Origin of the sequence: Flavobacterium sp. Root420, assembly GCF_001427905.1 — a bacterium.
In the GTDB taxonomy this organism is placed as follows: Bacteria; Bacteroidota; Bacteroidia; order Flavobacteriales; family Flavobacteriaceae; genus Flavobacterium.
The window spans coordinates 1-57,671 of the sequence record NZ_LMEF01000001.1 but is presented as its reverse complement, the minus strand read 5'-3'; the positions used below and the strand labels follow the sequence as shown (position 1 = coordinate 57,671).

Here is a 57,671-nt window from a genome sequence, read left to right as displayed (position 1 = left end):
GATTGATGCAACACCTTCCAAAAACGATTGCTTCGTCCGGAAAAATGATATCCGTCCAAAGCAGATTTTAAACCGGGATTGATGCCGCAAAACAGAACTTTAAGGTCTTTATCAATTAAATCAGTTAGCATTGTTGTTGAATGTGATGCTTAAAAATACAAAAGCTCAACTGAAAAATTGAGCTTTTGTATGAAATAAAATTTCAAATTTAATTATTACGTAGGGCATGTGATAGTTCCTGTTTAGTCATGTTGGATCTTCCCTTTATGCCCACTTTTTTGGCTTCCTGATACAAATCCTGTTTGGCTCTGTCATCATAGTCGCCTGCTTTCCCGCCTCTTTTTTCGGCTCCGGGGCTATTGGCTATTCTCGCAGATTTTTGTTTACTGTATCCTTTATCGCGCAGTGCTTCGTATTGGTCCTTATCTTTAATTTGGGGACCGGGACTTTTTCCTGGCATATTATTCAATTTAAAGTTAAACGGAGTTTTTAATTAAGAATCAGATTTGTCTTTTTGGTCAAAATCCTCATCTGAATAATCGTCTAGTTCTTCATCTAAGGCATCATCAAGGTCTCTATCGAGTTCAGGTTCAAGATCCTGTTCCTTACGATACTTATCGCCAGAATCAGAATCGTAGTAATCTTCCCGATCTTTGGGATCAACAGTATCCGGGCCAAATTGTTGCTGCTCAATAATTCCGGGATCTTTATTTTGCATAGTTTCCCAATTAATTCGCTGCTCTTCCGGATGAAAATTGCGATCGTCCCGACCAAAATCTTCGTTGGTTTTTTCGTCTCTCATGATATATAAGTTTTTAATTATTTTTTCATCAGAACTGATTTTCTCGTCTCAATGCTCGATTTTTCATTACTTCTTGAAGAAGTAGACTTTGTTTCTGCTTTTTTTGCAGATGTTCTTGCACTGCCTTCGACGTTGGTTTTATGATTTGAAATATTCATGAAAACTTTCTTTTAAAGTTAATTTACAAATCTATAACTGATGAATTGTAAATGCTTATACTTTTTTATGTTTTAATTGTATTATTATCAGATGTTTATAGTTGAATTGTGAATGTAAGAATGATATAGTATAAGATAAAGGCTTGCTGGTAAAAAAATCTAATTTGAAAGTTTACCACCCAGTATAAAAATAATACTTTTAAAAAATTAATCACTTGATTAAATCTTTTGTTTAATTTAATTTATATCTTTGCGAAACATTAAAATTATTATGACACTAAAAAGCAAAGACGCAAGCACCGAGGAAAAAATCAAAGAAGCAGCGCGAATCGTATTTACCCAAAAGGGATATTCGGCGACGCGTACTCGTGATATTGCTGAAGAAGCAGGAATTAACCTTGCATTGTTAAACTATTACTTTAGAAGTAAAGAGAAACTTTTCGAATTGGTTATGGCCGAGAAAGTAGCCAAATTATTTGGTGTAATTGCTCCGGTGGTCAATAACAATACAACTTCATTAGACGAAAAAGTAACTTCAATTGTCGATGCTTATATTACAATGTTAAGCGAAAATCCGGGTTTACCTTTATTTGTTTTAAGTGAAATCAGAAATAATCCGGAACATTTTGGAAACCGAATGCAGGCAGGGAAATTGTTAACAGAATCTTTTTTTGTAAAACAATTGGCGGAGCGAAAACCAGATGTTCATCCGCTGCATTTTATCATAAACGTTTTGTCGATGTGTATTTTTCCCTTTATCGCAAAACCGGTTTTTGAATCGGCTGGAGTGATGACATCAGAGCAATTAAATGCTTTTGCAGAAGAAAGAAGAACGTTGATTGTAAAATGGTTTCAAGCTATGATAAATTCGTAGCTATTTTTTTTGATTAATTTTAATCAAATGATTAAAACGAAATATTAAATATTAAAAAGTTGAATATGAAAAGGTTATTGATTTTTATACTCGTTATTTCTCCTGTGTTTTCCTTTTATGCGCAACAAGAACACCGGTTTTTAAAACTCGAAGATTGTTATGCATTGGCAGAAGAAAACTATCCGTTATCTAAAAAACGGGATTTGATTGCCAAAAGCAGTGAATATACTATTGATAATATCGCAAAAGGATATTATCCAAGGTTTGATGTTTTTGGTCAGGCAACTTATCAGTCTGATGTTACGCAATTACCGTTCAGGCCACCGGGTATTGAAGTTCCGATTTTAAGGAATGATCAATATCGCGCTTACGCGGAAGTGAATCAGCTTATCTATGATGGAGGCAATTTGAAACAACAGAAAGAACTCATTGAAAAACAAACCAAAGTTTCAGAACAACAACTTAAAGTCGATTTGTATGCCGTAAAACAACGAATTACGGAACTTTATTTTGGGATATTGGTTTTTGATGAACAGCTTCGTCAAAACGATTTATTGAAAAATGATATTAAAATCGGAATGAAAACCGTTGAAGCACAACTGGTCAACGGAATAGCGTTCAGAAGCAATCTGGATTTACTCAAAGCAGAATATCTCAAAGCCGATCAGATTGCGGTAGGGATCCGTAATTATAAAAAAGCGTATCTCGATATGCTTGGCCTTTTTATCAATTTAGAATTACATCCGGATACACAATTAGAAACACCTCAGAATATTGTAAATTCATTAGAAATAAAACGCCCTGAAATCGAACTTTTTAATTACAGAAATGAAAGCCTGGAACTCACTAAAAAGTCCATTGAAATTGCCAATTTACCCAAATTTAATTTTTTTGTGCAAGGCGGAGCAGGTAATCCCGGCTTGAATATGCTGGAAGTGGGATGGAAAGCCTATTACATTGGCGGAGTAAGAATGAATTGGTCGTTAACCGGACTTTATACAGATAAAAAACAGAAACAAATCATAGACATCAATAAAGAGCAATTGGACGTTGACAAAGAAGTTTTTCTTTTTAATACCAATCAATCGGTTAAGCAGCAAAATGCCGAAATAACAAAACTGGAAGAATATCTGGTTTCTGATGCTGAAATTATCACGTTGCGAAATAACGTCAAAAAAGCTGCTTTGGCACAATTAGAAAATGGCGTAATTGACTCAAGTGATTATCTGCGTGAAGTAAATGAGGAAAATACGGCAACTCAAAACAAAATTATCCATGAAACAGATTTGCTTTTGGCCAAATACAGACAAAAATTAATAACCGGTAATTAAGTATACGATGAAAAAAATAGCATTTATAACAATAGCAGCGCTAGCAATATCTTGTTCTGATAACAAAAATGAATTCGACGCCACCGGCACTTTTGAAGCCGTAGAAACGATTATTCCGGCAGAAGCAGGCGGAATCATTAAAGAGTTAAAAGTAGAAGAAGGCAATGCTTTAAAAGAAGGCCAGGCGGTTGGTTATATTGACACGATACAACTTTCGCTTAAGCGGGATCAGTTATTGGCACAAATCAGAGCAACCCAGAGCAAAAAACCGGATATTGATTCGCAATTGGATGTTTACCGAGAAGAACTAAGACAAGCCAAAATCGATCAGCAACGCATGCAAAATCTGGTAAAAGCCGATGCCGCAACCCGAAAACAGTTGGACGATGCCACAACCAGAGTTGCTGTAATTCAAAAACAAATTACGGCATTGCAAAAACAATTAGACATCAGTACCATCGGAATCGATGATGAATCACAGACTTTGAAAATACAGGTAAGTCAGATTAAGGATCAATTGTCAAAATCGAAAATAGTCAATAAAACCAACGGAACCGTTTTGACCAAATATGCCGAAATCGGCGAAATGGCAACTATAGGCAAACCTCTTTATAAAATAGCCGATTTGTCAACAATAATTTTGAGAGTTTATATTACCGGAGATCAATTGCCAGCGGTTAAATTGAATGACAAAGTGAAAGTTTTTGTGGATGCCACCAACAAAACCTATAAAGAATATGAAGGCACTGTAGAATGGATTAGTGATAAAGCAGAGTTTACGCCAAAAACTATTCAGACCAAAGACGAACGTGCCAATCTGGTTTATGCGGTCAAAGTCAGAGTGAAGAATGATGGTTATCTGAAAATTGGGATGTATGGGGAAATCAAATTCTTAAAATAATGGAATCCGTTATTGTAAAAAATATTACCAAAACGTACGGAAAGGAAAAAAAGGTAGCTGTCAACGATGTTTCTTTTTCGGTAAACAAAGGCGAACTTTTTGGACTAATTGGTCCCGATGGCGCAGGGAAAACCAGTATTTTCAGAATTCTGACGACACTTTTGCTTGCTGACGAAGGTTCTGCTTCTGTGGATGGTTTGGATGTGGTAAAAGATTTTAAATCAATTCGGAACACTATTGGTTATATGCCGGGAAAATTTTCGTTGTATCAGGATTTGACGGTAGAAGAAAATCTGAATTTCTTTGCGACTCTATTTGGAACCACGATTCAGGAAAACTATGATTTAATCAAAGACATCTACATTCAGATTGAACCTTTTAAAACCCGAAGAGCCGGGAAATTATCTGGCGGAATGAAACAGAAACTGGCTTTATGTTGCGCGTTGATTCATAAACCAAATGTTTTGTTTTTAGACGAACCTACAACAGGAGTTGATCCGGTTTCCAGAAAGGAATTTTGGGAAATGCTTAAAAAACTGAAACAGCAGGATATCACGATTGTCGTTTCTACACCTTATATGGATGAAGCCAATCTTTGTGACAGAATAGCTTTGATACAAGACGGAAAAATACTTTCAATTGATACTCCAAAAAATATAATTGGAAATTATCCCGATCAACTTTTTGCTATTAAAGCAGATCAAATGTACCCGCTTTTGCAAGCTTTGAAAGAATACCCAAACCGATTGGCGAGTTATGCTTTTGGAGAATTTGCGCATTTTTCTTTTAAAGGAAATCGGGATAAAGATGATTTATTGCAATTTTTAGAAAATAAAGGAATTAAAAATATTGAGATCAGGGAAGCTACGGTAACTATTGAAGATAGTTTTATTAAGCTTTTGAGTTAGTATAGGCATTTTTGTCATCTCGACGGAGGAGAGATCACACTCGAAACTCTACAATGATTGGCCGCAAAGTAACCACAATATTGTCATCTCGACGAAGGAGAGATCACATGCGAGACTCGACAAAGATTGGCGATTTGCTGTGCGGAGCTTCTAGTGTGATCTCTCCTTCGTCGAGATGACAACCATGCGCACACCATTTGGTGTTTAAATTTAAAACCATTTTTATGAGCGAAAAAGTAATTTCATGCAATGCCTTAACCAAACGATTTGGAGATTTTACAGCCGTAGATTCCATCACTTTTGAGGTGCAGAAGGGCGAAATTTTCGGTTTTCTTGGAGCAAATGGTGCGGGTAAAACAACTGCCATGCGAATGTTGTGCGGTTTATCTATTCCAACATCCGGAGAAGCAAAAATTGCCGGTTTTGATGTATACAAACAAACGGAAAAAATAAAGAAGAACATTGGTTATATGAGTCAGAAATTTTCTTTGTATGATGATTTGACCGTACAGGAAAACATTACTTTTTTCGCCGGAATTTATGGTCTGTCTGATCAGGCGATCAAAGAAAACAGTGCATTGCTCTTAAAACAATTAGGAATGGAAGATCAGGCCAATAAAAGAGTCAGCTCACTTCCGTTAGGATGGAAACAGAAACTGGCTTTTTCAACTGCCATTATTCACAAGCCGGAAATTGTTTTTTTGGATGAACCAACCGGAGGTGTCGATCCGGTAACACGCAGACAGTTTTGGGATTTAATTTATGAAGCATCCGGAAACGGGATTACAATCTTTGTAACCACACATTATATGGACGAAGCCGAATATTGCAACAGAGTTTCAATAATGGTTGATGGCAGGGTAGAAGCACTGGATACGCCAACTAATTTGAAAAAACAATTTAATGCAGGTTCTATGGATGAAGTTTTTTATCATCTGGCCAGAGCAGCAAAACGCGGAGAATAATATAATATAATATAATATGATAATAATTTAAACACATAGAAACATAGATTTTTGTGACGTATAAAGGCGTTTCACTTATTTAAAAACACATATTTATTTATGTGTAAAGAAATATGTTTCTTTTTTGTACTCTTTTTTAGCACATAAAACCTATGTTATTCTATGTGTTTAAGTCAAACTTTTATTAATCACATGCAGAAAGCTATTATAAAATATGAAACAGTTTTTGACATTTGTAAAGAAAGAGTTTTTGCACGTACTGCGTGACAGGAAAACTTTATTGATTCTATTCGGAATGCCAATCGTGCAGATTCTGATTTTTGGTTTTGCTTTGACCAACGAAGTGAAAAACGCTAAGATTGTAGTAGTCGATTATGCCAAAGATATCGCTTCACAGGAAATCATTACTAAAATTGAAGCTAGCCGTTATTTTGAAATTACCAAAAGCCTTTCCGGAAGCAAAGAACTTGAAACGGCTTTTAGAACTGGACAAATAAAAATGGCAATTATATTTCCAGAGGGTTTTAACAATCAATTATTACATCAGAATAAAGCACAGATTCAGGTTATTGCCGATGCTTCTGATCCTAATAATGCCACAACGCTGACCAATTATGTTTCATCTATTATAAATGATTATCAGGCGCAATTAAACGGAAATAACCCGATTCCATTTCAGATAAAACCAGAAGTAAAAATGCTGTATAACCCACAGTTAAAAGGTACTCCCAATTTTGTTCCGGGTGTTATGGCGCTTATTTTAATGTTGGTTTGCGTGATGATGACGGCCATTTCGATCGTAAAAGAAAAAGAAATGGGAACAATGGAAATTCTTTTGGTATCGCCATTCAAACCTATTTTGGTCATAATTTCTAAAGCGGTTCCGTATTTATTGCTTTCAATGGTAAATGTTGTTACCATTTTATTGCTAAGTGTTTTTGTTTTGGATCTTCCGATTGCGGGAAATATTCTTTTGCTTTTTGCCGAAAGCACGTTATTTATTATAACCTGTCTGACATTAGGGATTTTTATTTCGATTAAAACCGATTCTATGCAAACGGCGATGCTGATTTCATTATTGGGAATGCTTTTGCCAACATTGCTTTTTAGCGGGTTTCTATTCCCGATAGAAAATATGCCGCTTCCGTTGCAATGGTTTTCGAATATTGTGCCATCAAAATGGTATTATATTATTGTAAAAGGAATCATGATCAAAGGAGTTGGTTTTGCGCATGTATGGAAAGAAACGTTGATCCTCCTTGGTATCACAATCTTTTTGTTGATTATCAGCCTTAAAAGCTTTAAAATTCGTTTATCATGAGAATCGTAAAATTTTTACTCGTAAAAGAATTCAAACAGATATTCCGAAATCGCGCAATATTGGCCGTGATTTTAGCGATGCCTGTCGTGCAGCTGATCATTTTACCGCTTGCCGCGAATTATGAAATCAAAAATATTAATCTGGCCGTGGTTGATAATGATCGTTCTGATTATTCGAGAGATTTAATCAATAAAGTGATTGCATCAGGTTATTTTAAACTTCGAAGCTATAATGACTCCTATCAAGAAGCTTTTACTCAGGTAGAAGACGATCGTGCCGATTTAATTCTGGAAATTCCACGTGGTTTTGAGCAGGATTTGATGCGTGAAAACCACCAACAGCTTTTTATTGGAGTAAACGCCATTAACGGAACAAAAGCAGGTTTGGGTGCCGGTTATATTGCTGATATCATACGAAATTATAATAGTAATTTGAGAATGCATCATAATCCGCAAGGGAATTTTAATCCAATTCCGGTTATAGAAATTGCATCATCAAATTGGTACAATCAACATTTAAATTACCAATTATTTATGGTTCCGGGAATATTGGCGATTCTCGTTACGATTGTTGGGGGATTTCTTTCGGCATTGAATATTGTAAAAGAAAAAGAGGTCGGAACAATTGAGCAAATTAATGTATCTCCGGTTAAAAAACATCATTTTATTTTAGGGAAATTAATTCCGTTTTGGATTCTTGGAAATGTTGTTTTTACATTAGGATTAATCGTTGGCTGGCTGTTTTATGGTATGATTCCGCAAGGGAATCTATTTGTTTTGTATACGTTTGTCTCGGTTTATCTACTGGCTATTTTAGGTTTTGGTTTATTGATATCAACCATTTGTGATACGCAGCAACAAGCCATGCTTATCATGTTTTTCTTCGTCATGATATTTGTTTTAATGGGCGGTTTGTTCACACCAATTGACAGTATGCCGGATTGGGCTAAAACAATTTCCAGATTTAATCCAATAAGTTATTTTATTGATGTGATGCGAATGGTCGTCATAAAAGGTAGTGGTTTCAGGGATATCTTAAAACATATTGTAATCATAATAGGTTTTGCGATTGTATTGAATTTTGCTGCGATTTTGAATTATCGCAAGACATCATAATAAGGATAAAAGAAAATACGCCAGGTTTTTTGACCTGGCGTATTTTTTCAATTTGATTTAATCTTCTTCCTCCAATAAAAATAAACAGTAAAAACAGTTACTACTATTCCCTTCAAATAAACCATTTCAATTTAGTTTTGAGGTACAGTCTGATTCCAAACTCCCGTTTTAGCCGTTTCTAAAGTATAAGCGGAGAAATCTTTGGCTTTTCTTCCTAAAACCTTTTCTATATCGGTGGTAATTGACGAATTTCTGCCATCCAAAACCTGTTCAAAAAGGTAATTTACTAACCAGATATGATCCTCCGGAACCTGATACTCGCGCAACATTTGAATATATTCTTCTAAACTTAAAGGCTGAAAAGCGATTTCTCTGTTCGTCGCTTTTGCAATTTGGTCTATGGCTTGTTCAAAAGTTAATAATTTCGGGCCTGTAAGTTCATAGGTTTGTCCGTTGTGTTTCTCCTCCAAAAGTGAAGCCACAATTACATCAGCAATATCATCGGCATCTGTAAAAGGTTCGACTGCTTCTGCTCTTGGTAATGCAACGTAACCAGCTAATATTGGCTCCAGAAAGAAGCTTTCGCTAAAGTTTTGGCTGAACCAGCTTGCCCGAACAATCGTCCAATTTTTGGCGTTGATTTTTACAATTTCTTCACAAGCCTGCGCTTCTTTTTCGCCTCTGCCTGAAAGTAAAACCATTTTTTCAACGCCCATTTGAGTGGCTAAACTGCTAAACAGATGAATAACAGTTGTGGCAGAAGGAATAGCCAAATCAGGCTGATAACTGATATAAACGGTATCGATATCCTTAAGGACAGCTTGCCAGGTTTCGGGTTTTTCCCAGTCAAACGGAACTGCGGCAGATCGTGAACCGGCACGAACTTCAACTTCTGTATTATTTTCTAATCTTTCCATTACTCTGCGTCCTGTTTTCCCATTGGCTCCCAGAACTAAAATTTTCTTTGTGTTCATATCAATATCTTTTTAAGTGATTACTGATACAAAATTGGGCAGATTAGAATGAAATCATTTGTCTGAAAAGAATTAAGATTTGTTTGAAAAGAATTGTTGCTTGACATCATTTGGTCTTGTGCCGAATTTAGTGTAAAAAGCATTCGAGAAAGAACTCAAACTTTCGTAACCCACTTCCCAAGCCGATTCCTGTACGGTTTTTTCGCTGTCACGAAGTAATTCATATGCTTTATGAAGTCTTTCTTCCTGAATGTATTTAAAAACCGGAATTCCGAATAACTCTTTAAAATTCTTTTTCAGTTTGCTGCTGTTGAGTCCCACCATTTTGGATAATTCGGTAATTGATGGAGGTTTGGAGTAATGAGTAGTTACAATTTCCTTGGCGTGAAAAAGCTTGTTTTTATCGTACTCAGATAAATCCGCTTTTTTGTCTGTAGTTAGCAAAGCAAAAAAATGGGCTAAAAGTTCGTTGACCTGACTTTTTAAAAACAACAATCGGGTAGTTCCGGTGTAGGAAGTATTGAAGATTTTCTGAACAGCCAATTGCATATCAAGCGTCATATAAAATGCCGGGCCTTTTGCAAAATGTTCTTTTGGGTTCAGTAAATCCGGAAGATAGTTTTCAAAAATCTCTTTTTCAGCCGGAGGCAATGTATTAAGATATTTAAGTTTGACAAAGATGCTGATCGATTGTAAAGGTTTATCCGGTTCGATTTTATGGGCGAATTCCACTTTCTGATTTCCAAAGAAGCAGATCGCTAAGCCGGTAGTATTTGTCAAATATTTTGTTTGATTGTTATGTTTGATTTCCAATTCGACATTACCTGAACCATAAAAAGCAAAACCAATAGAATCACCATCAATTTCACATTTCTGAACTACTGTCTTTGTCGCGTAAGATTGCTCAATTAAAACAATAAAATCATTTACTTCTAAAATATCTGTTGTCATACTAGGTAGGGATGTTTTGATAAAAGTATGAAAAGTTGCTGTTTTTTTTGGAATATTAAAAAGAATTAAAAATTTAGAATTAAAAATTAAAAATCTGTTGAATCTGCGTAAGAAAAAATTAAACACATAGAAAACATAGGTTTTAATGTCTAAAAAAAGGTAATGGAAAGAAATGAGTTTCTCAAACATACATATGTTTTTAGGTTAATGAAATGCCTTTTTAAGCGGTTTCAAAAGCTATGTTTCTATGTGTTTAAACTTAAGCATATTTCCTTCGCATCTGCTATATGTTTTAAGGTTAATGAAATGCCTTTAAGCGGTTATAAAAGCTATGTTTCTATGTGTTTAAAAAAACAACCTAGTTTTTCAGATGAAACTTCGTCTTATTAAAATTCTTCGATTTAATAATTTTCCCTTTATCCGTAATCATAATCCAGCGATAGTCCGGATATTTGCTGATAAGGCTTATTCCGGCTTCTTTTCCTAAAACCATGATAGAAGTACTAAAACCATTGGCTGTTTCGGCATTGGGCCCAAAAACAGAAACACTGCAAAGTCCGGTAGAAGGATATCCGGTGGCAGGATTGATGATATGAGAATATCGTTTTCCGTCTAAAATCACAAATTTTTCGTAACTCCCTGAAGTTGTTACAGCGCCATCGTGCAATGCAATTACAGCAAAGAGTTTATCGTTATGAAAAGGATTCGTCATTCCTATTTTCCAGTCTTTGCCATTCGGTTGTTTTCCCCAAACGGTCATATCTCCGGTGGCGTTTACAATTCCGGCTTTTATGCCTTTTGCCAACATTAAATCTTTGCATTTGTTGGTGGCATATCCTTCGCCTAAAGCGCCAAATCCGATTTTCATTCCTTTTAATTTCAGGAAAATGGTGGATTGGGTGCTGTCTAAAATGATGTTTTTGTAACCAACTTTCTCCAACGATTTTTTTATGGCTTCCGCCGATGGCATTTCGGTCATCGAGCCATCAAATTTCCAGATGCGGTCCATCGCAGCAAAACTAATATCGAAAGCGCCATTGGTAATTTCAGAAAAATGTAGTGCTCTTTTGGTCAGTTCAAAAACTTCTTTATCGACTTTTACAGGACGAATTCCTGCATTCTGATTGACTTCTGAAACCTGAGAACTGGGTTTCCAGTCCGAAATTAGATTTTCAATTCGGGTTATTTCCGCAATAATTTCATCAATAGATTTTTCTGCAGTTAGAGAATCTTTTGCTACGATCGAAATGTCAAACCGGCCTCCCATAAGCATCGCTGTTCTTTTTCGTAAAGTTTGGGCTTCAGCACTGAAAGCACAGACTACTATGAAAAGGAAGAGTAGTGAATAGAAAGTGGATTTGTATTTAAGAGACATATAATTCTTTATAAATGTTTTGTTTAATTTAATTCTAACCCGTAAAGACCTGGCTATTTTTTTTTTTAACACATAGAAAAAACATAGGTTTTTATGCTTAAAAAGGAAGTTGAAAGAAACTAGTTTCTCACACATAGTCCCGAGGCTTCGGGACGTAGCTAAAGGATTAATTTTTAAGCTGTTTATTTTCTACACCGCTATGTGTTTTCAGATTAATGAAATGCCTTTTTTCTACGCGGTTGCAAAAGCTATGTTTCTATGTGTTTAAATTTAATAACAATCAGTCAATAATTGACCATTGTTTTTATAATAACTTAGTTGTTTATTTTTCTCACCTAATAAAGCATCAAGAGTCGATTCAACATCTTTTTGCATGGTCAGTGAACCACAAATCATGATCACACCATTATTAGCTAATAAATCAATAAAAAAGTCAGCATCGCGTTTGATCAGATCCATCACATAAAAATGATTTTCTTCACGGGATAAAGCCAAATGAAAACTTTGCAAATGTTTTTTTTGCATCATTTGGGAAGCGAAGGTTTTATAACCTGAAACCGTTTCCGTTTCCATTCTAAAACCGCAATACAAATGGGTTTCTGTCTTTTTCCTGTTTTGTTCGATCATTCCAAGGAAAGGCGCAATTCCGGTTCCGTTGGAGATGAAAGCGACTTTCGAAGCTTTTTTAGGCAAATGAAAAGCATGATTATTAATGATTCTTGCTTTGAGGACATTACCAGGTTTCAGCCCATTCAAAAAGCCGGAACCTAATCCGTTTGGATGTAGTTTGACAACCAATTGAATGTTGCCGGAATGATTTCCAATAGAGTAGAGACGCTCTCTCGTATCATTTGCAGGATAAATGGCCAGTAAATCACCAGAAGTAAATTTGGCTCTCATATTGGCTCTCAGCGTAAGGATAAAAGTATGTTCCGTCTCAGAAATAGCGGTTTTATCTAAAACCATCAGTTTTTGTAAACCTTTTGGAGCATGATTGTATAAGGAAGGCGTTGTTGATAACGGAATTCCGGTTTTGGCACTCCATAATTTAATCCACTCTACAAATTCCACCGCCGATTTGTCATTGACAGTTTGTAATGCTAAAAAGCGTTCTGTCCAGTCTTGTTCTTCTAAAAGTTCATCAATTTCGCGGGCAAAACCGCAAAAATTAGGGTACGCTGTCGAACCAAATCCGACCACAGAAAAATTGATTTTTTGCTGTTGTTTGTGTTTCTGTAAAAGTGAGATGAATTTTTTTCCGTTGGATGGTGGATCGCCCAATCCGTGCGTGGAAGAGAAAATAATAATATGTTCTGCTTTTGGGAAAACAGTGTAATTATTTAATTCAGTAAGAAAAGCTTTTTCACCGGCAGCATTCAGTTGTCTCTGAATCGCATTGGCAAATCGCAAGGAACTTCCGTTTTCAGAACCGGCCAACAAAATAAATTTACTTTCATTGGCTTTGAATTTATTTTTAATTCGGCTTGACCTTCTTTTTAAAGTCATTGCAAAACCCGAATAGATAAAAAAGAGGATATTCAAGGACGCAATCGCCAGAATTACAGCCCAAATAGCGTTTATTCTTCCGGTATGCAGGTCTAAACTTAAATCGGCAAACTGAGCCGTCGTTGGTGAGTGCTTTTCGCTAATTACTTCTCCGGTAACCTGATTTACCTCAATTTCTCTGTCTTTTAATTCAATGATATAATATTCTTCAGGATCATCAGTAAAAGGAAATTCGATTTTTTTTACGTCCGTCAAAAGCGTCGTTTTGAAAATATTGACAGCTTTTTTAGCAGGAGCAACAGTTTCTGTTTTTTCTTTCTGCTCTTTTTTATCCATGAAAAAGTTAAACTTTTCCAGAGATAAATACGTTCCTGTAAGTGCCATAACCAAAATCGGAATTAAAGCCAATCGCCCTAAAACAACATGATAATATTGGGCAAAATATTCTTTTATAACTTTTGAAAAGAAGTTGCGAATGCCTTTTTGTCGTTTCAAAACCAGAACAAACCCGGAAATAACAATTAAGAGCAATAAAAAAGAAATAACTCCCACAAAAAAACGACCGGCTTCATGCAAAAACAAAGAGCGATGAAAGCTGGTGATCCACTGAATAAATTCACTTTTTTTAACCGGAGTTCCTAACTTTTTTCCTGTTTTGACATCAATATAAGCGTTGAAGTCATTTCCATCCTGGTCTATAGCCTGAAGCGTTACAAACTGATTGTAATCAACCGTTAATTCGGTCATTTCAGAATAGTTCTTTTTTAATACAGGAAGCATTTGTTCCAGCGTTATAGTATCAAAATTTTCGATTTTGTACGGAAGTGTTTTTTCCTGAACAGCATCGACAGCCAGAATAATACCCGTTACAGATGCTAATATCAAAAATAAGGAAGAAACCAAAGCCAGGGCCAGGTGAGAGGAACGCCAAAAAGAAAGAGTCATGGAGTGTAAGCTAAAAGGTAATCAATTGTACTTAGGCTTTGTCAAAGGTTTAAACTTTGACAAAGCCTACATGTTTATAGTATTAAATTTTGTTTAATCTTACGTATCTAATATATCCTTTACCTTCTGTTTTATCAGCTAGTCCGGCAGTAGTAAGTGGAATTTCAGCATCAGTTGTATAATATTTTTGATCCTCAACGGCAGATTCAAATCTTAATTTATACCCTTTGTTGATTTTAGAATCTTCAATTTCAAAAGTTGTGATACTGCGATCACCACCCGTAACAGAGGCTCCGCTTATAGCACTTACATCTTCATGTTTTTGAGTCTGAAATTTATTCCATTCTTTCAATGATTTGTACCATTTTTTATCATCACCCATTACATAAAGTGTTTTTTCGTAATCTCCTTTTGGATTAATAAGTGAAACTACAATATAAGCACCTTCGCCCATATAATTTGCCATTTGAAGCATACATTTGTATTTGCTTTGCGCAACAGATTGGAAAGAAACAAGGCAGATAAGAGCGCCTGTAAAGGCTATTTTAAGAATTGATTTCATGTGTTGAAATTATGAATTATGAATTATGAATTATGAATTATGAATTATGAGTTATGAGTTATGAGTTATGAATTTCAGCTAACTTATAATTCATAACTCAAAACTCATAACTTTTTTAAGCTTATTTTAAAAAGTCAATTGATACATTTTGTTTTATTAAAGACTCGTTTTCTTTGGCAAGAGCGTAGGCATTTTCATCAAATTCAGTTTTAATGTCTTTTTTAGCACCAATTGAAATCAGGTATTTCAGGATTTCATCGTTTTTAGAAATCATGGCAGCTTTATGCAAAGCCGTCATACCATCTTTGTTTTTGGTATTTACGTCGATGTTTAAAGAAGCTAGTTTTTTCAATAAAGTCAGATCGTTTTTAACAATTGCTAAATGATACAAAGTACTACCATCTTTTTGAGCAGCGGCAAGGTTTAAACCTTTGTCTTGTACTAATTTTATTTTTGCTTCTAAAGGATCTGGTCCTTTCGATTCAGGACGATACGATTGAATTAGGTATGCACCTAAATTATTGCCGTCTTTATCGGCAACGTTTACATCGGCTCCTTTGTTTAAAAGAAGCGCAACATTCTCAGGAGTTCCTGATTTTACTGCAATTGTCAAGGCTGATTCTCCTTTTGCGTTTTTCGAATTGACATCTTTTGTAACTGCCAATAATTGTTCTAAAACAGCAGTTTCTCTTGATGCAGCAGCTTTGATAAGAGGCGTATTTCCTTCTTTATCGACTTTATTGGTATCAATACCTTTGCTTAAAAAATATTTAACAATCTCTGCCTGATTTGGTTTAGCTGCCAATACGTGCAAGATATTTTCTCCTGATTTGTTTACAGCTGTTGATTTAAGTTTTAATTCTTCAACTAAATATTTATAAGCTTCTAATGATGTAGTTTCCCTACGATTTCCTTGTGCAGCAAAAAACAAAGCATTGTCATTATACTTAATTCCTTTAGCTGCTATCTTTTTCAATAATTCAATATTTCCAACTCTGGCTGCATAATTAAAAGCTGTATTTCCGTTGTTATCGACATCTTTAAGAGACATTCCTTTAGTAGTGAAATATTCTGCAAGAGTAAGGTTTTTATCAAATGCAATACTAAGTAATAATAAGTTGGCGCCATCATTATATTTTTTCGTCGGATTTAATCCTGCTTTAAAAAAAGCTTCATATAAGGCGGGATTAATTTGCCCGCTTGTCGCAGCAAAATCAGCTGGCATTGCACCATGACTATCTTCAAGATTAATGTCTGAACCTTTTTTGATAAGATATTCTGTCATTTCTACATTTCCCTTATAGGCTGACCAATGCAGGTAAATACGATTGTCGTGAGTTGGTTTGGTAACTGGGTTACCTGGTTGATCTAATAAAAACTTGATCGTTTCACTTGGAGCATCATTATTAATCGCAAGAACAACAACATCAAATGCATTTGCATTTGCTTCTGCCGGATTATTTCCTTTTGCTATTTCAGCTTTTACAGTTTCTAGATTAGGAACCGTTTTCCAGAAGGCTGCGTCTAATAATGTATTTTTTTGCTGAGCATTAGAAAATAAGGCAGCAACTAATGCAATTGAAATGAAAAGTTTCTTTTTCATATTTAGAATTTTACAATTTTTAAAATAGTTTGGTTATGTATTATTTCATTAAAAATAGATACTAAGCTGTATTCTATTTAGAATAAATAAAAATAAGGCAAATGTAAAAATAAATATTAGTAAGGCAATTTTATTTAGGATGGAATATCAATTTAATTTACTCTTAAGATAACTGAATTTAGAAAAGGTTTAAATTTTCCGGAATTCTTTTTAGTGTTATATCGTATTTTGTTTTAGGAGTGAGAGCGATATATAGCTTTTTATTTTATTTAAAATAACTATAAATATCTGATTATTAATTGTTTAAATAAAGGTATTCGGTAACAGTAAAACCGGCAGACCCTTCGGCTAATTTTAAACACGCGACATGGTCAATACAATGGCATATGCTTAGTTTTCAATGCCTGAGCGTATGCCAATTTGGGATGTGGACAAAATAATTTTTAAAACTACATGAAATTGAAGATAATGATTAAAGCAGAGAATACAGGTAACAATTTTTAAGATTGAAGTATCTTACGAAGTTCGTTAACCAGTTCTTTATAACTATTTGGTTTGCAGATATAATTTCTGGCGCCAATTTTTTGATACGTATCTTTTATAAGAGTATCAGATTGCCCTGATAATACAACAACAGGAATATTTTGGAGTGTACTATTTTCATTTAATTTTTCTAAAAAATCCTTACCGGTTAAGCGAGGCATTTGCAAATCAAGGAAAATAATATCGGGTAAAATTTCTGCTTTTTTAAGATCTTCTAAGGCAAGTAAAGCATCAGTAGAGGATGTAATAGTAATATTTTGATTAAACGAATTGATGGCTTCTGAAAATATTTCTATATCTTCAGGATCATCGTCGATTACCAAAATATGTTGATACTTCATTTTTTAAAAGTATAAAAAAAGCAACGATTGCAGTTACAGAATTAAGGCTTACATTTTATATAATATTAATATTTGGAAAGAAAGCTTCTTTTCTTAATCACAAAATTTATTTTCAGCATAAATGATTTTTGTATTTGGCTTATTTTTATCTTTATAAGAGATATAATTTTTTGTCTAATAAAAATAAAATCAGTTACTTATGTTTGTAAATAATAGTTTTAGTTATAAAGCACTGGTAAGGTTTAGCGGAGGCTATGTATTGTGGATTATTATTTGGTCGTTTCTGGTTTTATTTGCCTATAAATTTTTGCATTTAACCTGGATTGCAATTCCGTGGGTTAGTGTAGGGGTTATTGCTACTGCAGTTTCTTTTTATATCGGCTTTAAAAATAACCAGTCCTATGAAAGAATTTGGGAAGCCAGAAAAATATGGGGTGCCCTTCTGAACATCAGCCGTATGTGGGGTGCTACTACAAGAGGATATATCAAAAATAATCTCTCTGTCCAAAAGCTTTCAGATGCAGAAATTGATATTATTACCAAAAAACTGATTTATAGAAATATTGCTTTTGTATATGCCTTAAGGGATCAGTTGTTAATACCAGCCTCGTGGGAACATGTAAGTTTAGGAACTCATGTTGCAAAAAGAAGCCGAAAAACGATGGAAAAAATCGGTATTGGCATACTTGAAGATAATTTTACGAAAGGAATTTTAGAAAAACATCTTGGTGTCGACGAGTATAAGGAATTAAATAAATTCTCTAACAAGGCTACACATATTATCGATCTTCAGGCGCAAGATTTAATGAAACTAAGGAAAGATGAGATTATTGGTGATTTTTATCATGCTCAATTACAAACACTTCTAAACAATTTATACGATGAGCAGGGCAAAGCAGAAAGAATCAAAAAATTTCCTTTGCCGCGTTTGTATGCCTATGCCAGTATTTTATTTGTATCGATTTTTATTATTTTATTGCCTTTTGGCCTAATAGCCCAATTTGATAAAATGGGACCTTATGAAATATGGTTGTTTATTCCGATAGTGACTATTATTTCCTGGATTTTTCTCATAATGGAGCTTGTTGGAGACTACTCTGAAAATCCGTTTGGTGGATTAGGAAACGATATTCCGATGCTCTCTATTTGTCGATCTATCGAAATTGATTTAAAAGAAATGATTGGAGATGTGGATATTCCGAAACCTATTTTGCCTCAAAACGGAATTTTGATGTAATTGATTATTTTAGAGTCATATTACGTTTCAGGAAATAGAAAAAAAGAGAATTCCACTTTATGATAAAGACGGGATTGGCTAAAGTATATATCGAATAATTTCATTTTTGAAAATAAAACAAAAAATCCCATTTCGTTGGGATTTTGTTTATAAACGAAATTACATTAAAAATCTATTTACTGCTTTTTAAGGCCATTAATAAATCTACTAAATCTACGACTGCATAAGTAGAAGAATAATCAGATACGGCATATGGCAATATAAGACTGTTGTTATGAATAATGGCGCCGCAAGAATAGACTACATTCGGAACATACCCTTCACGTTCGTCTTCCAGAGGTGAAAGTAAAGGTTCTTTTAATCTTCCAATTTCTTTGGATGGATCATCAAGATCAAATAAGGAAGCACCAATGCAATAACGTCGCATCGTTCCAACACCGTGCGTAATAACAAGCCATCCTTCTGTTGTCCATAATGGTGATCCACAGTTTCCAATTTGTGTAAATTCCCATGCAAAGCGCGGCTCCTGAAGCAGGATAGGAGTATTCCATTGGGTAACCCTGTCAGAATACATGATGTAATTGTTTACACCATCAATTCGGGAAAGCATTGCATATTTACCTTTTATTTTTCTTGGGAATAATGCCAGATTTTTATTTTGAGCACCGGCACCATGTAAAGGCATTACCCGAAAAGTATAAAAATCTTCGGTTGAAATAAGTTTCGGCAAGATGGTATGGCCATTATAAGCCGTGTAAGTGGCCATAACGCGATGAGAATCGTCATGATCATCATCAAAACGAACAAAACGAGCATCTTCAATACCTCGGCTTTCGGACTCTGATATCGGAAAAATAACACGCTCTGTAATATCAGAATCATGTTTGAATGACAAATCATAAAAAGAGTTGGCCAGCCAGATTATTTCTTCAAGTGCCGTTCTTCTTTCCTGACTAATTGATGGGTCGCTTAAGCTGGTTTTCACCATGCTCTTTAAGACAGCATACTCAAATTCACCTGGCAAATCCTGCATAATTTGGGCGATGTATTTATCATCTGTATGCATCTCATACAATTTCATTAGGAATCGTTCTTTGTTGTACAAGGTTTTGTGTTCGATCTCTGCTTTGTCAATATGGTGTCCAATCTTCATTACCTGGAGATTATTGTTTCGATCGAGAATTCCTCTTCTAAAAACAATTGACGAAATATGACCTTCACCCGTTGCTCTAAAGGATATAATGACACGTTTTTCGCCCATTTCTAATCCCGTTTGATCAAAATCTTCAATAATTGAAGGATTAAAAATAGCAGCCGATTCAATAGCGTATTCCATGGTACAATAAGAACCTATCAGCATCTTTCGATCCAGCGATATTGCATCATAATCAAGTTGCATCGTTTCGATTACAGGTCTGATTTTCTCGCAATGTTTTAAAAATACGCTTGAAATATTTCGGTGTCGTCTTGCAAATTCACGAAGTGTTTGTTCTAAAGTTTCTAAAACCTGTTTTTCATCCAACATCATTATCCGCATCACCATTTGTTGGGTTCGTTCGTCGCCATTCATAAAATAACGGGCAACAACTCTTTTAGAATCTGGTGTAAATATTATATTTTTTCTAATGATGGGTACTCGCATACTTTTAGTTTTTGTTAGAATAAAGTCAATACATTTTATCGATAACTGATAAAAAACTTCAGTTATTTTACTTTATAATTCTTTTTTTGATAAAGTTAGAAGCATCTATTTGAAACAAGATTAACTGTGTATTAATAGTTCTATACAAGTTAGTGATTTTTGCTAACGAAAAAAACTTAAATTTTTATTAAAACGCTACATGTTGCCTTTTTGCTTTTCAAATCAATTTTATAAAAAATTAATTTATAAAGCCCGATTTTAATAAATGGGTATTTCAAATTTACAAAAAAGAATAAAATGATTTGTATAAATGTTTGATTTACAATTGATATGGTTTAAAGCTTGTTTTTTAAACAGAAATGGAAGAACGTTGAATATAAAAAAAGGGACAAATGATTTTTTTTCACTTTGTCCCCTAAATAATTTTGAACGAATAATTAAACTTTAGTTTATTCTTTATACAAAATAATAACTGCTTTGTAACCGGTACCAACATTCCATTGGCTTGATTCGATTACAACACCTTTATCATCATAAACCTGAAATTCAGCTGTATTTGGTGAAGCAGAACCTTCATTCAAAGCTTCAAAATCAATTTTGTTGATTCCTTTTACCAAATTTATTTTGAATCCTTTATATTCGCCATCCAGTAGCACTTGTGGCTCTATAACTTTATCATTCAGATACACCTTGATCTTATCTCCGTCGACAAAAGCAGCATCTCTGTAACGAATTGTAGATGTAAAAGATTTCGTTACAAATCCTCCTAAATATTCATTTCGTCTATAAAAAACACCTTCTACATTGGCTTCTTTTTTATAAAGAACATTATTATTGAAAAGTTCTTCCGGATTAATTTTCAAAACAACAGGTTCTTTTGAAAGGGGCAGTGGCTCTTCAGTTGGAGGAGCTTCGGTTGGCGGAATAACTTCTTTATTATCTGAATTTTTAGGTTGGATTGATTGCTGTTTCCTTTTAAGCTCATCTTGTGCAAATCCATGCAGTGAAATACCAATCATTACAACTAAAAACAAAATCTTTTTCATACTTTTTTACTATTTTAAATACAAGTTAATATTAGATTTAACCTATTAACATAAACATTTAATTCTTTTATTTATTGCCTATATATTGAATTGATTATCAAAAACAGAGCCGTTTTATGCATGTTGGATCTTATTGATCTTTTTAATACTTATTGACCTTGAGATAATTGGCTGATATTTCAATGTGTTTTGTTGATGAGTTGCTCTTTAATTGGTTTTCAAAATTAAAGGATGGAATAATAAAAAACATCTACACTTTTGTACAGATGTTTTTTAATGAAAGTAATAACAACAAAATGTCCCGGATTATTCTGCCGCCACAGTATTTACACTATTTAACGCCACGCCATTAAGAACACAATCTGCCTCTTTTTCTTCAGCCAGCGTTTGTGTCAATAATTTTGCAACATCATTTTCTCCAAGAGTTTTTGCAAAGGCACATAAAGTACCGTACGATGCAATTTCATAGTGCTCAATTTTTTGCGATGCCGCAATGATACCTGCATCGCGTACCGCTCCCGGCACCGTTTCCTGAAGAATACTGTCTCCTTCTTTAAGAAGTCCTGCCATGGCTTCGCATTTTTTTCCTTCCACACTTTCCCCAAGCAATTCAAAAACTTTTTCCAATCTCGTTACTTGATTTTCAGTTATTGCAAGATGCTCTAAAATAGCACTCGTAAGTGTTGCTGATGTAGCATTTGAAGCCATTTTTGGCAAAGCGCTGACAAGAGCATTTTCTGCCCAGTAAATGTCTTTAAGACTGTCAATAAAGAAATCTTTTAACTCCGAAGCAGCATCCGCAGAAGGTGATACTAAATTGTTTTTACCGTTCTTATTGACGGCAGTTTTACTCGGCGTCGGTTTATCTGAATTTTTCATATGATTTATATTTTAGTGTTAGTTGTATAAATTTTCTTCACGTTCCCAAATACGATGGCTTGCCATAGCATTTATGAAGTCGAGCGCAAATGCTTCGGTTGCGGGATCAGTGTATAAAATAATGCCGGAGTCATCATTATTAAGCTTTGAAGCAAATGGTGTTTCGCTTAATATTCCAATTGCTTCACCATCGGCACCAATAACTTTACAATGTTTATAAGCGTCATTTAAGAATTCAAGAACATCTTCATTTTGTGCCAGGTCGTTGAGTCCTAAACTTTGTGGAACATAAACAGCATCAAAAAGCACAGATGAAGTCGTTATTAAACTAAAATCAACCGGAATTGCACCACCTTCGTCAGTAAGAACAGATCCTAGATTTTTTGCAATTACAAATCCTTTTGCATCTTCTTTTATTAATATATTTTTAATATTCATTACTGAAGCTGCCGAAACGCCATCGGCACAAATTATAGCCACTTTTCTGGATGCAATTGTTGGGGAATTCGTTGGATTTTTGATCATCGAAAGCGCATCAGAAGATGCAACTGATGAATCTATCGAACGTGGTTCCTGATTTCCTAATTCGTTTTCCGGGGAAACTCCTTTATTTATTGGCGTTTCAAGAATAGGAGGAACTGAAGTACCTAAGCCTTCGGCCACTCTTTCAGCTAATTGCATATCGACCTGGGATAAAAGACCTAACATTCTAACTCTAATCGCAGTCGTTTCAACCTTACCTAGCTCAAAACGCAAGGCTCTTACAATATGGCTTTTTTCGGTAGGTGTCTGACTGTTGAAGAATAATTTTGCCTGACCAAAATGATCAGCAAAACTTTCGCTTCTTTCTCGCACTTTATGAGCATCTACACGTTCGTTAAAACTTGAAAATCCACCTTCTGCAATTTTTGCCTGAAACGGGCATCCTCCACCAAGCGAATTTGGATGATAGCTAACACGACCTTTGTTGATTTCCTGACGCATATGGCCATCACGCTGGTTATTGTGAATTGGCGAAACGCTTCTGTTGATTGGAATTTCATGGAAATTAGGACTTCCTAGTCTTGATAATTGTGTATCGGTGTAAGAAAATAATCTTCCCTGAAGCAATGGATCATTGGTGAAATCAATTCCAGGTACTACATGCCCAGGATGAAAAGCAACCTGTTCTGTTTCTGCAAAAAAGTTATCCGGATTTTTGTTCAATACCATTCTGCCGATTATTTTAACCGGTACCAATTCTTCAGGAACAATTTTGGTAGGATCTAATAAATCAAATTCATATTTGTGTTCGTCTTCCTGTGGAATGATCTGAACTCCTAATTCCCATTCCGGAAAATTTCCCATTTCAATGGCTTCCCATAAATCCTGTCTGTGAAAATCAGGATTTTTACCTGAAATTTTCAAGGCTTCATCCCAAACTACGGCATGAGTTCCTAATTTTGGTTTCCAATGAAATTTTACAAAAGTAGATTCATTTGCTTCATTAATTAATCTGAAAGTATGTACTCCAAAACCTTCCATCATTCTATAACTTCTAGGGATCGCACGGTCAGACATGGCCCACATAATCATGTGCATGGATTCCGGCATTAAGGAAATAAAATCCCAAAACGTATCATGAGCAGAGGCTGCCTGAGGTATTTCGTTGTGTGGCTCTGGTTTTACGGCGTGAACGAGATCCGGAAATTTTGAGGCATCCTGAATAAAGAATATAGGAATATTATTTCCGACCAAGTCATAAATACCTTCCTGAGTATAAAATTTAACGGCAAAACCTCTTACATCTCTGGCAAGATCAGTGGAACCTCTAAAACCTGCAACAGTTGAAAATCGGACAAAAACGGGTGTTTTTAATCCGGCTTCTTTTAAAAATCCGGCTTTTGTTAATTCAGGAATCGGATTCGTCACTTCAAAAAAACCATGAGCTCCTGAACCACGTGCGTGCACAATTCTTTCCGGAATTCTTTCATGGTCAAAATGGGTAATTTTTTCTCTTAGTATAAAATCTTCTAGTAGTGAAGGGCCTCTTTCGCCGGATTTCAGCGAATTATTATCATCATTGATTCGAACACCCTGGTCAGTAGTCAGGAATTTGTTAGTTCCATCAGATTTATTTTGCAATAAATCACGCCGCTTTTCGTCTTGGAAATTTTTCATATACTGTAAATTTTGATTTAATTTTTCGGAGTTATTAGATAGACTGTCGTTTGAATATCAATAATTTGCATGATTTAATATTCAATGATTCCAAATTTACTTTATGTATTTTCGAACAACTTATAAGATTATTTTTTAAGGTTGTACAATTACCATTATATGCTTTGAAGATGTGGCCTTATTTGCATCGTGACAATATCACATCTATTTGGTTGCGATAAACAAAACAAAATGCTCATGGCTATATCATCAGCTTCAAGCATTTCGAGTTTATCTATTTTCTTTTGATGTTCTTCTCTTGTACCGGGTTGCATATCGCTGGTTACGGCACCCGGTTCAATTAAGGAAACTTTGATTCCGAGTGGATTTACTTCTTTACGAAGCGAAGTACTGAATCCGCGAATGGCAGATTTGGTGGCGACGTAAATGGTGCTTTTAGGCGAACGACTTTCTGCACTCATCGAGCCAATATTAATAATATGTCCCGATTTTTGATTGGACATTCTGGAAACGGCTTCTTTGCAAAAACCGAGATACCCCATAATATTGGTATCTATAACATATTTCCAATCCTCAAAAGTACCTGTTGTAACTCCATCAGCCGCTAAACCTGCATTGTTGATCAGAATGTCGATGCCACCAAGCTGCTCGTCAGCTATTTTTAAAATAGCATCGATATCTTCTTTTTTTGTTACATCAGCCGGAGTGCCATAAAGTTGACAGTCGGGGAATTGTTGTTTAATATCATCAAATGACTTTTTGAACGTTTCATGGTCCCTTCCGAAAATAAGCACGCGTCCGCCAAGGGAAACCAATAAATCAGCGGTTGCTTTTCCTATTCCAGTGGTGCCACCCGTTATTACAATTCGTTTGTCTTTAATGTTTTGTCCAAAATAATCGGTTAGTTGTCTCATAATGAGTTTTTTTATTTGTAATTACTATTACCATTGTACTTTAATTGAACCTTTGCCTGAAATTTTGTATTCGTGTATTTTTAAGTTTTTTTTGAATGGTGTCAGAGCTTCTTTATTCTGAAATACTTTCATCTGAATTTTGTGATCTTTCGTTTTTATGATTTTTAGATTGTAAATCATATCCTTATCTCCATCTATTTTTATGGTAACTGATTTTCCTCTTTTGGTAGGTTGAGCAATAGGATAATCTATAAAAAGAAGAAAATCTTCATCGATTTTGATGTATTGCCTTGGTACAATTCCAAAGGCCATTCCGGCGCCATACACTTCCTGACCAACCTGTCCGCTTTTTTCCCAGCCATTGTATAAATCCTCTAAAGGCACCCACAAATCAGCCTGTATTTCTCCTGTTTTTACTTCTTCAGACAGCATTTCTTTTGGAAGTAGTGGCGGATAATAATAGGCAATTCTATTAACGGCATATTTAATGAACTCTGGAATAAGAGTTCTTATTGACGGTAAAATATCGACATCCTTCGCCTGAATATAATATTCAGACAAGGCAGCGTATACTTCTAATTCCTCGTATGCTGCGGTATAGGGTGCATCATTAAGCGGGAATATAGAAAAGAAATTCGTGTAGTTTTTACCGTAGCCGTATTTGCAATCATAAAGCTGAATATTTTTAAATAGTCCTGTAAGGCAGGTATAACTTATATCCAGATATAATTTCTTGCCGGTAATTTTATACAATTCTAATAACACTCCGGCTGCAAAGGCGGTATTATTGGCCTGGTATAAAACTTCAACACCGAGTGCTTCTAATTTTTTTGCAGCTTTTTCTGCTTCATTAAAATAGCGTTTTTCTTTAGTTAACTTATAAACGAGCAGCATTAAGTGGGCGTACGAGCCGGCAACATCATTTTCTCCTCCTTTTCCCGGAGCAGTTTCTGCTTTAATAATATCGAGCGTTTCCATATTATAAAACACCGGCCACGAATATTTAAAATGGTGGGCCACTTTTATAACATAATCAATAGAATCTAATACCAGTTTCTCAGCTGTTTTGTCTCCATGCAAAGCCAGTCTTGTCAAATTCATTAACGGATGATGTAAATACCAGGAATCCATTACCATTTCTTTCTTTTGCTCTTCAGACTGATCCAGTTTGTCGGCAAGTGCAGGAAGCCATCGATTAATACAATTAATTTTTGGATCGTAAAAAGCGGGCAATCCGGTAATTAAATCAGTATAAAGCGGATGTTTTTCACTAGTCCATTTTTCATATTCCTTAAACGGACCTAATACAGCAAGCTGGACCATACTTTCAGCAGGTGTTTCATAATCGCATAAATAAGCATTTAAATACGGAATCCCCTTTGTTTGTGTCCATGCACCCTTGTTATGATAGAGATCCGTTAAAACTTTTTGAGCGATCTCTGGCCAATCGTGATATTCAATTCTTGGCTGTTGTAACACTTTATATATTTTAACGAGATTATCTAAAAAGTGTTCACAAACAGCTGAAGTTTCTTTAATTATTTCAGTTTCCAGTACTACATAAGCATCTGATATTGTAAAAGGCTTACCTGAAGGCAGTGGTAATTTATCAGTGGCTGGGAGCTGAAATCCTATTTCGGGCCAGGTTCCTCCAACTGTATTTTTGGATTCCGTTTGAGTGGCTTCACAATATTCAGATAACGATGTAAGATTTTGAAAATAAAAAAAGGACCCTGTCTTTGGTTTTGTAATGCTTGCAAATAGTATCCCGGATCGGGATCCAAATTGCTCCATATGAATTGTTCCAGTGGTATTTTCTACACTTCCATTTTGTGTAAGCGGCATTATATCTCGTGGCCAAAACGGAATCATCAATGCTGTATTTGCTGTAAAGGTGGTAATGTAGTGTAATATAGGAGTTGCCGCGTCCGGAAAATCAACACGAACTTCATAACTTCCAAGTTTTGAATTCAATTGAATGACAATCATTTCTTCATCATCAAAGAGATTTGTAATTTCAAAACAGCTGTTCATTGCAAAAGCTGCACGAAAAGCTATTTTACCATTTTTGGGAAGAAGTGCAACAATCCATAAGGAATCGCCTGTATTATAAAATTGATACGTATAATCAAGAATTTTTCTTTCTAAAAGTAATTCACTATTTTCAATATCTTCCTGAGCTGTAGCGCTCCATGGTGTGACCGTTTGCATAATGATAAATTTAAAGGTTTAAAAGATTCTTTTATAGTTATTCAAATTCTGAAGTTTCGCTATTCGCTTGTTTCCATATGAGGCGCATCAACAGGTTTGGATTGTGAGGAACCTATTTGCCTTAAATAAATAGAAAGCATTATAATGGCAAAAACAGAGAGAAATTCGCTTTGCCAGTTTTGAAAAGATTCAAACCAAAATCGTGAATCCCCAATATAATCAGAGGCAGACTCTAAAGGCAATCCTTTTAAGGTTAACTGCTCATTTTCATCTTTTAAGCTTCCATAAAAATGAAGTATAAAAGAAATTACAAATAACAATAACAAAGAAATAGTGAGGGAATGTTTATAAAGGCTAAGTATCCAACCACCTTTTTTTACAGACCATGGCGCATTTTTGCGGGTAGGTGAGGGTTCTCTGTCCACTTCTTCATCTTTATCAAGATCTTTCGATTCTGACGAACCTTTCTGCATTAAAAATATTGTAAATACAACAAATAAGGCCATCTGCAGAAACTCGCTTTCCCAATTTTCAAAAGTAGATTGAATAAAATGCCCTGAAATAAGATAGGCAGAAAGATTTATGGCGGTACTGCCATCCTCTATAAGTTCTTTATTGTGTTCTTCAAAACCAAAAATTATCTGACCAATGAGCGCCGCTATAAATAGTGCTAAAAAGCAGATACATAAACCGTTGTTGCGTAAAAAGTTTTTCATTTGTATTTGTTTTTTATCAAAATTGACAAATACATACGGAAAATACTTATATAATTAACTTCAGAATTTACAAAATTTGAAAGTCAGTAAAACTGTTATGAGATATTATATTCTAAAGCTTCTAAGATTTCTTTAATAGAAAAATGGGCTCCACAGACAAATTCATCTGCTGCACCATAATACATAGTAATTTTATCACCTTCAACTACGTGACCATTGGTAAAAACCACATAACCGAAAAAACCACTCAGCTCATAATTTTCCTTTGGACTCATTATAGGTTCGACTGTACGGGCAATAACTTTAGAAGGATCTTCGAGATCCATTAAAAATGCTCCCAGACAATATTGATGTTCAGCGTTTGCGCCATGGTAGATTTCGAGCCATCCTTTATCTGTTTTTATTGGAGCTGCACCTGCACCAACTCTGGCACTGTCCCAAAGTCCCATTCGTGTACCAACAAGGAATTGATGATTGCCCCAATGAATTCCGTCCGGTGATTCGGCCAGCCAAATATAATTCCCACCAATCTGTGGACTTGATGGGCGATGTAAAGCGTAAAATTTGCCGTTTATTTTTTCTTCAAAAATGGCAGCATCTTTATTATGTGGAGGAAATATCATGCCTTTTGTTTCAAAACTTTTCCAGTCTTTGGTGGTACGCAATCCAACTCCAACACCGTTGGATGAAACTGCTGTATAGGTGATATAATAAGAATCTTCAATATAACTTACTCTGGCGTCTTCAATACCAAATTGTTCCAATATTCCAGAACCTACAAGCGGATTGAATCCTTCAGGCGTATAAAAATGAACTCCGTCATCGCTGCACAATAAACGAAGGTGAGAGAGTGTAGTTAAGTAATCAAGTCCCTTATATTGAATTACTCTGGCATCAGTTGCAATTAAATCAGGATCGTTAAGCGGTATTTCAATAATTTCGATTTTGCCTAAAGCGTTTACCACAGGAAAAAAGATAACACCTTCTTTTTGTGCTATGCTTTCTGCAACCCTTACTAACAGCCAGGTTTTTCCTTCGAAAACAAAAACGCCCGGATTTAAAAGACTTATAATTTGTAATTCTTCGCTACTTGCCTGCAAATCTTTAGGCATCAAAAGTGGATTCTCAGGAAATCTTTTTGCAATGTCGCTCATATTTATCTGTTTGATTATTATAACTATTGTGGATTGTAATCTCAAGTAGATTAATAATAAAACATAAAAATAAGCAATTTTACAGCTATACTATTTTATATAATATGATTTTAGTTTTGCAAGATTGACAGTAATGCAAAATTGGTAATTAAAATTTATTACAGAGGTTAAGGTATATATTGTTGTTGATTATGTTGTTTAGTGTATTTTTTAATGTAAAATGTTACAAAAAAGTATATGAAACCCAAAACGTGATCATAAAAATAAAGCCAGAAAAATCTAAGTTTTTCTGGCTTTATTTTATTCAATTATCGGAATATATTTTAAAAATTTAAAATGTTTTTTAGAATCTTATTATATTTTACTTGTACATAGTTAAATTGTTGAGCCTTTTCTGTTATTACACATTAATAATTGCTCCTGTTGAGTTAATTTTCGATTATAAACAGCCATTTCATCAATTAGACCTGCATAACCATTTGATGATGACCCTATAATGATGTTACCTGACTGGTTTGAAATATTAATAGTTCCAGACCAGATTAGCACTCCATCTACATAACTTTGACTATTATTTGTTCCTATGCCTATATTTAAAACAACCAAATGCCATTCATCGTCACAAATTTGTTTAGCTCCATGTAAATTTCCATATACCAAATTATAAGTGTATGCTCCAGATTTAGTGAGCAATTGTCTCGGATTATCAAGTTTGTTGCCTGATTTAACCCAAAAAGCAAATGAACCCGTACTGAATTGAAATGCAATTGGATTTCCTAAATTAATATAATTTGTGGAACCATTTAAACTATACCCGGAACCAACTAATGTAGCCTGATTAATAGTAGCTCCATTGTTCGTTGCGTTATTTATACTCAAATAATCATTAATGACAGTTCCCTCAGTCTCATCCATTTTGTAATAAGCCTGCAAACCATCGATTGGAATTGTTGACTTATTGTTTGTCGATGATAGGACTGAATTGCTGGCAAACGATCTGTTGCCATAAATATCAATGCTATATAATGTTATAATATATGTTTGATTTGCATTTAAACCATAAATATATTGTCCGCTCGTTTTTATATCAGTATAGTAATATCCATCTATCCAGACTTCGTACATCAAAATTGTGTATACACTTGACGGGGGGGTAAAGTTTATTTGTAAGGCAGATCTGTAAACTGTCCCGGTAGATACATCTATTATTGAATTTGGAGTTGTCTTTTCACTTCCTGTCAAATAAGTAATGTTGACCCCGTGACTCGAAGCTCCGATAACTAAATCCTGATCCGGATTTCCATTATTTACGGTTTTTAAATAATCGTTAATAAATAATTTTACTAGACCTCTACCATTAGCCCAAATTGCTTCATTAGTTGTAATATTAGCTCCTATTGCTATTGCTTTTGGAAAATATTGATAATTTATATTTGGAAATCCAAAATTAGCGTTATAAAAACATGTTGCACCAATTGATGTTACATTAGGAAAATAGTATCTTGAAGTATTACGAGAATTATAAAAAGCATTTGCCTTAATTGTAGTTACTTTACCCTCAATATCATAATAATAAGTAGGAGACGATAGTCCAACTGCAGAATTTTGAAAACAGTCATTTGGAATGTTGTAAGTATTAATTATGGAACAGCTAATATTACCATTCGTTACTTTAAAGTTTTTAATTGAGTTTATGTTAATAGCTAACTTATTTGCTAATAATGAAGGAGTATTATAAACTATACCAATGCCTCCAATATATGTGTTTATTTTGTATTTTGTTTTTGCAAAAACTGTTTTTCGAAGACCGCCCATTTTACACACCAAATAAATAAATGTTATTACTGTCGCTCATTTGCTGCATAAGCGTAAAAATACTTTTTTCTGCAATTGTAGGAGGTGCTCCCATAGCCCAAGCTTTTGGTGCAGCAATTGTCCATGTTAATGTACAGCCCGGCAATGTAGCTCCTTCAAAAGTATATCCCGGAGGTAAACCACTTGCCGGTATAGTTATCGTTACGTTAGTTTTAAAAAAAACAGTTTTACCATGCCATGAAGACTGTGCAATTTGAGAGGTAGAAACCTCTACCTGATTAACAATATCTTGTTTTGAAGCAAGTGCAGCCAGCTGAGCGGTTGAAATTGGTTTTTCAATATCTTTAGTTTGATCAATATAAACAAGTTTTGCCTTTTCGGCAGAAGAATAATCCTCAGTAGAGAGCCCTTTACCAGTTAATTTATCAACTTTATTATTCTGTAAAACTTTACCCATTTCGGCAGTTAAAGCTTTTGTGACTCCTCCCGAAGTAAGGTCATTAATTAGATTAGTATTTAAGGAATTTTGAAGTTCTTCTATTGCATCTGCTAATTTTTGAATGGTACTAAGATTAAAATTATCGGAAGCAAGTACAATATTAATAGTATCTATTAAATCTTTTAGAATTTTACCTTGTCTTGCATCCAATGACATTCCTGCAGTAGAGTAATCCAGAGCATCATAAATACTAACTTTAATATCGTTAATATCACTAAATTTTAGTTCTCCATCATCGTTAGTAGTTAAGAGTTTATTTGGCTGGTTTTTTTCTAAATCAGCGACTTTTATTCTGTTATATTTCATACTTATTATATTTATAAGTGTTTGTAAAAATTTATTATTTGTGATGAACTTGTAATGTCTTTTAATTTCATAATAGTTGTAATTGTGTTAAAAATGACAACCATATCTCTACAAAATATTGTTTTCAAAAAACAAATTCAATTGTTCTTTTAGCTGTATTTTTCTTTGAAGGTCTAAAGATAGGCCTATACTAGGGCAATAAAAAAATTGCGCTTAGTAGCTTAACAAGGTTGTAATATTACTTTACAGATGTTTAAGTATTACACTGTAAGTCCAGCCTTGTGGTGCTAAATAAGTGGCATAAAAGATTATTTTTAAATTAAGTTAAGCCAAATTACTAATACATTAGTTAAATTACTAACAAATTAGTTTGTCTACTAATTAATTAGTAGTATCTTGCATCAAAATTTGTAAACGATGATAAAACTAGCCAAAAGAGAAGAACAAATCATGCAGGTATTTTGGGATTTGAACAAAGCCTTTATACGAGATATAATTCCATTGCTGCCAGATCCGAAACCGCATTACAACAGTGTTGCCACAATTGTGAAGATATTGGAAGAAAAAGGATTTTTGAATCATGAAACAGCAGGAAATATGCATTGCTTTTTTCCGGTTATCAGTAGGGAAGAATATCAGCAATTTGCACTGAAAGATATCGTTAGCCAATATTTTGATAATTCGTACCCGCGAATGTTAGCCTTTTTTGCCAAAGAACAAAAATTGACAGAAAAGGATTTGGATGAAATAGTAACTATTATTAAAAATGACACCAAATGATACCCTACATTTTATACTCAGCCCTTATTCTTACTGTCTGTTTGGTATTTTACAAACTGCTTTTACAAAAAGAAACTTTCTTTCATTTAAACAGGTTTGTATTGCTTTCCTGCATGGCACTGGCTTTTATTTTGCCATTGGTTCCGGTTCCTCAGCAATTATCTTTTAGAAAAATTCCTGTAGAAAAACACATTACAGTTGCTAAAACTTCAGTTGATAATAGTAAGACGAAGCAGTTAAAAGAACAGTCTGTACAACCAACGCTTGTGGAGCAGACTAGAGAATTTATCAATATTGAATCTTTTACTAAGCTGTTGGTTTATTTGTATTGGTTTGGAGTTATAATCTTCGGACTTAACTTTTTGATGCAAGCTATCTTATTGCTTTACAGAGCCTATTCAAAGTCGGTTATTCAGGATGGAAAATTCCGTATTGTCGAAATTACAGGTGATAAAGCGCCTTGTTCTTTTGCCAACAACATTTTTATCAATCCTGAAAAATATGAGTGGGAAACCTATAATCAGATTTTGCTGCATGAAAAAATTCATATTGAGCAAAAACATACAATTGATCTTCTGCTTGCTGAGGTGGTTCTCGTATTTCAGTGGTTCAACCCTTTTGCATGGCAATGGAGAAAAGCCTTAGAAACTAATCTTGAATTTTTGACAGATGATCAAATGTTGCAACAAGATGCAGTTGAGAAAGAAAGTTATCAATTCAGTCTGCTTAAAGTAGCGGCGCCCCAATTCCCTTTGAGTCTTACAACTAATTATAATCAATCATTATTAAAAAAACGAATCATCATGATGAACTCAAAAAAATCAAACGTGCACACCACCTGGAAATATTTTTTCCTCGTGCCAATTATGGTGCTGTTTGCCTGCCTTTTTAATCAACCGGCAGCGCAAAGTCAAACGCTTTCTTCCAAAGAAAAAGAGAAACAAGAAGGACAGTCAAACATTCAGAACGGAATGGAAACCGAAGGAAATTGGTTTGCCACAATTAAAGGCAATACCGTAAATGTTCAATTTAAAAGCAACGAGAATGATAATTCTAACAGTACTTTCCAATTGGATGAGTTTAAAGATCTTCCGAGAGACAAACAAGGTACATTTACCCTGACCCGCGAAGCCGGTACAATGACTTTTATTGGTAAATTCGAAGGCGATAAAGGAATGGGAACCTACAAATTTACGGCCAATAAAGGCTATGGCACAGTAATGAATAAAGAAGGAATTGATCTTGAAGACGATGAAGATTTTATGGTTTTCTTTATGATTAATGTCAAACAATCTTATGTGCAAATGCTTAAGAAAAAGGGCTACAACAATCTGGACAAAGATCAGGTGATTCCTTTGGCTGCTCTGGATGTAAATGAAGCTTATATTACTTCAATCAAACAAGCAATTCCGGATATTGATTTAGATAATCTGGTTCCTTTTAAATCATTAGGAATAGACAAAGCCTACATTGAAGAGATTCGTAAATCTGGTTACAAAGACCTTAGTCCGGGTAATATTATTGCATTAAAATCTCAGGGAATTGATGCGAAATATATCAAGGATTTTCACAGTTCTGTTAACTCGAAAAGGAATAACAAAGATGCAGATGATGCGGACGACGATGTTATTGCATTTAAATCATTAAACATTGATCAGGCCTTTATTGATTCTTTTAAAAAAATAGGTTATAATGATCTTTCAAATGATGATTTGATGGCTTTGAAATCATTAAATGTAACACCGGAATATATAAATAGTTTTGAGAAAGCAGGTTATAAAAACATCAAAACAGAAGATTTATTTGCTTTGAAATCATTAAATGTAACTCCTGAATTAATAGTACAATATAAAGATCTTGGTTTTAATGATTTGGATCTGAATGATGTAGTGGGAGCAAAAGCAGTGGGCGCGACACCTTCTTTTATTAAATCGATGAAAGGAAAAGGGCACGACTTTAAAAACTTAGATAAATACATTTCATTGAAAGCCGTTCTAGGCAATTAAACATAAAACAACACGAGTTGTAAGACAGAAAAAAGCCCAAACCGAAAGGAATGGGCTTTTGTACTTTTTAATGACTCTTACTATTCTCAAAACCAAGAATGGTAATCATATAAGGGGTGTTTGAAACTTTTATTTTCTTTTCAATTTTCATAACAGCAAGATTCAGCTGCAATAATTCTCCGGTAGTTGGAGAGGTGATATAAGCAAAATTTTCTGTGAGCTGCATTTGCGGTTTTAAAGCCGCATCAGTTGAGGTTTCGCTGATTATTTTTCCTTCTTTTTCCACTTGTAAACTTGTCAGGTTGAATAATTTAAATTCTCCTGAATGCAATAGGACTCCGAGTTTAGTAGCATTGTAACTCACTTTACATTGCATAATCGCAGTATTTTGTATAATTGGTTTAATGGTGCTGTTTACCACATCAATTAAGTAAGTTCCTTTTGCAGCAGTGTATCCGACAAATTTTCCTTTGGTTTTTGTTTCTAAAATAGTTCCAAACCAGGCAGCTCCAAAATCTTCAGGAAGTGCAATAAGCTTCTGTTTTCCTGAACTTTCAACAACCAATACACCACTCGCTGACCCGAAAACGGCATAAGTTCCGTCTGAAGCATTTCCATGGATCCCTTTTGTGGCTACAGTAGCATCAAAAAGGGTTTTTCCTGTATTATCAATAATTTTTACTTTTTCAGGCAATGTTCCTGTAACCGAATTATCTTTTACCGTAATTGCATAAGTGCCATTGGTAAAAGTAGCCATAGCGCCGTGATGCGCCAGTAAACCGGCATTTATTGATTTAAATGTCGCTCCGGTTGTATTGATTTCTGATTCTTTAGCAACCGATAAAGTTCCGTCTCCGTCATTAAAAGTTAGTAATTCTCCAATTTTACTTTTAAAATGGGTTGGCAGAAGCGATTGACCAATAAGTGCACCAAACTTCGGAATTCCGTCTACATCAACATGATCACCGTGACTTTCGAATCCGCTGTCAAAAGTTTCTACCGTATTTGCTGTTCTGTGGATAATTCCCGCGTATCTGCCGGATTCAGTAGTGTAAAGTGATGCTTTTGCAAATTTGGCATTAAGGAAACTGGTCGTTGCATCTAGTGGATTTACTAATGTAAGATCTGTCGTTTTTTCATCAGAAAGTAATATTCTCAGGTATTTGTATTCGGATAACGTTTGATCCGGAATCGTCTCTGTGTTATCGTCATCATTGTTACAGGAAACTGCAAATGAGGCTAAAGCAAATAAGAAAATCAGTTTGAAATAATTGTTTTTCATTTTTAAAAGGTATTTAAGTTATTATTTAGAATTAATGAATTAATAATTGATAGTAATGGACATCGATTTGTAGACACTCAGATTGTAGGTTGTGTTTTTATAAAGTACCACCCAATTGTATTGACCGGATTGCCAGGCTTTGTCTCCTGCAATTGCAGTTCCGTCTGCCTCTTTTTCCGTACCAATGGTAATGCTTTGACCACCCCAAACTTCATTTATTTTTTGCAGGGTAGCAATTTTTGAAGCAGGAGGTAGGCCTTTATGTTCCACTTTTGAGATGACAATTACCTTTTTGAAATCCAGATTATCGATACTTTCCGGATAGTAATTGAGGCTCTTTTTTATTAAAACAGAATATAAAATTCCGTCACCAATTATCTGGCTTACCTGTGCATGTGCGGTAAGCAAGTCGTTCTTTTTGAAGATTAATTCGGGCTCGACCCAGGTTTCCATATAATAAATCAGATCGTCATTTCTGGATAACATATCTCTGCCAATTAACGGATCAGCAGGCATATTGGCAGGATCTGTAATGGTTAGTTCTTCTTTAATCTCGAGTTCGGTTCCGTTTTCATCTTTTACTATGAAATAGAAATCGAATTTACCTTCCGGAGCTTCAGCCGGAATATTGAAGTGTTTGTGCATATTAGTGTTTTTGGCACCTTTGTATTCGATCCAGGATAGCTCAAGCTTCCAGTCTTTGGTGTAGGTTTCTCCTTTTTTAGGAAGGATTTTTAGCTGTACATCGGCAATTTTATCACCAGCCACGATATCGGCATTAAAATGGAAATCACGGCCAATCAGGGCACGTTTGTTATTGGCGGTTCCGATTTCGATATTGGTGGCTGTGGGTTTAGTAGCGGTACGCTCATCGTCGTCGTTATTACAAGCTGTGAAAGTGGCAGCAGCGACAAAAAACAGAAGAAATAATTTTACTTTTTTCATAGGGTTTGGAATTGATTAATTGAATTCATATTGCATTTTATTGATGTATTAAAAAGGGAATTTTCACTGAAAGAATGATGTTTCTACTGGCTTCCGGCAGTTCGATTAGCCTGTTAAAACTGGTATGGTTGAGATATTTGGCGTTGAACAAATTCTGAACCTGCAGACTCACAATAAAATCCTGCTGTCCGGCTTTGGCTTTAGATCCCAATGCCAGATTGAAAACACTACTGCTGGCCGTTTTTTTCTCCGGAGGAACAATCTGATTTTGAGCAGCGGTATAGCGGTAATCGATTGAGAAATAAGTATCTTTCAAATACTTTATTTCAGGCGAATAATTCAGTCCAAACAAAACCGAAGCAGGAGGTGAGAAGGGAAGTGTATACCCTTTTTTACTGCCTGATAATTGTTCCGAATAAAGATATTCCGCCAGAATTTCACCGCTAAAATGAGGGGTAAATTGATAACGCGTCTGTAATTCACCACCGTAGCGCATCACTTTGCTTTGTTCGTATTCAAAAACCTGATTGCCGGCACCGTAATAGATATCATGCTGCGAAGTCGGGTTGAGGGAAATGTAATTGGGGAAATAATTGAAAAACGGATTCAGTTGCACCGACCATTTATGTGACTGCCATTCCATACCAAGATCCAGTTGATAAGAACGTTCGGCTGATAAATTCGGATCTCCTTTCTCAAATCTGAAATAGTGGTAATTGACACCGTTTGAGGCGAGTTCTTTGGCGATTGGCATTCTGAAACTCGTTCCCAAATTAGCTTTTAAAGACCATTGCCCGGGCGTATAATTCACACCCGCCGACCAGTTATAACTTTTGAAAGTCCTTGTCAGTTCCTGAGAACGTTCCAGATATTCGGAAATGGTCTGGCCGTTTTCTGTAATTTCACTCGGAAACCAGTCGGTGTATGGTTTCATTTCGATTCGGCCATAATCCAGCCGCACTGCGCCATGCAGCAGCCACAAATCGTTGAGCTGCATTTTGTCGTAAACAAATAATCCGGCGTTGGCTTGTTTAAAGGCCGGGATTAAAAAACTCCAGCCATTAATTTTATTTTGTTGTTGTTCGCCATTCAGCCCCAGGGTAAGTTGATGGTTTTGGATTGAAAATTCATCTTTGATTGCCGCCGAAAAAACTTCTTTATCATATTGTCTTTCTAAATCCCTTGGCGCATACATGCCTGCCGGATATATGGGCGGCATATAGCCGTGATTGACATAATGGCTGTATTCCCTGCGGAAATTCTTCTGGAAATCCAATTGCGTTTCCAATTGATGTGTGCCCAATTGAAAAGAAGTGGTGTTGCTGATTTTAGTATGCGTGACTTCCTGAAAAGGCATTAAAATATCCCGGCTCGATTTATCATGAAGTGCGATATCTACATTTCGCGGTTCCAGTCCGTGAGCGTTGGCAAAAAAGCCGCTTTTGCTGTAAAAATTACTGACATATACAACCGATTTGAATTTTTCGCTAACATATCCCGTACTCGCATGCCAGTCGAATTCGCGTCCTGCCGTGTTACGCAAATGATTTTTATACAAAGGAACAGCATAATTGTAAACCTGCACCGTATCGGTAGGAACCCGATAATCTCCATAATCCATGGCGGTTATCCGGGTATCGAAAAACCATTTTTCACTACGTCCAAAAAGATTGATCGATCCGCCAAATTGCTCGTTATTGCTTTTTCCGGTAAAATCAACACTTCCGCCCAAAACATTTTTAACCGGAAAGGGAACAGGTATGATATTGACAGCACCGCCAATGGCATCTGATCCATAAATAAAAGAGGAAGGTCCTTTAATAATTTCAACCCGATTTACGGCATACTGGTCAATTTCAAGCCCGTGATCGGCGCCCCATTGCTGACCTTCATGTTTAATGCCGTTTTCGACAACAATAACCTGATTAAAACTTAGTCCTCGAATTAAGGGTTTTGAACCACCAGAACCAATGGAAATGGTTTTAACGCCCGCAATCCTTTGTAAGGACTGCATCAGGCTTCCGCCGAGATTCCGCTGGATAAAACTGCTGTTTACGATTTCAAGATTAAGCGCTGTTTCTTTTTTGCGATGTGTCTCATAAGAATCTGTAATGATTACTTCCTGTAATTCTTTTATTTCCGGATGTAATATAACAGGAAGTACGATTTCCCTTTTATCCAACGAAAGCCTTGTTTCATAAAGCGCATAACCGGAATAACGAACGGTTAAGAACTTAGAATTTTTTGGTATCTGATTAAAAACGAAATGACCCGCCTGATCTGTGATTGTGCTTGTATTGGAGGGATGTAGGATAACGATAGCGCCTTCTAATGGCTTTTGGCCATTAGAAAATACGCTACCCGATAGACGAACGGTTTGTGCTGCTGCCTTTGTCACTATAGCAAAACAAAAAAGCAACAGGCAAAAAGTTCGCAATCGATTTGATTTATTTTTATACATTAAAAACAACTTATAAAACTTTAATACTTAATCCTTTAATAGTTTGCCAGCCTTCCTTATCCGTCAGACGGATCATAAAGTGATAATCACCCGGATCAACATCAGCAGGAATCGCGATTTCCTGTGTAGCATCGTAACTTTTTTGTCCCGCGGGAATGGTAGCAGAATTGATATACAACATCGGATTTACAGGCTTTTTGACTGGTTCAGTATCACAATTATTGACTTCAGTACTGTGCGTATGATGATCAAAATTGTGGTGAATGTCCAGACTGTAAGATCCTAATTCAGTGTTGTCTGTAAATTTTGCCCTGAACGTAATTTTCTGTCCACGGGTTACCTGGCTGCACTGTATGGGGAATGCATTTGCAGCCGAAATATCAACTACAGGATATTCGGTATCAATTTCATTTTTGTCACTTTCACAAGAGGTGAGAGCAAGGGCAATTACACAAAAGAATGCAAGGATTGTGCTTTTTGGGCGTGTGAGAATATTCATAACTATAAAATATGGGTTACAGAGGGAGTGCATTTCGTATGAGAAATGGGGTAAAACGTGAAATGCGGGGATGTGAAATGTTAACTGTAAAGAGTGAGATGTGAAATGCTAAGGATGCATGGCATTGTTACCTAATGTAATTATGCATATGCCTGATCATTTTAGAATGCGTGAATTTTAATGGTGTTCCCGACGAAAATAATCATGAGGCATAACCACTAAAGGCAATGCTGTTGACATTTAAAGCTGGAAAAACTAATAAATAAACAAGTAATCAGAAAAAGGAATACCCTTTCAGATAATTTGCTTCTAAACACATCTTGCCATTTCACATCTAACACTTTACTTTTTACAGTTTTAGAAAATAGGAGGTGCCCTAAGGAAAAATAATGAGCCTTTGAAAAACTCAGAAAAGGATCTGGAATAAAAATGGGACCTATGGATTAATGTAGCATTTTTATAAAACTGAAAACAGTTAAAAGTAAAAGTACCAACCAGACTCAACTTGAAGTGGCAAATGGCACATTCTTCATTAGAATGATTATGTACTTTTAAATCCGTTTTAGTGGTGTGGAATTGTAGTTTTACGCTTTTGTGCGCAGCATTGTGACTTTGTATGTGTTCATAAGAATGTATTGCCGGAAATAGTATCGCAAAGACTACAACCAACGGTAAGAAAAGAGATAAGATTCTGAATTTCCTTTTCATTCTAATGAACAGCGATTAATGCAATGTTGTTGCAAATATAAAACTCTTATTCCTAAATGCAACATTGTTTCAATAAAAATTCAGGCATAAAAAAATCCTTATGTGTATGTGCATAAGGATTAGTGTTTTATAGTGAACCAGAATTTTAATTATCGCAAAAAGCGCCAATTTGCTTTAAATGTCTTTCTGTTTGATATTTATTGAAGTTGTTCCATTTTGGTGCAACAGTTGTTTTTTGCCCGTACATTGCGTCCAGACAGATGTTGTTGTCTTTGTATTTATCGTGTAAAACAGACAGAATTTTAAAGAAGAATTCATCAAGCATTACGATGGCTTCAAACTCAGATTTTAGCATATTATAATTGTCATCTGTTGGATTTAATAATTGCAATAAATCTAAAACTGCTGCTTTTTCATCTTCATTAATTTCAGTTGCATAACCCATTTTTAGCGTTTTAAAAACTAAATTATTCCAGGCTTTGCTGTCATGTCCCCATTGTACATCAGGAAGGTTTAAAGAATGCTCACAAATTAAAATAATTGAAAAAAGAACATCATTTAAGTATTCTGCCGGAAACTCATCAAAACTTCTGAATTCAAAACCGCTTTGGTACATTTTTTCCTGATTAAAATCAAGCCCAACTTCTGAAAGCATTTCGTATTCCATTTCAGTTTCAATCTGGTCACGCCACCAAATATTTTCTTCCTTTTCAAATTTTAGCAGTTTTCTAAAATTATCCACATTATAGGTTAGAATTTTACCTTTTGGCATTGCTTTGTTATACGTTCCCACGCCTATGTAGCGGGACATTGCATTTCGCATCGAACCCAAAGTGAATTTTTTGTCCAGACTGTATTTGTCGCTGATCACGCCCATAATATCCGGGCTTCCAAGCGTGGCTATAAAAAATGGCTCAAACCATTGTAGTAAATAAATAGCGTTGGCATGTGTTTTCTCAAAATCATTGTAATCTACAATTCGGCTATCTTCTGTCAAAGAAGGCAAAGTGATATGAAAATGGTACGTCCCGTTATTAAACAAAACCAGGTTTTCCTGATTGGTCATGAACATATTAAGGCCGTTATTATAATCTGGAAAATTTAGTTTTCCGTTTACCACTGACGATTCGTTGATTTTATCCAAAAATAGTTTTTTCGTTGCTTTTAGTTCCTTGCAAGAATCAGCTATTGTTCTATTTTCAAAATACTTCGTTACAAATTCGATAGAATCGCCATCAAAATGTACAGAACCCATCGTTTTATTTCTTTGGGTAATCATACTCTGAATGTTGTATGGCTGATCTTCAAGGAAAATTTCCATAATTGATTTCCCTAAATAGTCAGGATTCTCAATTGGTTCTGCGCCCACCTCGCCATTTTCTGTATCCACTAATGGTTTTATTGGGGATAATGTTTTGTGTTGATAGTTAATATCCAGTTTTTCCAGCGAGTGACTGTTCATCATTCGGCTCACTTTATAGCTCTCTTTTGAGTTAAAAGCTTTTTTCAAAACAGGAGCCAAACTTTCCGGTTTGTAACATTTTCGATAATCGATGCTGTATTTTTCAAAACCAATTTTATCTTGTATAAACGCACCAGAAACTATTAAGGATTCCTCAAATTGCATATAGGTTTCGTTTTCTAATCCAATGCCCCAATAATATTTTTTTGTCTGATTGTCTTTCATTTATACTAATTTTCTTTTATGGTTATTGTAATTTATAAAGTTGTTTTTTATTCAGAAACACAGATCTAAGGATTCAAAACCAGAGACAAAAAAGCTGCAACGGAAGCAGAATTGTTGCCTCCATTCAAAAAGTTTTAGTATCCTTTTAAAATTTTAGAAATGTATGTTTTAGTTTCAGGAATTTTGCACTTGTATCAACTGAATGACTGATGAAAAAAGTAAAATTTTATAAAGGGGCTTATAAAACTATAATAATCATTAATTACTTTTATATCAATAATTTAAGCAGATGAATAGCCTGATTGTTATATTTCGCTATTCCTGTATTTTCCAAGTTGCAAAAGTAGTTTTTTATTATCGTATTTCCAAACGGTTAATACGCTGAAAATCAATTATTTTTTTGAATGTTTGAGCAGGAGGTTCACAGGCTTTATTTAGTCATGATAGTAAAAAACAAAATCCGAATATAATTCATCATTCCACCAGTCTTTTCTTACTTCTGAAAAGTAATTGTAATTCAGCTTTCCTGCCTGCGATTGTAACGGATAAACGACAACACCGTTCTCACGATACGCTTTGTGTAAATCGGTTTCTGGAACAACCGGAACGATGTGTCCAGAAAGTCCTCTTATTCTTCTTTTGGCACAAATGATTCCGATTCCGCCATTTTCATTTACCTTATTCTGAATTTCATCGGCAGTAAACATTTTTTGCCAGCCAAAATTTGGCCCCCATTCTGAAAACCAATCGGTTATGGCGCTAGAATAGATTCGGTCTACGGTTTGCTCGAAAACGGCTTCAACTTCCTGTCCTTGCGCCATTTTTTCAAGAGATTCAGCTGTCCACCAAACTGTTGGAAGATAGACTTTCGAGAAATAGCAATAATCATAAGAGTACACATTGCAATAGGTATCTTCAACAGTTTTTTGATATCGAATGCTGTTTTCAACATCCAGTTTAGCAATAAGTTTGTGAATGCTTTCTTTTTTACTTGTCGTATCAGTCAAATCTCTAGATGGAATATCAGAATCAAAGAGAGGCGTTTCCTTCATTTCCATTGAATCTAAACGAGATTCAGGATCAGGTAATAAATCTGCTTTTTTTATTGGAGGATATGTAATTGGATTATTTTCCAGAGGTAACGAGGCTACTGATTCTATATGTTTTTCCATTATGACTTCTTAAAATTAATTGACCCGACAGTATAGAAATTGCAAGTTTATACTGCGTATTTTGTCAGCTAAAAAAGTAAATATAACAATTTAAAGTTTCTGACAAGTTTTGGAATAAGAAAATAGTAGAAAAATTAAGTCAACAAAAAAGCCTGTTTTGTCATGAAACAGGCTTTTTTGCTGGATGAACTTCTATATTCTTAATCCTAATTTTTATTTAAGGATTTCCTTCGCCGCCACTAGAACCGTATATCTGGCCTGTGGCATAGCTAGCATCATTTGCGGCGAGTTGCACATAAATAGAAGCAAGTTCAGCGGGCTGTCCAGGTCTGCCCATTGGAGTTTGTCCTCCAAACTCTTTAAGTTTTTCCATTGTAGCACCTCCACTTACTTGCAATGGAGTCCAAATTGGTCCCGGAGCAACGCCATTAACTCTGATACCTTTTGGTGCAAGTTGTCTTGCTAATGATTTAATATAATTTGTAGTAGCGGCTTTTGTTTGCGCATAATCATATAAATCTTCTGTTGGAGCGTAAGCTTGTACAGAACTGGTTCCGATTATTGAGGCACCGGCTTTTAGATGAGGAAGTGCGGCCTTAATGATCCAGAAAGGAGCATAAATATTGGTTTTCATTGTCGCATCGAAGTCTTCTGTTGAAATGTCCAGAATTGAGGCGTGTGTTTGTTGGCGTGCCGCATTATTAACTACGATATCCAGACCACCAAGCTCTTTCGCAGCTTGCTCAACAAGTGATTTACAAAATGCCTCATTACGTAAATCTCCCGGAATCGCAACGGCTTTGCGTCCTTCGGCTTTTATTAGCTGGATTACTTCTTTTGCATCTTCTTCTTCATTAGGAAAATAATTGATGGCCACATCAGCTCCTTCTCTTGCATAGGCGATTGCTGCAGCCCTGCCCATTCCGGAATCCCCTCCCGTTATTAATGCCTTGCGACCTTTAAGGCGTCCTGCACCTTTATAACTTTTTTCACCATGATCTGGTCTTGGATCCATTTTACTAACTAAACCAGGCCAAGGTTGTGATTGTTCCTTAAATGGCGGTCTTGGATATTTTGTTGTTGGATCTTCTGATCCATTGGAAATATAAAATTCATTTGTATTTAAAGCATTCGCCATTATCGGATTAATTGATGCAGTTGCAAGTACTGCTCCCATACCTGTAATTGCTGTTCGACGGGATATTGCATTTTTAGTCTCCATAATAAAATTGATTTGAAGTTTTTTGATTTTTTAAAACTCTTAATTGTATTGATAATCAATCAAATATAAAAAATGGAAGCAGGAAGTTTTTATAGAATTATTATATATTATTACAGAAATATAACTTAGGTACAGGACTAAATAGCGTTTTGTATTGCAATTTGTAATACTTCAAAAACAATTCAAATACTCTCATCTATTTTATTTACTTTTATTAAAGGGGTTTCAAAAATGAAATCTCATGAAGCTTTACACAGTTGATTTTAATTTTTAAACTTATATTATGAAAGCAGTAGTTATTGGCGCAACAGGTTCAACAGGAAAATTTCTGGTTGATGAACTTTTGGCAGATGCAGCCTATACATCCATTACGGTTTTTGTTAGAAGAGCGATCGGGAAACAACATCCCAAACTAATAGAACATATTATCGATTTTTCTACTATTGATTCTTATAAAGATTTGGTAGTGGGTGATGTTTTTTTCTCTTGTTTGGGAACAACACTTAAAGCTGCCGGCTCAAAAGAGAATCAAACAAAAATAGACTTTGATATTCCTGAAACATTTGCAAGATTAGCAAAAGAAAATGAAGTTCCGTCTTTTGTCTTGTTATCTGCTTACGGAGCTTCTACGGAAAGCAAGGTTTTTTATTCCCAAATAAAAGGAAAACTTGAAGATAAGATTGCGGCGCTTGATTTCGAACAATATATCATTTTTAAACCCGGACTGCTTTTAAGACAAGACACAGATCGATTTGTTGAAAAAATCATGGGATCTCTCCTAAATATGTTTAATTCAATTGGTTTATTTAGGAAGTTTAAACCATTACCAACAGCTTTATTAGCAGAAAAATTAGCAAAGGCACCGAAAGTATTACCAAAAGGCAATCATATAATTTCACTCGATGAAATATTCTCTTTTGGCTAATTTTTTTTAAATGTTCCAAATTTAGTATAGTTGTTTCAAGTTATAGATTGAAACCTCTTTAGGGAAATACTTCTTTCTTATAGTTGTAACTTAGATGGTGTTATCTACTTAAAATCAATAAGATATGTCGATCCCTGAAGAGCTTTATAATGCGAAATTTGCTGAGTTTATGGAATCCATTAAAATTCTGTATCTCATTGATGTTAAATTCAAAATGATGTGCGACGATTATTGTCATAGTAAAATAAAAACAGAAAAGCTCAAGAAAAAGTTTGAAAAAAGTTTTAATCAAAAATTAAAATCAGAAAATTTATCAAAAGAACTTGAAGAAGAAATATTGTTTTATTTATTAAAGAAAGTTTAGATTTTTCATTTGTTTCAATAACGATCACCTATTAATGTTTCATTTTATAAAATGAAACAGCTTTTTTGAATGCTTGATTTATAGTTTTAAAGAAAGCGTAGCTTTTCTTCTTCAATATCCAGATAATGCATTTGCCTTCTGATTATAGATTCGTCTAAAGTTCGATCTTCCTTATTTTTATTGATCAGCCATTGCCTTTGTTCGTTTAACAGATCAAGATAAATAACTTTAAGTTCTTCTCCAATAGATTCGTCATCTACTCCATTACTGTGAAGTTCCCATTTCTGAATGAGATGCTGCAAAGGTGTATTGTTTTCAATCTCACCACTGTAATGTGTTTTTAGATAATTTATAGCGTGTTCTGCTAATTCTTTTCGCAATGTATTGTAGGCTTCTTCACGTGGTATTGGATCATAAATATCAGTAAGGTTAATTTTTCTGATAAAGTAAGGTAACGTTAATCCCTGAATTACCAAAGTGAGAAGAATAACAATAAACGTGATGAACAAAATAAGGTTTCGTTGCGGAAAACCATTTCCGTTATTCAAATAAACAGGTATTGAAAGTGCTGCTGCCAAAGAAACAACACCACGCATTCCAGTCCAGCCAAGTATAAAAGGTGTTTTTATACCAGGGTTTCTCGTGTCCGCTACAGTAATGAAATTACGGGCAATCAATGTTACTACTACAGCACCATACGAAGAAAGCATTCGGCTTACTATCAATACGATTGTAATAAGTACTCCATACCCAATGGCTGAGGGAAGACTTACGTCTTCAAGGCCTTTCGTAATTTGCGGTAAATCTAATCCTATAAGCATAAAAACGAATCCATTTAATATAAAACAGAAGCTTTCCCAAACATTTACACCACGCAAACGAGATTTGCTATTGAGAAAACGATGCCTGTTATTTGATAAAAGCAAACCTGCGCTTACTACAGCCAGAACCCCTGAACAGTGAACTTCTTCGGCAGCGAGATAAATAATATATGGTGTAAGCAGACTAAGAACAATATCTGCATTGGCGTCAGTAGGCAAATATTTATGGGCTTTCATAAAAAGCCATCCAATTAGTAATCCTATAGTTACTCCGCCAATAATCATCCAGCTAAAACTGGTAGCGGCCTTGTAAAATATAAATTGTTCTGTTGCGACGGCAACCATAGCAAATCTGAAAATGATTAAGGAAGATGCATCATTCAATAAACTTTCTCCTTCTAATATAGACGAAATTGCTTTTGGTACTTTGACAAATTTTAAAATAGCACCCGCACTGACTGCATCTGGCGGAGATATAATTCCACCCAATACAAAACCTAGTGCTAATGAAAAGCCGGGAATAAAATAATTGGCAACAAGTGCTACTGAAAGTGCCGACAGAAAAACGACAACAAAAGCAAAACTTGTAATAATTCTTCGCCAACGCCACATTTCTTTCCAGGAAACGGTCCAGGCTGCTTCATATAATAGAGGGGGAAGGAAAATAAAAAATATGAGTTCGGGCTCGATATTTATTACAGGTACACCAGGAATAAAACTAATGGCTAGTCCCGCTAATACCAATAAAATAGGATAAGCTACTTTTATTTTGTTTGCGATCATGATCAGCAATAAAATAACTAGTAATATACCGAGATAAAATGGAAAGTCGTCAAGCATTCTTTTAATTTATAAGAGGAAATTTAATGTTGTATTCAGCTACTATAGTCAGTTTTTTTTTGAAATATTTAATTATATCATTTCAGATGTTAGATCAAATTCAAATGTTATTTTGATGAATCCTATGTGATCAGAAAAAAAATCTTTAGCTAATTTAATTAATTTTAGTTGAATATGGACATACACAAATTTAGCAGGTAAATTAAAAGAAAAAATCAAAATATATTCTGGTTATCAATTGAATAAAAAGAACTATAACAATAATAAATCATATTCAAAAGGAAATTATCAAAGGAAACTAATGCATCTCATATGTATTTTGTAAATCATTACTCACTACTTTAGAAAAGCGTTCTTTACGTTTCAAATCTTTCGGGATTTTCTTAAAGTTTTCAGCAATGGGGATGTAGATGTTAAAGGTAACGCCCTTATTTAAATTGCCATCAGCAGTAATAATTCCGTTGTGGTTCTCTACAATTTTCTTTACGATGGCTAAACCAATTCCTGTTCCGGAATACTCCTCAGTGTGGTGCAGTCTTTGAAAGATAACGAAGATATTTTGATTGTACTGCTTTTCGAAACCAATTCCGTTATCCTGAAAACTAAGGTTCCAGTAATCACAAATTTGTGGACTGTTTGGCAGATTTAGTGCTCTGAACTCTTCATTTTTAAGAATGACAGATTGTATCGTAATTTGGAGTGGAACTTCAGGTATAGAGAACTTTAGTGAGTTGCTCATTAAATTGTAAATAAGCTGCCTAAATTGAAAGGTCATTATATTCACAGGTGTCAATCCATTTATTTTAAAAACAGCTTTTTTTTGATGAATAGTATCAATAAGTTCTGATTTTACATCTTCAATAATATCCTGTAAATCACTCATTTCATATTGGTGATCTATAGCACTGGCTCTTGAGAAATCCATTAAATCTTCAATGAGCTGTCTCATTCTTGTTGCCGCGACATGTATACGATTCAAATTGTTTTTTCCGTCTTCGGTCATGGTTTGCATTTCTTTGTCCATCATAATTGAAATGAAAATCTGAATTTTTCGAAGTGGTTCCTGAAGATCATGGCTCGATATAAAATTGAATGCAAGCAGTTCTTTATTTGCATTAAGCAATTCAATAGCCCTTTTTTCTTTTTCAGCATTTTGAAATTCCAATTCCTGATTGGCTATTAGTAGTGCTGCAGTCTGTATTTTTAGTTTCTGGAGCAGATCTTCTTTCTCTAATAATTCTTCAGCTTCTTTTAATGCGCGGGTTATCTTTTGCAGTAAAGAAGAAAAATTATTTTTGGAGACATAATCTGTTACACCTTCTTTTACAAGCATTACAGCATTTTCTTCTCCAATTGTGCCTGAAATTATTATAAAAGGGATATTCAGCTCCCTGTCTTTAATTATTCTAAATGCAGAAGCAGCGTCAAATGCAGGCAATGAAAAGTCGGATAAAATAATATCCGGAAAAAAGGTATCCAGTGCTTCTTCAAAAATTTTTCTTGATTCAACTATTTTGTAGCTAAAAGACAATCCGGATTTTGTCAAATGCCTGACTATTAAGTCTGCATCAGCAGTATTGTCTTCTAATAACAACACTTTTATATCTTTTTTAATTTGATATGGAATCATAGTTTTTAGATTAAATAACTATTTCTTTAAAAAATTATATAGCAGGCTGGCTAAGAATCATCCAGTACATTCCTATTTCTTTGATGGCATTGAAAAAATTATTACTGTCTACAGGTTTCACTATATAACTATTCGCACCCAGACTATAACATTTCGCTATATCAGGATCCTCTTGCGAAGAAGTCAGTATAACTACCGGAATCGATTTAAGTTTCGTATCATTTTTAACTTTTTCAAGCACCTGAATTCCAGACATCTTTGGCATTTTTAAATCCAGAAGAAGAAGTTTTGGATGTGATTTAGGATTTCTTTCTGAATAAATCCCTCTACAGTACATAAAATCCAAGGCTTCAGCTCCATCTTTTACGTGTAAAAGTTTGTTTGTAAAACCGCTTTTGGTTAAGGCACGGATAGTTAACAGAGCATCTTCCATACTGTCTTCGCAGAATAAAATTTCAATATCGTCGTAGTTCATTTTTTTATTTTTAATGTTTTGTATCTGGCAGGCTAAAGTAAAATACTGCACCTGCATCTAATTTTGATTCTGCCCACACTGTTCCGTAGTGTCGGTTTATTATTTTTTGCACTATTGCCAGACCTATGCCTGTTCCTGAAAACTCCTCCTGCGAGTGCAGGCGCTGAAAGACGCCGAATAATTTATCATAATACTCCATGTCAAAACCTGCTCCCCAATCTTTTATGCTATATATGATTTTATCATTTTTAGAAGCTGACGTTATCTTAATTCGGGTTTCTGATTTATATTTTGAATATTTGATCGCATTTGAAATTAAATTTATCCATACTTGTTTAATAAGTGATGGATCTCCATATGCAGGAGCAAGATCATCGATTTCAAAAATTGGGGTGTTTTCGTCTTTTTCAACTATCATATCGCTTATAACAGTACTTAATAGTGTTGCCATATTTATATTTACAGAAGCTACTTGTTTACGGCCTAATTTACTGAAAGCTAATAAGTCATCTATTAGTACTCCCATTTTATTGGAGTTTTTTATTATGGCTTGGAGAACATTTTTCCCATCATCGTCGATCGCATCAATATGATCCTCTATTAAAATTTGTGTATAGCCGTTAATGGCACGTATTGGCGCACGAAGATCATGCGAAACAGAATAGGAAAACGACTCCAGTTCTTCCTGAGCTTTCTTGAGTTCATTGTTTGCCAGGGTCAGTTCTTGGGTTCGTTTTTCCTGATAAGCAAGTTCCCGATTGGTAACGATTAATTCCGCTGCTCGCTTCTCTTTCTCTACTTTTCTTTTTTGTTTTAGAATATTTTCAGCAGCTAATTTCTTATTTGCAATAATCAATTCAGCTGCACGCTTTTCTTTTTCATTACTCTGAAAAGCAAGTTCTTTATTGGCTATGATTAATTCAGATGCCCGTTTTTCTTTTTGTTCGTTCTGGAACTTCAGTTCTTTATTTGCTATAACTAATTCAGCGGCACGTTTTTCCTTTTCTTTATTCTGAAAAGCAAGTTCTTTATTGGCTATGATTAATTCAGATGCCCGTTTTTCTTTTTGTTCGTTCTGGAACTTCAGTTCTTTATTTGCAATAACTAATTCAGCGGCACGTTTTTCCTTTTCTTTATTTTGAAAAGCAAGTTCTTTATTGGCTATGATTAGTTCAGATGCCCGTTTTTCTTTTTGTTCGTTCTGGAACTTCAGTTCTTTATTTGCAATAACTAATTCAGCGGCACGTTTTTCCTTTTCCTTATTCTGAAAGGCAAGTTCTTTATTGGCTATGATTAGTTCAGATGCCCGTTTTTCTTTTTGTTCGTTCTGGAACTTCAGTTCTTTATTTGCAATAACTAATTCGGCGGCACGTTTTTCCTTTTCTTTATTCTGAAAAGCAAGTTCTTTATTGGCTATAATTAATTCAGAGGCCCGTTTTTCTTTTTGTTCGTTCTGGAACTTCAGTTCTTTATTGGCTATAACTAATTCGGCGGCACGTTTTTCCTTTTCCTTATTCTGAAAGGCAAGTTCTTTATTGGCTATGATTAATTCAGATGCCCGTTTTTCTTTTTGTTCGTTCTGAAATTTTAATTCCTTATTGGCCACAACTAGTTCAGCCGCACGTTTTTCCTTTTCTTTATTCTGAAAAGCAAGTTCTTTATTGGCAATGATTAATTCAGATGCTCTTTTTTCCTTTTCTTGTGCCTGGACAGCCAACTGCAAAAATTGTGTTTTTGCAAGTGTAATATCCGTTGCGATTTTTAAGATTTTATAGGGTTTACCATTAGTGTCAAAAATGGGATTATAACTACCCAAAAGCCATATTGATTTTCCATTTTTAGCAACCCGTATGAATTCATCTTTTTGATAAATTCCTTTTTTTAAGCTGCTCCAAAACAATTGATAGGCATTTGATTTTGAATAGGAGGGATTAACAAAAATACTATGATGTTTTCCCAGTAAATCAATTTCATTGTAGCCCATAATTTCAAGAAAATTCTTATTGGCACTCAGAATATTGCCTTCAAGATCGAACTCTATTGATGCGTTTGAGGTATTAATAGCATTGATATGATTGTTTAACAGCTGCTCTTTTGCTTTTAGCTGCTCCTGTAAGTTCTGAATTTTTGCGGTCTGTTTTTCACTATTTTGAAATGTAGTCGGATTATTTATTACACCAGATTCCGCATTAAGATTTTCTTTTTGGATATTGTGAACGGCTTGTTCCTGAGAAAGGATTATTTCCTTTTTGTCATTTTTTTCTTTGAGATTCATATAATACGAATTTATATTTAGAAAAATAATGGCAGTAATTTGCTGGAAAAGCACCTATATTTTAGTAATTATTAGAACGGGAACCTTAAAATTTAAATTTAAGGAATTATGGTTTTGAACGAATATAGTTAAATTAACTGGTTAAATGCTTACTTTTTTATAGTATTATTATAATTAGAAGAACGTAAGGTTTATTGTTTTTAGCAATTTTAATGTTTTGGTTACTAAGAATCGCAAAATTTGCATTCCGTTTAATTTAAAAGAGTATCTTGCCTGCCAGTACTATAGCAAAGAATTTATGAATAAAGGCGGACCAATAATAATTATAGAAGATGATCAGGATGATCAGGAAATCCTGAGGTTGGTATTTGAGGAACTTAATTACAAGAATGAAATCATTTTTTTTGGTGATGGAGAATTGGCACTTAATTATCTAACTTCAACAGCTATTGAGCCCTTTATTATATTCTCTGATATAAATATGCCTAAATTAAATGGAATAGAGTTACGCTCAAAAATTCATGAAAATGAAGATTTGAGAATGAAGTCCATTCCTTACTTATTTTTCACTACAGGTGCCGAGCAAAAGCATGTTGTGGAAGCCTATTCAAAATCTGTACAGGGATTTTTTATAAAGCCGTACGATTTTATAGAAATGAAAGATATGATAAAAAGTATTGTCGAATATTGGCAGAAATGCGTTTCTCCCAATTATATAAGATAGATAAAAACTAAATATCTTTTTTCTTTAAAAACCGTCCCCGAGGCTCATCACCCTCATAAAGTACAATTTCGGAATGTAAAAACTGTGCTGCCGCTGCTGAATCTTTTACTTTCGTAGCACTGCGTTTCAACATTTCAGACTCAAACTCATTTAATACACTTTCTCTCAATCCGGCTTTTTTCCAATGAGATAGAGATTTGCATCCTTTTGAGATCCCTCGAGCAAGTGAGAGCGCGTCTAGCAGAGCCTGATTTGCGCCTTGTCCTTTAAATGGACTCATTGGGTGAGCTGCATCTCCAATTAGAGTTACTTGTCCACTTTTTTCTAACAATTCTGATTTTAGTAATTCCCGATCATATACAGGATAACCGGAAATCTGCGCTTCCAGGGTCGCCGCTAAAATTTGCGGAGTAGGATCGTGCCATTGCGTTCTTCGACACGCTTCTTCCTTGAGTGCCTGAGATCCTAGTGCACTAAGTACCTTGGCATCTTCTTCTGGCATTGGAAAGCTAAGTTGCCACATCACCGAATCTGCGGTATAAGGCATCATGTAAATTCGCTCATTACCGTTAGCGGTTTGAAATACAGTAGCTGAATCCAATAAGGAACGATCAACTCCTTCCAAAGCACTTAATGGACAAATACCCAAAATCACAATACAGTCTAAGTAACGCAAAGGGGTAATATCTTCACCAATTAGTAATCTGCGTACAGAGCTGCGAATACCATCGGCCCCTACAATAAGATCTGCCCTGACACTTTTAATTTCGCCATCGACCTGAAAAGTTAATTCCATCTCTTCCTGATCAGATTCTTTAAAATCAATTAATTGATGTCCCCATTGTACAAAATCAGATCCGCCCAGTTGCTCCAATAGTGCTAAACGCAAAGATTGTCGGGCTATATGTACATTTGTACGTTTTGGAGAAGTTTTTACATCAGATTCTATCCACTTTCTGATTCCCCATTCCCCAATCACTTTCCCCTCGGTAGTATGGACAATATGCCTTGTTGATATAACTCCTTCTTGTAAAGAAAAAATACCCAATCCTTCAATTGCTTTACTGGCTTGCTGAAGCGTAAGTCCATAACCCTGAGATCGGGCATCAAAGTTAGTATCACGTTCATAAAGAGTAAAAGGAATTCTGCGGTGCAAACAAGCTACAGCCAGAGCTACTCCTCCGATACCGCCACCAATAATAGCAACGTGTGGGTAATTTTCTTTATCAGCAACGGGAGGGTTGGCAGAAGGAATTAACCCTGATCCGGAACAATTCAGGCATAAGTATAAGTGAGCTTTAGGACGAACCGGAATTTTTCCTTCGCCATTCGTTTTTTCAAATAAATCGAGTTCTGTCTGGTAGCGGAGCTTCACTTTTTTGCTAAGCCTCTGACTTTTTTTGCCGCGTCCATTACATTCGGGACAAATAACCCAGCTTGTTTGTTTATGCTCCACTTTTTATTTTCTCTCTTTATTCGATTATACAATCTGTTGCTCTATGCTGAGATCATTACGCAAATTTAAGATAAAAGATTGCCAGGACAAGGCTCCTTTAGAATTTTGTAGAAAAACGCCCAATACATTCTCAGCAAAAAAAGCTGCATTAAATCACATGTTCTTTTGCAGGGATTTAAGGATGTTGAAATTTTCGACAACTTTTAAAGTAGTAAATTGATATAGAGTGATATTTTATAACTTTTAGAAATGATTATATAAGCATGAAAGTAAGTATTTAAAGTAATTTTATTGAAACTTTAAAACTTACATATTATGAACACAAATAATAAAAATCCGAAACCAAATAATCAAAAAATTGGCGCTGATAAAAGTGATACGACAAAACATCAATATAAAGAACATGATGAAGTTTTAACAAACGATGAAAATTATGATGTTGACACTCATAAATTTAAAGGTGAAGCACCTGAATTAGATGATAAGTTAAACAATGAAGAAAAAAAATAAAAAAGAAACGTCTCAAAAAAGAATTTGAGACGTTTCTTTTTTTATCTATAAGCTTGATAAGTTATTAATTATGCTAAATTGTTGTTTTTTCTAAAGACTTCAATATGACTCCCATTTACAATATTAAAAAAAAATAAAAAGTAAAAAAACAAGTATGGATTGATTTTTATAGATTTGTAAAATCTGTATATTCCCAAATTAGTTACGGAAATCAATTATAAAATCTAATGGCAATGAAACCTGTTACTTCAATATTTTTATTTTTAATGTTTGTTTGTTCAAATTCTTATTCACAACTGAGTGCAGATAAAATATTCGAAAGCTTTAAACAAGGGGAACGTACAAATTGCTCATCAATAGCTTTTATTAAAGCGTCTTTAAATGTTTATGGACTGGACAATCTTTTTTTAACTGAAAAAATAAATGACAGCCTGTTTAGAATAACACTAAAAAATAATGCGTCATTTAATTTGAGCGGTAATGAGTTAAATAAAGCTAAATTTTCTGCTGATTTTGTATTTATTAAAGACAATTGTGAGAGCGAACAAATAACTGATTATGCAGTATTGACCTATGCAGTGATGGCAAAATACAAGCAAATTATTGATAAGAAGTCAACTTTTGATAAAGCATTAGAAGATTTGGAAGAAGGGGAAGTCTATACCCCAACAATCTATAAATATTTAGGATTTAAAGAAGGCAAAGAAATACAAAAATTAAAACGAGAATCAGGGAGTGAATTTTGTGGAGTTGTTGCTTGGTCTACCGCTCATGCCGTTTTTGTTTGTGAAGAATTTATGGACTATTATGGCAACAAAAAAAGTATATGGATAAAATATCCAGGCCGTTTTAGAATAATCAAGTCGTAAAAAGCCCTGGAAAATACCTTAAACAGTTAGTAAAATACAATATAAATTGCAGCTATAGCAGGGCGGATGCACCGCAATTAAACCAATTGTTTATTTTTTTTGAAAAAAGAAAACAATAAAGTTGTAATTTAAGTTAATTTATATATTTTTGTTTTCGTCAACAACCAACCTACATTAAGATTATGAAAATGAAAATTACTTTACTATGTGCACTTTTCTTCTTGGCAACTGGCGCTATTTCAGCACAAGCTAAAAATGCTCCAAGAAGTATTATCAGTACGACAGCTCTAATCCGTAAATACCATGATCAAAAAGAATTGAGTGGTATGCAAAAAGGAGAACTTTTAGAATTATACATTGAACGTATTAAAGTTCTTGTAAAAACGTTACCTTATATCGCTTTGGTTACTAAACCAGGTGTTACAATGGCAGACTTAGGTATTCCGGACGATGGTGAGCACAAAAAAATATTAGATAACCAGGCAGTTGGTACAACAACATTTTTGGATACAACAGTAGAATTTCAGAGAAAAATGATGCCTTATTCTGATAAAGGAAATCTTATTGCTGCGATTTTATTTTACGAAAGCACTTTAAAATCATTACACGAGTTCAACGATTTGAACGAAATGTAATATCTCTATAGCATTACAAAACAAAAAAGCCTTCAAAGTCATTTGATTTTGAACTGCCCCCAAAATGTTAGACACAATTTGGGGGCATTTTTATGGAAAGAAAAGTAAAATACAGTATTGAATTTAAACTTCATTGTGTAAATGATGAACTGCCCCCAAAATGTTAGACACAATTTGGGGGCATTTTTATGGAAAGAAAAGTAAAATACAGTATTGAATTTAAACTTCATTGTGTAAATGAGGTTTTGAAGAACCACCAATCGATTTATTCGGTTGCAAAAGAGAATAATTTCGATGGATCCAACCTTAGAAAATGGATTAAATTTTATCAGCGTTATGGCCAGGAAGGTCTTTTGCCCAGAAAGAATCAAAAATACCCTTCAGATTTTAAATTAAAAGTGCTGCAAAGAATTGAAAACAAGTCTGTATCTTTGAGAGAAGCCTGCGTTGAGTTTAATATTCCCAGCGATTCTATTATAATTCAATGGCAAAAGAATTATAAGGACAGAGCAATAGCGGGCTTAGAGTGTAAACCTACAGGAAGACCTAAATCTATGACTATCAAGCGAGCCAAAAAGAAATCTGACAAACCCCTGACTAGAGAAGAAGAACTTTTATTAGAGATAGAATCATTAAAATGTGAAAATGCTCTTTTAAAAAAGTTCAATGCCTTAGTTCAAGCCGCAGAAATGAAGAATATAAAACGCAAGCCATAATAGAATTAAGGCATGAGTATGATCTTGGCACTATGCTGGGTCATATGAATATGGCACGTAGTAGTTACTATTACTACCAAAAAAAATATCATATAGAAGATAAGTACAAATACATTAAAGAACTGATCAAGCAGATTTACCATCTTCATAAAGGCAGGTTTGGTTATAGACGTATTACTTTAGAACTAAGAAATAAAGGTGTTTTAATTAATCATAAAACGGTTCTCAGATTAATGACACTCTTAGGATTAAAAAGTATTATTAGATTAAAAAAGTATAAATCATATAAAGGAGAACAAGGAAAAATAGCGCCTAATATATTAAAGCGTAATTTTAAAGCAGCAATGCCAAATGAAAAATGGGCCACAGATGTTACAGAGTTTAACGTATCGGGAAGTAAATTGTATCTTTCTCCAATAATTGATTTGTTTAATGGGGAAATTATAAGCTATGAATTATCTGAAAGACCTAATTTTAATCAAATCGTATCAATGCTTAATAAATCTTTTGAAAAAATACCAGRTCAAGTTAATTTAATCTTGCACTCAGATCAGGGATGGCAGTATCAGATGAAACAATACCAATATTTACTAAAACAAAAAGGAATTAAACAAAGTATGTCCAGAAGAGGAAATTGCCTAGACAATGCAATAATTGAAAACTTCTTCGGAATATTAAAAACTGAATTGTTTTATCTTAAAAAATATAGTTCGACTAATCAACTAAAACAGGAAATTATCGAATATATAGACTATTACAATAATGATCGAATAAAACTTAATCTAAAAGGAATGAGCCCGATACAATATCGAGCTCATTATTATCAAATTTAATTATAAATTCGTCTAAACTTTTGGGTGCAGTTCATTKTGRAGGCTTTTCTAAAAAATAAATAAACTGAACACAAATTCAAAG

50 protein-coding genes (1 of these 50 running past the window's edge) are annotated in these 57,671 nt (G+C 34.6%); 18 read left to right on the top strand and 32 right to left on the bottom strand.

The features are described from left to right. The 3 genes from mug to ASC72_RS00240 form a co-directional block, all read right to left on the bottom strand. Positions 1 to 131: the beginning of a G/U mismatch-specific DNA glycosylase gene (mug, locus tag ASC72_RS00250; protein ID WP_056184975.1), read on the bottom strand. Its footprint begins 379 nt before the window's first position; the window shows 131 of its 510 coding nt (coding positions 1-131); its start codon is at positions 129 to 131; its stop codon lies off the left edge, out of view. Between the two features lie 77 nt (positions 132 to 208). After that, complete coding sequence (locus tag ASC72_RS00245) at positions 209 to 460, bottom strand: Rho termination factor (protein ID WP_056184973.1); 252 nt, start codon at positions 458 to 460, stop codon at positions 209 to 211. Between the two features lie 33 nt (positions 461 to 493). Continuing rightward, positions 494 to 802 (bottom strand): hypothetical protein, encoded by a 309-nt coding sequence (locus ASC72_RS00240; protein WP_056184970.1) that lies wholly within the window; start codon positions 800 to 802, stop codon positions 494 to 496. A 429-nt stretch (positions 803 to 1,231) separates the two neighbouring features. Between ASC72_RS00240 and ASC72_RS00235 the strand changes: the two genes are divergently transcribed. From ASC72_RS00235 to ASC72_RS00205, 7 genes are all read left to right on the top strand, one after another. Beyond that, on the top strand, positions 1,232 to 1,834 hold the full coding sequence (locus ASC72_RS00235) for a TetR/AcrR family transcriptional regulator (protein ID WP_056184969.1): 603 nt from the start codon (positions 1,232 to 1,234) through the stop codon (positions 1,832 to 1,834). 65 nt (positions 1,835 to 1,899) lie between these two features. Next, the gene (locus tag ASC72_RS00230; RefSeq protein WP_082564209.1) at positions 1,900 to 3,165 is read left to right on the top strand and encodes a TolC family protein; all 1,266 of its coding nucleotides are present in this window, start codon (positions 1,900 to 1,902) and stop codon (positions 3,163 to 3,165) included. Between the two features lie 7 nt (positions 3,166 to 3,172). Beyond that, complete coding sequence (locus ASC72_RS00225) at positions 3,173 to 4,066, top strand: HlyD family secretion protein (RefSeq protein ID WP_056184963.1); 894 nt, start codon at positions 3,173 to 3,175, stop codon at positions 4,064 to 4,066. Then, a complete protein-coding gene (locus ASC72_RS00220) occupies positions 4,066 to 4,974 on the top strand; it encodes an ABC transporter ATP-binding protein (RefSeq protein WP_056184959.1) in 909 nt (302 codons plus the stop codon). Before ASC72_RS00225 ends, ASC72_RS00220 begins: the two co-directional genes overlap by 1 nt. A 224-nt stretch (positions 4,975 to 5,198) precedes the next feature. Next, positions 5,199 to 5,939 carry an ABC transporter ATP-binding protein gene (locus tag ASC72_RS00215; RefSeq protein WP_082564208.1) on the top strand — a complete coding sequence of 247 codons (741 nt, stop codon included), beginning with the start codon at positions 5,199 to 5,201 and terminating at the stop codon, positions 5,937 to 5,939. 214 nt (positions 5,940 to 6,153) lie between these two features. Continuing rightward, on the top strand, positions 6,154 to 7,260 hold the full coding sequence (locus ASC72_RS00210) for an ABC transporter permease (protein ID WP_056184955.1): 1,107 nt from the start codon (positions 6,154 to 6,156) through the stop codon (positions 7,258 to 7,260). Beyond that, complete coding sequence (locus ASC72_RS00205; protein WP_056184952.1) at positions 7,257 to 8,375, top strand: ABC transporter permease; 1,119 nt, start codon at positions 7,257 to 7,259, stop codon at positions 8,373 to 8,375. Before ASC72_RS00210 ends, ASC72_RS00205 begins: the two co-directional genes overlap by 4 nt. 131 nt (positions 8,376 to 8,506) lie before the next feature. Here the strand turns inward: ASC72_RS00205 and ASC72_RS00200 are convergent, their stop codons facing one another. The 7 genes from ASC72_RS00200 to ASC72_RS00170 all read right to left on the bottom strand — a co-directional run bounded on the left by ASC72_RS00200 (position 8,507) and on the right by ASC72_RS00170 (position 17,175). Next, positions 8,507 to 9,349, bottom strand: coding sequence for an NAD(P)H-binding protein (locus ASC72_RS00200; RefSeq protein ID WP_056184947.1), 843 nt, complete (start codon positions 9,347 to 9,349; stop codon positions 8,507 to 8,509). Between the two features lie 72 nt (positions 9,350 to 9,421). Continuing rightward, the gene (locus ASC72_RS00195) at positions 9,422 to 10,300 is read right to left on the bottom strand and encodes an AraC family transcriptional regulator (RefSeq protein WP_056186802.1); all 879 of its coding nucleotides are present in this window, start codon (positions 10,298 to 10,300) and stop codon (positions 9,422 to 9,424) included. A 358-nt stretch (positions 10,301 to 10,658) separates the two neighbouring features. After that, positions 10,659 to 11,675 (bottom strand): FAD:protein FMN transferase, encoded by a 1,017-nt coding sequence (locus ASC72_RS00190; RefSeq protein ID WP_056184945.1) that lies wholly within the window; start codon positions 11,673 to 11,675, stop codon positions 10,659 to 10,661. Positions 11,676 to 11,945: 270 nt separating this feature from the next. Further along, positions 11,946 to 14,126, bottom strand: coding sequence for a PepSY domain-containing protein (locus ASC72_RS00185; RefSeq protein WP_056184942.1), 2,181 nt, complete (start codon positions 14,124 to 14,126; stop codon positions 11,946 to 11,948). A gap of 82 nt (positions 14,127 to 14,208) precedes the next feature. Then, positions 14,209 to 14,688, bottom strand: a complete 480-nt coding sequence (locus ASC72_RS00180) for a DUF2271 domain-containing protein (protein WP_056184939.1) — start codon at positions 14,686 to 14,688, stop codon at positions 14,209 to 14,211. Positions 14,689 to 14,809: 121 nt separating this feature from the next. Further along, positions 14,810 to 16,291, bottom strand: coding sequence for an ankyrin repeat domain-containing protein (locus ASC72_RS00175; RefSeq protein WP_056184936.1), 1,482 nt, complete (start codon positions 16,289 to 16,291; stop codon positions 14,810 to 14,812). Positions 16,292 to 16,791: 500 nt separating this feature from the next. Next, positions 16,792 to 17,175, bottom strand: a complete 384-nt coding sequence (locus tag ASC72_RS00170) for a response regulator (RefSeq protein WP_056184933.1) — start codon at positions 17,173 to 17,175, stop codon at positions 16,792 to 16,794. Positions 17,176 to 17,374: 199 nt separating this feature from the next. On the opposite strand from ASC72_RS00170, the gene ASC72_RS00165 reads away from it, so the two are divergent. Continuing rightward, entirely contained in the window at positions 17,375 to 18,412 is a 1,038-nt protein-coding gene (locus ASC72_RS00165; protein ID WP_056184931.1) for a bestrophin family protein, read from the top strand. Positions 18,413 to 18,584: 172 nt separating this feature from the next. Here the strand turns inward: ASC72_RS00165 and ASC72_RS00160 are convergent, their stop codons facing one another. From ASC72_RS00160 to ASC72_RS00115, 10 genes are all read right to left on the bottom strand, one after another. Then, positions 18,585 to 20,054 carry a glycoside hydrolase family 130 protein gene (locus ASC72_RS00160; RefSeq protein WP_056184928.1) on the bottom strand — a complete coding sequence of 490 codons (1,470 nt, stop codon included), beginning with the start codon at positions 20,052 to 20,054 and terminating at the stop codon, positions 18,585 to 18,587. Positions 20,055 to 20,503: 449 nt separating this feature from the next. Then, positions 20,504 to 21,100 carry a hypothetical protein gene (locus ASC72_RS00155; protein ID WP_056184925.1) on the bottom strand — a complete coding sequence of 199 codons (597 nt, stop codon included), beginning with the start codon at positions 21,098 to 21,100 and terminating at the stop codon, positions 20,504 to 20,506. A 306-nt stretch (positions 21,101 to 21,406) separates the two neighbouring features. Continuing rightward, entirely contained in the window at positions 21,407 to 21,979 is a 573-nt protein-coding gene (locus ASC72_RS00150) for a ferritin-like domain-containing protein (RefSeq protein WP_056184923.1), read from the bottom strand. Positions 21,980 to 21,997: 18 nt separating this feature from the next. Next, positions 21,998 to 24,139, bottom strand: a complete 2,142-nt coding sequence (locus ASC72_RS00145; protein WP_056184920.1) for a catalase — start codon at positions 24,137 to 24,139, stop codon at positions 21,998 to 22,000. Between the two features lie 155 nt (positions 24,140 to 24,294). Beyond that, on the bottom strand, positions 24,295 to 25,053 hold the full coding sequence (locus tag ASC72_RS00140) for an SDR family oxidoreductase (protein WP_056184918.1): 759 nt from the start codon (positions 25,051 to 25,053) through the stop codon (positions 24,295 to 24,297). A 27-nt stretch (positions 25,054 to 25,080) separates the two neighbouring features. Beyond that, positions 25,081 to 27,264 carry a hypothetical protein gene (locus ASC72_RS00135; RefSeq protein ID WP_056184914.1) on the bottom strand — a complete coding sequence of 728 codons (2,184 nt, stop codon included), beginning with the start codon at positions 27,262 to 27,264 and terminating at the stop codon, positions 25,081 to 25,083. Positions 27,265 to 27,323: 59 nt separating this feature from the next. Further along, positions 27,324 to 27,980, bottom strand: coding sequence for a DUF6766 family protein (locus ASC72_RS00130; protein ID WP_056184912.1), 657 nt, complete (start codon positions 27,978 to 27,980; stop codon positions 27,324 to 27,326). Between the two features lie 95 nt (positions 27,981 to 28,075). Continuing rightward, positions 28,076 to 29,134, bottom strand: a complete 1,059-nt coding sequence (locus tag ASC72_RS00125; RefSeq protein WP_056184909.1) for a glycoside hydrolase family 130 protein — start codon at positions 29,132 to 29,134, stop codon at positions 28,076 to 28,078. Positions 29,135 to 29,509: 375 nt separating this feature from the next. Further along, positions 29,510 to 30,949: a LamG-like jellyroll fold domain-containing protein gene (locus ASC72_RS00120; protein WP_056184906.1), complete on the bottom strand. Its 1,440-nt coding sequence runs from the start codon at positions 30,947 to 30,949 to the stop codon at positions 29,510 to 29,512. A gap of 1 nt (position 30,950) precedes the next feature. Next, on the bottom strand, positions 30,951 to 31,754 hold the full coding sequence (locus ASC72_RS00115; RefSeq protein ID WP_056184904.1) for a hypothetical protein: 804 nt from the start codon (positions 31,752 to 31,754) through the stop codon (positions 30,951 to 30,953). Positions 31,755 to 32,171: 417 nt separating this feature from the next. On the opposite strand from ASC72_RS00115, the gene ASC72_RS00110 reads away from it, so the two are divergent. Together ASC72_RS00110 and ASC72_RS00105 are read left to right on the top strand one after the other, a co-directional pair. Further along, positions 32,172 to 32,534, top strand: coding sequence for a BlaI/MecI/CopY family transcriptional regulator (locus tag ASC72_RS00110; protein ID WP_056184902.1), 363 nt, complete (start codon positions 32,172 to 32,174; stop codon positions 32,532 to 32,534). Beyond that, on the top strand, positions 32,531 to 34,540 hold the full coding sequence (locus tag ASC72_RS00105) for a M56 family metallopeptidase (RefSeq protein WP_056184899.1): 2,010 nt from the start codon (positions 32,531 to 32,533) through the stop codon (positions 34,538 to 34,540). Before ASC72_RS00110 ends, ASC72_RS00105 begins: the two co-directional genes overlap by 4 nt. 67 nt (positions 34,541 to 34,607) lie before the next feature. Here the strand turns inward: ASC72_RS00105 and ASC72_RS00100 are convergent, their stop codons facing one another. From ASC72_RS00100 to ASC72_RS00070, 7 genes are all read right to left on the bottom strand, one after another. Continuing rightward, a complete protein-coding gene (locus ASC72_RS00100; RefSeq protein WP_056184896.1) occupies positions 34,608 to 35,822 on the bottom strand; it encodes a hypothetical protein in 1,215 nt (404 codons plus the stop codon). Between the two features lie 39 nt (positions 35,823 to 35,861). Continuing rightward, on the bottom strand, positions 35,862 to 36,767 hold the full coding sequence (locus ASC72_RS00095; RefSeq protein WP_056184892.1) for a DUF4625 domain-containing protein: 906 nt from the start codon (positions 36,765 to 36,767) through the stop codon (positions 35,862 to 35,864). Positions 36,768 to 36,804: 37 nt separating this feature from the next. Continuing rightward, the gene (locus tag ASC72_RS00090; protein WP_082564207.1) at positions 36,805 to 39,228 is read right to left on the bottom strand and encodes a TonB-dependent receptor; all 2,424 of its coding nucleotides are present in this window, start codon (positions 39,226 to 39,228) and stop codon (positions 36,805 to 36,807) included. A gap of 10 nt (positions 39,229 to 39,238) precedes the next feature. Beyond that, positions 39,239 to 39,727, bottom strand: a complete 489-nt coding sequence (locus tag ASC72_RS00085) for a DUF4625 domain-containing protein (RefSeq protein ID WP_056184889.1) — start codon at positions 39,725 to 39,727, stop codon at positions 39,239 to 39,241. 853 nt (positions 39,728 to 40,580) lie between these two features. Further along, a complete protein-coding gene (locus ASC72_RS00080; RefSeq protein WP_056184885.1) occupies positions 40,581 to 42,122 on the bottom strand; it encodes a hypothetical protein in 1,542 nt (513 codons plus the stop codon). 434 nt (positions 42,123 to 42,556) lie between these two features. Then, the gene (locus ASC72_RS00075) at positions 42,557 to 43,294 is read right to left on the bottom strand and encodes a hypothetical protein (protein WP_056184884.1); all 738 of its coding nucleotides are present in this window, start codon (positions 43,292 to 43,294) and stop codon (positions 42,557 to 42,559) included. 217 nt (positions 43,295 to 43,511) lie between these two features. Continuing rightward, positions 43,512 to 44,432, bottom strand: a complete 921-nt coding sequence (locus tag ASC72_RS00070; protein ID WP_241775608.1) for an SDR family oxidoreductase — start codon at positions 44,430 to 44,432, stop codon at positions 43,512 to 43,514. 367 nt (positions 44,433 to 44,799) lie between these two features. Between ASC72_RS00070 and ASC72_RS00065 the strand changes: the two genes are divergently transcribed. Both ASC72_RS00065 and ASC72_RS00060 read left to right on the top strand, forming a co-directional pair. Beyond that, positions 44,800 to 45,441, top strand: coding sequence for an NAD(P)H-binding protein (locus ASC72_RS00065; protein WP_056184878.1), 642 nt, complete (start codon positions 44,800 to 44,802; stop codon positions 45,439 to 45,441). 124 nt (positions 45,442 to 45,565) lie between these two features. Continuing rightward, positions 45,566 to 45,805 (top strand): hypothetical protein, encoded by a 240-nt coding sequence (locus tag ASC72_RS00060; RefSeq protein ID WP_056184875.1) that lies wholly within the window; start codon positions 45,566 to 45,568, stop codon positions 45,803 to 45,805. An 86-nt stretch (positions 45,806 to 45,891) separates the two neighbouring features. On the opposite strand, the gene ASC72_RS00055 is transcribed toward ASC72_RS00060, so the two are convergent. From ASC72_RS00055 to ASC72_RS24190, 4 genes are all read right to left on the bottom strand, one after another. Then, on the bottom strand, positions 45,892 to 47,466 hold the full coding sequence (locus tag ASC72_RS00055) for a Na+/H+ antiporter (protein WP_056184871.1): 1,575 nt from the start codon (positions 47,464 to 47,466) through the stop codon (positions 45,892 to 45,894). 298 nt (positions 47,467 to 47,764) lie between these two features. After that, complete coding sequence (locus tag ASC72_RS00050; protein WP_056184868.1) at positions 47,765 to 49,096, bottom strand: ATP-binding protein; 1,332 nt, start codon at positions 49,094 to 49,096, stop codon at positions 47,765 to 47,767. A gap of 34 nt (positions 49,097 to 49,130) precedes the next feature. Beyond that, entirely contained in the window at positions 49,131 to 49,571 is a 441-nt protein-coding gene (locus ASC72_RS00045; protein ID WP_056184864.1) for a response regulator, read from the bottom strand. 10 nt (positions 49,572 to 49,581) lie between these two features. Continuing rightward, entirely contained in the window at positions 49,582 to 51,846 is a 2,265-nt protein-coding gene (locus ASC72_RS24190; RefSeq protein WP_082564205.1) for a PAS domain-containing sensor histidine kinase, read from the bottom strand. 298 nt (positions 51,847 to 52,144) lie between these two features. Here ASC72_RS24190 and ASC72_RS00035 point away from each other — a divergent pair, with 298 nt between their 5' ends. Then, the gene (locus tag ASC72_RS00035) at positions 52,145 to 52,570 is read left to right on the top strand and encodes a response regulator (RefSeq protein WP_056184861.1); all 426 of its coding nucleotides are present in this window, start codon (positions 52,145 to 52,147) and stop codon (positions 52,568 to 52,570) included. A 7-nt stretch (positions 52,571 to 52,577) separates the two neighbouring features. Here ASC72_RS00035 and ASC72_RS00030 read toward each other — a convergent pair whose 3' ends face one another. Next, complete coding sequence (locus ASC72_RS00030; RefSeq protein ID WP_056184859.1) at positions 52,578 to 54,026, bottom strand: FAD-dependent monooxygenase; 1,449 nt, start codon at positions 54,024 to 54,026, stop codon at positions 52,578 to 52,580. A 315-nt stretch (positions 54,027 to 54,341) separates the two neighbouring features. On the opposite strand from ASC72_RS00030, the gene ASC72_RS00025 reads away from it, so the two are divergent. From ASC72_RS00025 to ASC72_RS00005, 5 genes are all read left to right on the top strand, one after another. Beyond that, positions 54,342 to 54,536, top strand: a complete 195-nt coding sequence (locus ASC72_RS00025) for a hypothetical protein (protein WP_056184856.1) — start codon at positions 54,342 to 54,344, stop codon at positions 54,534 to 54,536. A gap of 233 nt (positions 54,537 to 54,769) precedes the next feature. After that, a complete protein-coding gene (locus tag ASC72_RS00020) occupies positions 54,770 to 55,405 on the top strand; it encodes a hypothetical protein (RefSeq protein WP_056186792.1) in 636 nt (211 codons plus the stop codon). A gap of 182 nt (positions 55,406 to 55,587) precedes the next feature. Continuing rightward, entirely contained in the window at positions 55,588 to 56,040 is a 453-nt protein-coding gene (locus ASC72_RS00015) for a hypothetical protein (RefSeq protein WP_056184853.1), read from the top strand. A 188-nt stretch (positions 56,041 to 56,228) separates the two neighbouring features. Next, the gene (locus ASC72_RS00010) at positions 56,229 to 56,756 is read left to right on the top strand and encodes a transposase (RefSeq protein ID WP_056184851.1); all 528 of its coding nucleotides are present in this window, start codon (positions 56,229 to 56,231) and stop codon (positions 56,754 to 56,756) included. Further along, complete coding sequence (locus ASC72_RS00005; protein WP_371258421.1) at positions 56,753 to 57,589, top strand: IS3 family transposase; 837 nt, start codon at positions 56,753 to 56,755, stop codon at positions 57,587 to 57,589. Before ASC72_RS00010 ends, ASC72_RS00005 begins: the two co-directional genes overlap by 4 nt. The last annotated feature ends 82 nt before the right edge of the window (positions 57,590 to 57,671 follow it).

What these genes read in the sequence shown, in the direction of transcription:
- ASC72_RS00245 (WP_056184973.1), bottom strand. Translation starts at nt 460, where the DNA reads ATGCCAGGAAAAAGTCCCGGTCCCCAAATTAAAGATAAGGACCAATAC.
- ASC72_RS00240 (WP_056184970.1), bottom strand. Translation starts at nt 802, where the DNA reads ATGAGAGACGAAAAAACCAACGAAGATTTTGGTCGGGACGATCGCAAT.
- ASC72_RS00235 (WP_056184969.1), top strand. Translation starts at nt 1,232, where the DNA reads ATGACACTAAAAAGCAAAGACGCAAGCACCGAGGAAAAAATCAAAGAA.
- ASC72_RS00230 (WP_082564209.1), top strand. Translation starts at nt 1,900, where the DNA reads ATGAAAAGGTTATTGATTTTTATACTCGTTATTTCTCCTGTGTTTTCC.
- ASC72_RS00225 (WP_056184963.1), top strand. Translation starts at nt 3,173, where the DNA reads ATGAAAAAAATAGCATTTATAACAATAGCAGCGCTAGCAATATCTTGT.
- ASC72_RS00220 (WP_056184959.1), top strand. Translation starts at nt 4,066, where the DNA reads ATGGAATCCGTTATTGTAAAAAATATTACCAAAACGTACGGAAAGGAA.
- ASC72_RS00215 (WP_082564208.1), top strand. Translation starts at nt 5,199, where the DNA reads ATGAGCGAAAAAGTAATTTCATGCAATGCCTTAACCAAACGATTTGGA.
- ASC72_RS00210 (WP_056184955.1), top strand. Translation starts at nt 6,154, where the DNA reads ATGAAACAGTTTTTGACATTTGTAAAGAAAGAGTTTTTGCACGTACTG.
- ASC72_RS00205 (WP_056184952.1), top strand. Translation starts at nt 7,257, where the DNA reads ATGAGAATCGTAAAATTTTTACTCGTAAAAGAATTCAAACAGATATTC.
- ASC72_RS00200 (WP_056184947.1), bottom strand. Translation starts at nt 9,349, where the DNA reads ATGAACACAAAGAAAATTTTAGTTCTGGGAGCCAATGGGAAAACAGGA.
- ASC72_RS00195 (WP_056186802.1), bottom strand. Translation starts at nt 10,300, where the DNA reads ATGACAACAGATATTTTAGAAGTAAATGATTTTATTGTTTTAATTGAG.
- ASC72_RS00190 (WP_056184945.1), bottom strand. Translation starts at nt 11,675, where the DNA reads ATGTCTCTTAAATACAAATCCACTTTCTATTCACTACTCTTCCTTTTC.
- ASC72_RS00185 (WP_056184942.1), bottom strand. Translation starts at nt 14,126, where the DNA reads ATGACTCTTTCTTTTTGGCGTTCCTCTCACCTGGCCCTGGCTTTGGTT.
- ASC72_RS00180 (WP_056184939.1), bottom strand. Translation starts at nt 14,688, where the DNA reads ATGAAATCAATTCTTAAAATAGCCTTTACAGGCGCTCTTATCTGCCTT.
- ASC72_RS00175 (WP_056184936.1), bottom strand. Translation starts at nt 16,291, where the DNA reads ATGAAAAAGAAACTTTTCATTTCAATTGCATTAGTTGCTGCCTTATTT.
- ASC72_RS00170 (WP_056184933.1), bottom strand. Translation starts at nt 17,175, where the DNA reads ATGAAGTATCAACATATTTTGGTAATCGACGATGATCCTGAAGATATA.
- ASC72_RS00165 (WP_056184931.1), top strand. Translation starts at nt 17,375, where the DNA reads ATGTTTGTAAATAATAGTTTTAGTTATAAAGCACTGGTAAGGTTTAGC.
- ASC72_RS00160 (WP_056184928.1), bottom strand. Translation starts at nt 20,054, where the DNA reads ATGCGAGTACCCATCATTAGAAAAAATATAATATTTACACCAGATTCT.
- ASC72_RS00155 (WP_056184925.1), bottom strand. Translation starts at nt 21,100, where the DNA reads ATGAAAAAGATTTTGTTTTTAGTTGTAATGATTGGTATTTCACTGCAT.
- ASC72_RS00150 (WP_056184923.1), bottom strand. Translation starts at nt 21,979, where the DNA reads ATGAAAAATTCAGATAAACCGACGCCGAGTAAAACTGCCGTCAATAAG.
- ASC72_RS00145 (WP_056184920.1), bottom strand. Translation starts at nt 24,139, where the DNA reads ATGAAAAATTTCCAAGACGAAAAGCGGCGTGATTTATTGCAAAATAAA.
- ASC72_RS00140 (WP_056184918.1), bottom strand. Translation starts at nt 25,053, where the DNA reads ATGAGACAACTAACCGATTATTTTGGACAAAACATTAAAGACAAACGA.
- ASC72_RS00135 (WP_056184914.1), bottom strand. Translation starts at nt 27,264, where the DNA reads ATGCAAACGGTCACACCATGGAGCGCTACAGCTCAGGAAGATATTGAA.
- ASC72_RS00130 (WP_056184912.1), bottom strand. Translation starts at nt 27,980, where the DNA reads ATGAAAAACTTTTTACGCAACAACGGTTTATGTATCTGCTTTTTAGCA.
- ASC72_RS00125 (WP_056184909.1), bottom strand. Translation starts at nt 29,134, where the DNA reads ATGAGCGACATTGCAAAAAGATTTCCTGAGAATCCACTTTTGATGCCT.
- ASC72_RS00120 (WP_056184906.1), bottom strand. Translation starts at nt 30,949, where the DNA reads ATGGGCGGTCTTCGAAAAACAGTTTTTGCAAAAACAAAATACAAAATA.
- ASC72_RS00115 (WP_056184904.1), bottom strand. Translation starts at nt 31,754, where the DNA reads ATGAAATATAACAGAATAAAAGTCGCTGATTTAGAAAAAAACCAGCCA.
- ASC72_RS00110 (WP_056184902.1), top strand. Translation starts at nt 32,172, where the DNA reads ATGATAAAACTAGCCAAAAGAGAAGAACAAATCATGCAGGTATTTTGG.
- ASC72_RS00105 (WP_056184899.1), top strand. Translation starts at nt 32,531, where the DNA reads ATGATACCCTACATTTTATACTCAGCCCTTATTCTTACTGTCTGTTTG.
- ASC72_RS00100 (WP_056184896.1), bottom strand. Translation starts at nt 35,822, where the DNA reads ATGAAAAACAATTATTTCAAACTGATTTTCTTATTTGCTTTAGCCTCA.
- ASC72_RS00095 (WP_056184892.1), bottom strand. Translation starts at nt 36,767, where the DNA reads ATGAAAAAAGTAAAATTATTTCTTCTGTTTTTTGTCGCTGCTGCCACT.
- ASC72_RS00090 (WP_082564207.1), bottom strand. Translation starts at nt 39,228, where the DNA reads ATGTATAAAAATAAATCAAATCGATTGCGAACTTTTTGCCTGTTGCTT.
- ASC72_RS00085 (WP_056184889.1), bottom strand. Translation starts at nt 39,727, where the DNA reads ATGAATATTCTCACACGCCCAAAAAGCACAATCCTTGCATTCTTTTGT.
- ASC72_RS00080 (WP_056184885.1), bottom strand. Translation starts at nt 42,122, where the DNA reads ATGAAAGACAATCAGACAAAAAAATATTATTGGGGCATTGGATTAGAA.
- ASC72_RS00075 (WP_056184884.1), bottom strand. Translation starts at nt 43,294, where the DNA reads ATGGAAAAACATATAGAATCAGTAGCCTCGTTACCTCTGGAAAATAAT.
- ASC72_RS00070 (WP_241775608.1), bottom strand. Translation starts at nt 44,432, where the DNA reads ATGGCGAATGCTTTAAATACAAATGAATTTTATATTTCCAATGGATCA.
- ASC72_RS00065 (WP_056184878.1), top strand. Translation starts at nt 44,800, where the DNA reads ATGAAAGCAGTAGTTATTGGCGCAACAGGTTCAACAGGAAAATTTCTG.
- ASC72_RS00060 (WP_056184875.1), top strand. Translation starts at nt 45,566, where the DNA reads ATGTCGATCCCTGAAGAGCTTTATAATGCGAAATTTGCTGAGTTTATG.
- ASC72_RS00055 (WP_056184871.1), bottom strand. Translation starts at nt 47,466, where the DNA reads ATGCTTGACGACTTTCCATTTTATCTCGGTATATTACTAGTTATTTTA.
- ASC72_RS00050 (WP_056184868.1), bottom strand. Translation starts at nt 49,096, where the DNA reads ATGATTCCATATCAAATTAAAAAAGATATAAAAGTGTTGTTATTAGAA.
- ASC72_RS00045 (WP_056184864.1), bottom strand. Translation starts at nt 49,571, where the DNA reads ATGAACTACGACGATATTGAAATTTTATTCTGCGAAGACAGTATGGAA.
- ASC72_RS24190 (WP_082564205.1), bottom strand. Translation starts at nt 51,846, where the DNA reads ATGAATCTCAAAGAAAAAAATGACAAAAAGGAAATAATCCTTTCTCAG.
- ASC72_RS00035 (WP_056184861.1), top strand. Translation starts at nt 52,145, where the DNA reads ATGAATAAAGGCGGACCAATAATAATTATAGAAGATGATCAGGATGAT.
- ASC72_RS00025 (WP_056184856.1), top strand. Translation starts at nt 54,342, where the DNA reads ATGAACACAAATAATAAAAATCCGAAACCAAATAATCAAAAAATTGGC.
- ASC72_RS00020 (WP_056186792.1), top strand. Translation starts at nt 54,770, where the DNA reads ATGAAACCTGTTACTTCAATATTTTTATTTTTAATGTTTGTTTGTTCA.
- ASC72_RS00015 (WP_056184853.1), top strand. Translation starts at nt 55,588, where the DNA reads ATGAAAATGAAAATTACTTTACTATGTGCACTTTTCTTCTTGGCAACT.
- ASC72_RS00010 (WP_056184851.1), top strand. Translation starts at nt 56,229, where the DNA reads ATGGAAAGAAAAGTAAAATACAGTATTGAATTTAAACTTCATTGTGTA.